The organism is Streptomyces sp. NPDC088766 (assembly GCF_044750845.1).
In the GTDB taxonomy this organism is placed as follows: Bacteria; Actinomycetota; Actinomycetes; order Streptomycetales; family Streptomycetaceae; genus Streptomyces.
The window spans coordinates 57,672-103,859 of record NZ_JBIVKQ010000004.1; the positions used below are offsets into that span (position 1 = coordinate 57,672).

The window sequence follows — 46,188 nt, forward strand, 5'->3', positions numbered from 1 at the left end:
GGAAGACGGCTGAGCGCAGGAACCACAGGGTGCGGCTCTGGCCTTCCAGCAGGAGCGCGAGCAGGAAGCCGACGACGATGGCGCCGAACGTCTGGCCGATGCCCAGGAGCAGGGTGTGCCCGATCGCCTCCCGGAACCGGTCGTCCTCCAGGACCTTGCGGTAGTTGTCGGTTCCGACCCACTGGTCTCCCAGGAAGGGCTGGACGTCGTAGAGACTCATCCTGATGCCCTTGAGCATGGGGATGAACTTGAAGACGAGGGCGAGCAGCAGGGCGGGGGCGAGGAAGGCCCACGGCAGCCAGCCGCGCCGCGGGGAACGCCGGGGAGGGGCGAGGGCCGGCAGGTGGAGCCGGGGCCCCTTCCCCGTCCGCCGGCGCTGCACGACCGGTGCCGTCACGTGAGGTCCTGGGCTTCGAGCTCGGCGGTGATGTCCTTGTCGAGTTGCTTGAGCCCGGAGGCGATGTTGTCGCCACCGCAGTCGGCGAGGATCCTGTTGAGGCCCTCCGCCGCGGTCTGCTTCACCGCGGTGAAGTCGATGTCGACCGGGAAGCCGCGCGAGTCGTCGTCGTACTGCTGCTGCACGGTCTGCCACCGGGTGTCGCCCCGTGCCTCGGCGGCGCTGAGGGAGGTGTTGACCGGGATGCGCACCACGGGCTGGGTGGTGCTCTGCATGGCGATCTTCTGCGCTTCGGGGGTGATGAGGAACTCGGCGAGCTTCTTCTGGGCGTCGGTCTTCTTGGAGCCCGCGCCGAAGTAGATGTTCTCGCCCTCGGCCAAAGTGGTACTGCCGGCGGGTCCCTTGGGCGTGGGAATGATCTCGTACTTGTCCTTGCCGAGCTGCTGGTCGAAGCCGGACATCATGTAGGGGCCGGTGAGGTAGATACCGGCGGAACCCTGGCCGAAGTGGGGTGCGTTGGACGTGGTGGAGGTAAGGGCGCCGGGCTGCACGTTGCCCTTGGTGCAGAACTGCGTCTTGATCCAGCCGACGGCCTTCGCGGTACCCGGTGAGTCGATGACGGACTCGTAGGTTCCCTCACCGGTCTTCTCGACGAGGTCTCCACCGCCCTGCCAGATGTAGGAGGCGGCCCACCAGGCGAGGTACCCGCGCTCGGTGGAACCGGGGACGACCATTCCGTAGGTGTCGTCCTTGCCGTTGCCGTCGGGGTCCCGGGTCGCGAAGGCGATGGCGGTCTTCGTCATCTCGTCCCAGGTGGTGGGAGCTTGGAGGCCGAGCTTTTGCAACCAGTCCTTGCGGATGTAGGTGTTGAAGGCCTGACGGGAAAAGGGGACTCCGTAGGTCTTTCCGTCGATGCCCCTGGCGTAGTTCCAGTTGGCGGCGGAGATGCTGCTGCCGCCGGCGATGGACTCGGGGTCGATGGGGGCGAGCAGGCCCTGGGACTGGTAAGTGCCGAGTGAGGAGGCGTCGTTGATGAGGACGTCGGGCAGGTCCTTGGAGGCGGCGCGGCTCTGGAGCTGCTTGTCGAACTCGAGCACCGGCTGGTAGTCGACCTTTATCCCGGTCTTCGCGGTGAAGGCGGCGAAGACCTTCTTGTACGTGGCGGCGGGCTCGGGCGCGCTGCGGGTCCACACTTCGAGGGGCGCGTCGGTGGCGGACGAGCCCTCGCCGCCGGCACCGCAAGCGGTGCCGGCGGCGAGCAGGCCCGAGAGGGCGAGAATGCTGAGGGGCACACGGGAAGAGGCAGCGCGCACGACTACTCCGTCCATATACATGAATCGTTTCACGTCTGTGAACGATGAGCGCACTTTAAGCCACCCGTCGACCGCAGAGTCAATAACCGTGCGCGAATTGTTCTGGCGTGTTGACAACGTTGTCCCGGTGCGATGATGATGCCCCCTCAGCAGGCGCTTCCGCATGAAGCAAACCCGCGAAGAGCACGTCAGCAAGTGAAAGACAAGCGGCCCGTGACAGGCTGTCCGAGCCGGCAGGAGCCGACTCCACTACCAGCTCGATGTTCATGTACATGAACATCGCGGCAGGTCTGGCATCTCCTGCCCTGCCGTACGCCGCCGACTTCCGCCCGGTGACGGCGCATGCCCCCACCCCGCACGTCACCGAGGCCTCGACCGAAGGGATCTCGCACACCTCATGTGGAAGCGATCCGGACCACATCCTCGTCTCACAGCACAACCGCCGGCCCATCCGTGGCGGCGCGGTGGGCTCGCACCGCTGCTCGCCCGACTGCTCGCCGCCCTGCTCGTGGCCGTTGCGTCGGTCGTGGCTGTGCCCGGCGCCTCACAGGCCGCCGCCGCGGCCGTGCAGGTCTACCCCGTCCCCTCGATCTACGAGGCCTCCGCCGACTACACGCTCACCGTCAACGGGCAGCACGTGCCGGTGACGCGGTACCCGGGCTACGACATAGCCCAGTTCGCCATCGGTGCGGGCCAGGCAGACCTGGCGCTCACGAAAACCAACAACACCGACATCGGCGCGTATGCCATCAGCCCGGTCAAGCTGGGCATCACCGGCAGCGTCAGCGGTCCCACGCTGAGGTTCAGCGTGCGCAAGGACGCCTACCTGATCGTCCGGCTCGACGGCCGGCCCAAGTTGGTCATCGCGATCGACCCCGCCGAGACCGACCGCCCCGCTTCCTCGGGCGCCGGGGTGTTCAACGTGCGCAGCGCCCCCTACGGGGCCCAACCCGGTACCGCATACTCCACCACCGCCTTCCAGACGGCGCTGAACGACGCGGCCGCCTGGGGCTCGGCGCACGGCACCCAGGGAACCGTGTACGTGCCGGCCGGGGTCTACACCCTGGGCAGCCTCTACCTGCGCAGTGACCTCGCCCTGTACCTGGAGCCCGGTGCGGTCCTGCGCTACACGGGCGAACGCGACCACTACGACGTCCACTGGCACAAGGACTCCCAGCAGCGGGACGTGACCTGGTTCCTCTCCACCCGCTACTCGTCGAAGAACATCTCGGTCCACGGGCGAGGCGTCATCGACGGCAACGGCAAGGCGGCCCTGGCCCCGGGCAACCTCGGGGTGAACCTGCTGACACCCGTCTACACCACGAACTTCCGCGTCGACGGCATCACCTTCCGGGAGTCGAGCAGTTGGGCCGTCATGCCCATCCGGTCCACCGACATGCGGTTCACGAACATCAAGATTTTCAACCGCTTCGACATGGGCGAGAACGACGGCATCGACGTCATGGAGTCCGGCAACGTGCGGGTCACCCACGCCATCGGCATCGGGCTGGACGACCCCTTCAGCACCAAGACCTGGAACAGCGACGTCGACCTCTTCCGCAAGGTCCCGGGGAGCCCGCGACCGCTGTCGGACGTCGTGTTCGACGACCTCGTCTCCTGGACGTACTGCTACGGGGTCAAGGTCGGCCAGGGCGTGATCCAGAATCAGGACGGCGTCACCTTCAGGAACGTCGTCGTCCACGACGCGGCGGTGGGTATCGGCGTCCACCACAAGTACGGCTCCGCCGCGGCCAGGAACATACGGTTCGAGAACGTCGACATCGAGAACCTCAGCTTCAGCAACGACAGCAACCGCACGTGGCTCGCGCTGTGGACGGGCAGCACTCTGGGGGTGGGGCCGGTCACCGGCGTGGCACTGTCGGACATCCGGGTGCGCAGCGCGGGCACGACGGCCGCCCGCGTCAACGGCCAGCCGGGCGCGCCCATCAGTGACGTCACGCTGCACAACGTGGTGATGCCCGGCAGCACCGCACCGGCCACGACACTGGCTCAGATGAACCTCACGAACCTCTCCGACTACAGCAACCTCACGGTTCTGCCGTGATTTCCCGGCCGGTCCGGACCACGGCCGTGGTCCGGACCGGCCGGGGAGTCAAACCGCCGGGACGGCACCGGCAGGCGCCGTCCCGGCACGCCGCTGCGGGACGGCGTCGGCGGCACGTACGGCGCGCAGGGTCTCGTCCAGCGGCGGACGCGGCACGTAGTGGCCGAAGGTGTCGTTGGCGAAGAAGGAGACGCCATCGATGTGCGCCGCCTGCCGGCGCAGCACCTCGCGCTGGTAGAGGTAGGAACGCCGGTCGTCGAGATGGGTGCGGTACCAGTACCAGGGGTCGACGAAGTCCAGGCCGAACAGCGTCCGCGGTCCGGGTCCGGGTCCGGGGCCGAGGGCCGCCTTGCTGAGCAGGTTCGGCACTATTTCGGTGCGTTCGACGAGCACGGCGAAGGTGGACACCAGGACCGCGTCGAGAGCGGTGTAGCAGGCGTCGGTCATCCCCCAGACGCTCCGTTCCACGTCGGCACGCCAGTAGGTGTCCATCCAGTACACGAGCCGGTGGCCCATGTGCTCGCGCATCCGCAGGAAGAACCGCTCGATCCCCGCGGCGCGTTCCGTCGTGAGCTCCGGCGCGTTGTCCGGGTGCCAGAACCCGATGAGGCCGAACTGGTTGCCCAGCATGACGCCGTCCAGCCCGAAGTCCTCGACGAAGGCCGCCGTCTGGGCCGCGACGAAGTCGCCGGCCGGCGTTCCCCCGGGCACGCCCCGCGGGAAGGCGCGGTAGGGACGGTCGTCCGCGGCCAGAGGCAGGGTGACGTCGATGACTCCCGGCACCATGTGACCTCCCGCGTCGGCCGCCGCGGCCGAGACCTCGGGGTGCCGGAGCGTCTTCCACTCGCTGCGGCAGAACTCGGGTCCGGGTTCGAGGTACTCCAGGAGCGTCAGTCGGATGCCGTTCCGTTGCGCGGCCCGGCGCAGGGCCCGGTAGACGGCGGCGAGGCGGTGGTAGTCCAGCGGCTGTTCGGACAGGGTGAACATGGGCCCCGCCGAGTACGGGTTGTACGACCGCTCCCCGCCTTCGCGGACGCGGGTGAGCCAGTCGGCGTTGTGCCGCCGGGCGAGGGCCGCGGGCCCCTTGCCGCCGGTGTCGGCGGCGTAGCAGTTGTAGCGGGCCCAGTCGAACTCCTCGTCCCGGCGCCCCGTGTAGTTGAGGATGTGGTCCCCGTTTCCCGCGCAGAAGACCACCGTGACGTCACGGTCCGCACACCAGTCCTGGTGGTGGGTGAAGAAGGCGTCGATGCCGGGTTCGGGGTCGTCGAGGTCGTCGAAGACCTTGGGTGTGAGCCAGAGGCAGGCTTCGAGACGTGGACGGGTTTCGGGCACGGAGAGTCCTTTCGGCCGCTTGCGACGGCCTGTTCACGACGGTGGTGCCGCGGCACCTCACCAGCGGGGCAGTGTCGGGTCGTAGTCCGGTACGACACGGCGCAGGTAGCCGGTGTCGTCGCGGCGTTCACGGCCCGAGTCCAGGTACGCGCGGTGGAGCCGGGCGAGTGCGTCCTCGTCGAGTTCGACGCCCAGGCCGGGCCCGCGGGGCACCGGAACGCTTCCGTCAACGAAACGGAGCGCTCCGGGCCGGACCACGTCGTCCTGTGCGTTCCAGGGGTAGTGGGTGTCGCAGGCGTAGGTGAGTTCGGGGACGGCAGCGGCCAGGTGCACCATCGCGGCGAGGCTGATGCCGAGGTGCGAGTTGGAGTGCATCGACAGGCCGATGCCGAACGCCTGGCACAGCAGGGCCAGATCGCGGCTGCGGCGCAGTCCGCCCCACAAGTGGTGGTCGAGCAGCAGCACCTGTACCGCGTCCTGCCGGACGGCGGGAGGGACGTGCGACAGGTTGGAGACGACCATGTTGGTCGCGAGCGGCACGGGGGAGGAACGGGCCACCTCGGCCATGCCCTCGATGCCCGGGGTCGGATCCTCCAGGTACTCCAGGACATCGGCGAGCTCGCACGCCACGCGTTGCGCCGTGGGGACGGTCCAGGCCGCGTTCGGATCGATGCGCAGAGGCAGGCCGGGGAAGGCGTCCGCCAGGGCCCTCACCGCGTCGATCTCCTCCTCGGGCCGGAGGACACCGCCCTTGAGCTTGAGGGAGCCGAAGCCGTACCGGCCGATCATCCGGCGCGCCTGGGTGACGATGCCGTCGGGGTCCAGTGCGGGTCCCCACTCGTCGGACTGGGCTGGGTGCCCGTCCAGTGCCGGGTGCCCGTCCCACTTGTAGAAGAGGTATCCGCTGAACGGTACGGCGTCGCGCACGGCTCCGCCGAGGAGGTCGCTCACGGGCCGGCCGACGAGTTTGCCCTGCGCGTCCAGTGCGGCCACTTCGAGGGGGGCCCAGGCCGAGTCGCGTTCTTCCTCCCGGAGCGTGGTGTCGCGCAACGCGTCGTGAACGGCTCGCCGGGCCTCGGTGGTGGCGAACACGTCGAGGCCCGCGACCGCCCGTGCCGCGACGCGCAGCCGATCGGTCTCCGCCCGTCCTCCCGGGCATTCGCCCAGCCCCACGATGCCGTTCTCCAGCTTCAGCTGGACGACGCAGCGCAGCGCGAGGGGCTCGTGCACGCCGGTGCTGTTCAGCAGCGGCGGGTCCCTGAGGGCGATGGGAGTGACCACGACGTCGACGATCTTCAAAGAAAGCTCCCGTGTAGGCCCGAGCACTTCCGACGGCAACGTCGTCCGTTCGTCCACGGAGGCCGCGTCAGAGCCGAGCAGGACAGACGTTGTTCATGTATATGAACATTGTTCATGTCAAGGAATATGTGGGCGACACGTTAAGAAGGAATGCGATCTCCCGTCAAGAGTGATTCGCCGGCGCCGCACGGTGAGTCCCCGTGCGGCGCCGGGACGGGCTCGGGCCGGGAGCGACCGGCCGGTTCGGCCGGCGGAGCCGGGTCGGCCCGGCGCCCGTTCCACGCCGGCGACAAGAGCCGGGCAGGTTCCCGACAAGAGCCGGGCAAGTTCCCGGCAAGACCGGGCCCTCGCCGTACGGCAGGCAGACTTCGGCGATGCCGCAGGCATTCCCGGCCGAGCCGACGGAGGCCGCGACGCCGGCCGCGTGCAGGTGCCCGGCGAGTGTGAACGACGCGTACCGCGAGCCCGCACCGGAGTGACGCATCGGCTCCCCGGGGGTGGCGGGCCGTTGATCCACGCCTCGACGGCGGCCTGGCCGTGCGCCCCTCCACGCACCGCGGGCCGCGCCCCCGCACCCGTGACGCCCGACGCAGGCCACGCCCGCTTCGAACGGCCCGTTCAGCCGACCCTCTTCCACTCCTGGCACTGATCGACCTGAAGCACTCCCCCTTGCCGGGGGTCACCCGCCCCGACCCCTCCAGGTCGTTGTCGGCGATGATCGATACGATACCGAAAGCATTGTCAAACAAATATACGGGTTTGACGGGTGCTGTATTTTGTTTACGTCCCCAGCCGACAGCCAGAGAGCCGGAGCTCCCCCATGCCCCAGTCCTCCGCCCAGGTGACCGCCGCCGAGATCTCCCGCATCGCGGGGGTCACGCGCGCCACGGTCAGCAACTGGCGCCGTCGGCATGACGACTTCCCCGCCCCGTCCGGCGGCACGGACAGCAGCCCGCTGTACGACCTGGAGTCGGTGCGCTCGTGGCTCGCCTCGCGCGGCCACGCCTCGGCGGCTAGCCCGTCGGAGGAGCTGCGGACGACTCTCCGCCTGCACGCGCAGGGCGGCGGGGGCACATCGGACTTCCTGCTCCTCGTCCTCGCGGCGGCGGGCCTCTCACCGGAGGAGCTGACGGCCGCCGCGCAGTCGCCGGACGCGGACCTCGTCTCCCGCGCCGGGCGCGATGTGGCCACCGCGGCCGACGCCGTGCCGGCCGCGGACGCCGTCCGTTTCGAGGCGGACGACGCGGCGGTGCTGCGCGCGCTGTACACGTGCGTACGCGACGAGGGCGGGCAGGCCGCGCTGGGCGTGCTCGCGGAGCGGGAGTTGGAGGACAGCGCCGCCTCCGGTGCGTACCGGACCCCCGCGCAGCTCGCGGACCTCATCGCGCACCTGGTCCCCGGTTCCCCGGCCCGCGTCCTCGACCCGGCCTGCGGCAGCGGCACCCTCCTGGCGGCCGCCGCCCGCCGGGGTGCACGCGAGCTGTACGGCCAGGACACGCTCCCCGTGCAGGCCCGGCGCAGCGCGGTGAGCCTGATGCTGACGGCTCCGGAGGCCACGGTCACCGTGCGCGCCGCCGACAGCCTGCGCGCGGACGCCTTCCCCGGCCTGGTCGCCGACGCGGTGCTGTGCAACCCGCCGTTCGGCGTCCGCGACTGGGGTCACGACGAGCTGGCGTACGACCCCCGCTGGGCGTACGGCGTCCCGCCGCGCGCGGAGTCGGAGCTGGCGTGGGTGCAGCACGCGCTCGCCCACCTGACGCCCGGCGGTCACGCGGTCCTGATCCTGCCGCCGGCCGTGGCGGGCCGTGCGTCGGGCCGTCGTGTGCGGGCGGAGCTGGTACGGAACGGAGCCCTGCGGGCCGTGATCGCCCTGCCGGCCGGCGCGTCGGTGCCGCTGCACGTCGGTCTCCAGGTCTGGGTGCTGCAACGGCCCGAGCCGGGCGGCCCGGAGCGCAGGTCGGTGCTGTTCGTGGACGCGGCGGAAGCGCCGCCGGGCCCGGGAGGCGGCGGCACGGCCGGGGCCGGCCGCGCGCGGGGCGGCGGGAGCCGGTCCGCCTCCCTGGACTGGGACGGGCTCACGGCGCGGGTCCTCGGGGCGTGGCGGGCGTTCGCGGAGAGCCCGGACAGGTTCGAGGGCGAGCCCGGTGTCGCGCACGCGGTCGGTGTGCTGGACCTGCTGGACGACGTGGTGGACCTGACCCCGGCGCGTCTCGTACGGGCGTCGCGGGCCGAGGTCGATCCGGCGGAACTGGCGGCGGAGGCCGACGCGACGCGACGCGACCTCGTCGAGGCCGCGAAGTCCCTCGCACGGGTGGCCGGTCACGGGGAGTGGGGCAGCGCGGGCGCCGCGGCCCGCGAGTGGCGGACGGCGACGGCGGCCGACCTCTCGCGCGGCGGGGCGCTCACCCTGCTGCGGACGGTGCCGGAGGGCGCGCGGGGCACCCGCGCGGAGGGCGGGGACGGGGAGGGCGGCGGGGCCGGGGCCGCCCGCGCGGTCCTCACCGGCTCCGACATCGCGCACGGTTGCGGCCCCACGGGCGACCCGGCGGAGCTGCGCGGCGCCGTCCCGCCGCCGATCGCCGTCGGGGACGTCCTCGTACGGGCGGTCGCGGGCGGGGACGGCCCGATGGCGCGGGTCGCGGGCGAGGAGGACGCCGGGGCGCTGCCCGGCCCGCACGTCCACCTCTTCCGGCCGGACCCGGCCCGCCTGGACGCCTGGTTCCTCGCCGGGTTCCTGGGCGCGGAGGAGAACATCGCGGGCGCGTCGACCGGCAGCACGGTCCTGACGGTCAGCCCCGGCCGGCTGCGCGTGCCGCTGCTGCCGCTGGAGGAGCAGCGGCGGTACGGGGAGGCGTTCCGGCACGTGCACGAGCTGCGGGCCGAGGCCCGGCGGGCGACGCGGCTGGCGGAGGGGACGGCGCGACTGCTGGCGGGCGGGCTGACCGGGGGGCAACTGCTTCCGGAGCGGGACGGGGCGCCGCGAACACCGGGTGGCGGTTCGTCCTGGTGACCTCCGTGGCTTCCGCGCCCGGCGGGGTCGACGCCTCCGTCGGGCGATCCCCGTCCCCGGCCCCCACCGCATCCACTACCGTGTCTCAGGCGCGCATCGCGGCTGATCAGACGCTCGCCATGATCGAATCTCGAGGACACACGTGCAGATCACGCCCCTGCATCCGGAGGACCCGCTCTCGCTGGGCGACTTCGACCTTCTCGGCCGGATCGGCCAGGGAGGCATGGGTCAGGTCTTCCTGGGGAGTCGCTCGGCGGTGAGCCCGCCGCGGTGAAGGTGATCAAGCCGTCGGTCGTGGACTCCGAGTCCCGTCGGCGGTTCGCGCAGGAGATCGAGATCCTCAAGACGATCCGGGGTCCGCGCCTCGCGGCGTTCCTGGGAGCCGACGCGGAGGCGGAACAGCCGTGGCCGGCCACCGAGTACGTGGACGGCCCGGACCTCGCCCGGCACGTCAAGACGCACGGCCCGCTGCCGGCCGTCCTGACGGCGGCGCTCGGCGCGGTCCTCGCCGAGGCGTTGTCGGCCGTGCACACGCAGGGCCTGCTCCACCGCGACCTCAAGCCGGCCAACGTCCTGCTCGGCCCGAACGGCCCGAAGATCATCGACTTCGGTCTGGCCGCCTTCGCCGAGTCGACCGTCTCCCTCACGGCCCCCCACCAGGTGGTCGGCACTCCGATCTGCATGGCTCCCGAGCAGGCCGCCACCGCGAGGCCGAGATGCGCGCCGCGAACGCGCACTTCCAAGCTCGCTTGGACAAGGAGATCGCCGCCGGCCGCTGGGCTCCGCCGGGGAGCCGCGAAGCCTGAGCACCGCTCCTCACAGCGAAGGTGGGCGCTTCCTTGAGAGAAGCGCCCACCTCGTAAGCCGTCGTACGCCTCCGTTCAACCGGCCATGGACGGCCGACTCAGGGCAGCAACAAGCTCACATCGCCACAAGCAACGCCGACCACGCCTCCGAGCCAACCTTCAGTGCAGGCCCGTCCTGCGCTACCTGCTTCGAGTCACGCACGTATACAGCGGTAGCCTCCACAGCAACCTCAACGCACTCGCCGCCCGCGCCGCTGCTGTAGCTACTCGTGAACCAGCGCAGTTCCGAGCGAGGCTGGAGGCTCGCGTCTTCCGTGTTCATAGGTCTCCCAACAGCTTCTGAACAAATGCCAGTGACTCCGAGGGCGTGAGGCCCTGGGCTCGCAGGGTGCCGTACCGCTCCTCGAAGCCCCGGACCACCGGCCGCTCACTGTAGAGGTGGCTGTGTTCGTTCACCTCCACGTAGGCGATCCTCTGTGCCTTGCTCGTTTCCATCAAGGTGAACGGACCGCCCATCCCGGCATGTTGGCGCCGATCGGTCGGCATGACCTGGATCTCGACGTTGCGCTGCTGGCCGTAGAGGAGGATCTGCTCCAACTGAGCCCGCATCACCGCACTCCCGCCCAACGGCCGCCGCAGCGTGCTCTCCTCGATGACGAAGCTGATCGTCGGCATGGACCTGCGGGAGAACACTTCCTGGCGAGCCAGCCGGGCGGCTACGCGCTGGTTCACGGTCTCCTCGTCCAGAAGGGGGCGCCACATCTCGAACACCACCCGCGCGTACTCCTCGACCTGCAACAGCCCCGGCACGGCCTGGTTGGCGTACACATGCAGCTCGACCGCCCCCGCCTCCAGCTTCGCCGCGTCCCGGAAGAACGCCGGGTACCGCGCCCGCGCCACCTCCTCCTTCATCACCGCCAGCAGCCCGCCGGCCTCCAGCACCGCGTCCGCCCGCTCGATGAACTCCGGCCTGGGGATGCGCCGCCCCAGCTCCACCGACGCCACCATGTCCTCGCCGTACCCGAGCCTCGCGCCCAGCTCCGCCCGTGTCAGCCCCCGACTGGTCCGCAGCAGCTGCAACTGCCGCCCGAAACACCGCAGGATCCCCGTCTCGCCCTCACTGCCGCCCTGAGCCGTCATCGGTGACCTCACCCCGTCCGCCGTACCGAGGCACCCACCCCGCGTCCCGCCGCAGGCACCCCACCGTCACTCACACCTCACCCTAGGGACACGGAACGTGACTTTCGCGCCACTCGGCGCCACTCCCCCCCCGTACCGCGTACCAGCACTCACCCTCCCCACGTACAACACCCGCCTGTACACCCGCGCCCGCACACTTCACCGGCACCCCACGAACACCGTGCCATTACTCAATGAACCGCTCCGGGTTTGCTGGAGGCTCCACCAGCCCGATAGCCAACGGTTGCTGAACCAGCATCTCCCTGCGGTTCGTTGCACTGCTTTGGGGCGGGGTGTCGGCGGTACGATTTGCCTCACCGATGCGAACGGGTTTGCGCACGCGGGATGTTGACCGCGCCCAGGACCCTGTCACGGCACGCCCTGCATCTGTTGAGCTGAAGGACGCCAGGTGGTGACGGAATCTGCACTGGCCGGGTGTGTGCCCTGGGATCACTTCGGCATCACGTGTGTGCGTGGGTCTTCGCTCGACGAGGTGCTGTCGCGCCTGGATGTCGCCGATCAGGCACCGTATCCGCTGTGCACCCCCGAGGAGGCGTTGCAGTGCTTCGGGTGGGACGAGCAGACACCGGCGGTGAGGGTGTGCCGCAGCGGGGAGTGGATCTTTCTTCTCGATGTTGATGCGCACGGCAGGTTGCTGCAGCCGTCGGTGCTCTCCGGCTCGTCCATGGGGACCGAGGCAGTGTCGGTGCGGTACCAGATGGCGGGTACGACCCGGATCGTGCACGCGCGGGACGGGGAGATCATGGCCGACTTCGACGCCTGGGCGGTTCATATGACAACGGGCGCGGATACCTCTCGCATCCGTAGTGCTCTGGCTGACGTCGGCTTCTTCCCCGAGGACGAAGACGACTTCGACGACGATTGGTCCCCGTCTGCGATGGCGTTGGTGGCGCTGGAGCGCGCATTTGGGCTGACGCTTCCCCCGGAGGTGGCCAAGGGTGCCCTTCCGACGGTCAGCCTCCAGCACGTGCGAGGCTGACCGCCCGGCCATCGGTGGCCGCACGAAGGTGACCGGGGCCGAAACGTGAACGGTGACTTCGGTCGCGGCTTGCGGGCCGTTCAGCTACGGGGCATTCAGCGCCCGATGTCGTCCAGCTCGGTCAAGTCCTCATGAGAGAGGGAGAGCCCCGCGCCGGCGATGTTCTCACGCAGGTGCGCTGTCGATGACGTGCCGGGGATGAGCAGGATGTTCGGTGATCGCTGCAGCAGCCAGGCCAGCGCGACGGACATCCGTGTCGCCTTCAACCGAGCGGCGACCGCCGAGAGCGCCGAGGACTGAAGCGGGGTAAAGCCCCCGAGGGGGAAGAAGGGCACGTACGCGACGCCTTCGGCGGCGAGCCGGTCGATGAGCTTGTCGTCGTGGCGGTGGGCGAGGTTGTACATGTTCTGCACGCACACGATCGGCGCGATGCTCTGTGCCTCGGTGACCTGCTCCTCGGTGGCGTTGCTGACCCCGAGGTGGCGGATCAGACCCTGTTGCCGGAGTTCCACGAGCGTCTCGAACGCCTCGGCGAGCGAGCCGGGCTGGGGACCTTCGGCGTTGCCGAGTCGGAGGTTGACCAGGTCGAGTTCGTCGAGCCGCAGGGACTTGAGGTTGTCGTGGACCTGGCGGCGTAGATCTTCGGGTCGCCGGGCCGTGGGCCAGCCACCCTGTTCGTCGCGGGTCGCGCCCACCTTGGTCACGATGTGCAGCGACTCGGGATAGGGGTGCAGTGCCTCGCGGATCAGCTCATTGGTGACGCGCGGCCCGTAGGCGTCGCTGGTGTCGACGTGGGTGATACCGAGGCCGACCGCTTCACGCAGAACGGCCAGGGCACCCTCGCGATCGGTGGGCGGCCCCATGACCCACGGGCCGGCCAGTTGCATGGCGCCGTAGCCGAACCGGGTGACGGTCAGGTCACCCAGAGTCCAGGTGCCGCCGGGAAGAGAGAGGGAGGGTGTGCTCATCCTGTTGCCTTTCGTCGTGCACTCGGGGGGTGGCGCCTGCTGCCTCCCTGCATCAGCATTGGAGAGAAACTTCCTGTCGGGAAGTAGGCACTTTGGAGTGCGTAACCCACCCATCGGTGAGAGGTGCGATCAGTGACGACGACGAAGGCGGCCCAGAAGAGGGCTCAGGCCAAGGTGGAGTACAACGCGTTCCTGGCAGGGTGCCCCAGCCGACAGCTGCTCGACCGAATCTCGGACAAATGGGTCGTCCTGATCCTGTGTGCGCTGGGCGGCGACAACAGCCCTGGCCAGCCCGGTGCAGCACACGCAGACGCTCCGAAGGCGATGCGTTACTCCGAGATCTCTCGTCTTCTGGCCGGGGTCAGCCAGAAGATGCTGACCCAGACGCTACGGTCGCTGGAGCACGATGGCCTGCTCACCCGTACCGTGACGCCGACCGTCCCTGTCACCGTCTCCTACGAGCTGACCGACCTCGGCCTCTCACTCCACCACATGACGCGCGGGCTCAGGAACTGGGCGCAGACACACATGGCCGAGGTCCTCGCAAACCGCGAGAACTACGACGCTCGCACCTCCTGACGACTCACCTCCAACCGTCCAACAGCTCCATGTTCTCGGCACCACACCCTCAACTGAGAAGAGCCGCAAAACAGTCGGCGCGTCGGTCGAAGCGTCGTTGGGTGGGATCGATGCGGACCAAGAGGGCGCGGATCAGGTCCTGGCCGGTGCCGTCATCGCGCCACTTGGTGAAGTGGTACAGCACCGCACCGCGCGGCGGCAGGTCGTGCGGAAGCAGGTCCCACCGGCAGCCGGTGCGGCCCTGACAGAGGAGCGTGTTGACGATCTCCCGCACCCCATAACGGTTCTGGTGACCGCTGACCGAGCGGTGCGCGGCCTTCCATGCGGCGATCACCGGCTCGACAAACGCCCACTGCTCGTCGGCCAGGTCGGTCCTGCAGGGCTTGCGCTCGCTCACGTTGCTCAGCCCAGTACGCCCGAGCCCGCCGACCGGCCGGAATACCGTGCTGCCACACGTCCAGGTGACGGCAAATCGCCTATGCACTTACATACCGCCCTCTCGCACACCCGGCTTCACGGAACCTCCACGATCGAGCTCGGTGCGTATTACAGTCTTCCCCGCGCGACTCGTCATCTTGTGTCGCGCAAGACACAGTTGGGGCGGAATCTTCCGCATGCCCAGAGAACGCCGCCGGGGGGCTTTGTGCAGGAAATGATCATGGGTTCGAACGTGGCCCTGGCGGACCTGAGCGACGACGTCGGTTCGGTGATCGTCAGTCTGAGCTGGGTCAGCCCCACCGGCGAGGGCGACGCGGACGTGTCGGTCCTGCTGCTGGACTCGAACGGCAAGGTGCGCAGCGACGGCGACTTCTACTTCTACAACCATCCGGTGGCCGCCGACGGGAGCGTGCAGCTTCTGGGCAAGACGCCGACGGCGGACGGCAGTGAGGACCGGATCAGTTTCGACCTCACCGCGGTGCCGGCCGGGATCGACCGGATCGTGGTCGCCGCGAGCAGGTACGACGGGGCCCGTTTCGGCGAGTTGGAGGATGTGAGGATCACGCTGGCCGACGCGGCCGGTGAGAGCCTCCTGCGGTTCGCCGTCGATGACGCCGGTTCCGTGTCGGCGGTCATCTTCGGCGAGCTGTACCGGCGGGGCGAGGGATGGAAGTTCCGCGCCGTCGGACAGGGCTACGAGACCGGTCTCGCGGGGCTGGCGTCGGACTTCGGCGTCGACGTCGAGGACGACGCGGCCGCGGAGACGGAAGCGGCGCTCGAGGCCGCCGAAGCCGATGAGCGGGCGGAGGCGACGATCCCGGAACCGGCCGGGGAGCCGGCCGGGGAACCTGCCGGGCAGGCACCTCTGGCGGCCGTTCCCGCTCCTCGCCGGCCGGAGGGCGAGGCCGGTGAGCCGGGGAAGCCGGCCGCTCGTCCTCGCACCGCGAAGAAGAAGGTCGTCCTTCCCAGGACGGCGAAGAAGACCCTGGCGGAGAACGACTCCTGGAGGCAGGCCCGGCTCTTCCCGGTCTCGGTGCTCAAGACCGACCGGGACCGTGAGACGCGCGCGACCTCGGTGCTCCTGGCGGTGATGGCGCAGGTCCCGGAGTTCAGCAGGAGACTGACCGCCGGGTTCGGGGCTCCGGCCGGTCGCATGGAGACGTTCACGGAGGTCTCCCTCCCCCACGGGGAAAGTCCGCGGCGCCCGGACGGAGTGATCCGCGTGGAGCGGGCGGGCAAGCTGTGGACCGCGCTGGTCGAGACGAAGACCAACGGCAACGCGCTCAAGGCCGACCAGGTGCAGGCGTACATGGACATCGCCGCGCGCCGTGGTTACGAGGCCGTGATCACGCTGACGAACGACGTCGCGCTGGAGGGCAGTCCGCTCGTCGACGTCAAGATCGACAAGCGGCGCAAGCACAAAGTGGCCCTCTGGCACCTGTCCTGGGCGGAAGTCGCGTACCAGGCGCAGATGCTGATCAGGCACGAGGGAGTGGGCAACGCGGCACACGCCTGGCTGCTCCAGGAACTGCTGCACTACCTGCAGCACGAGAACTCGGGCTGCCACGGCTTCCAGAACATGGGCCCGGCCTGGGTCCCCGTGCGCAACGGGATCGACGAGGAAACCCTCTGCCAGGGTGACGCACGGGCACTGGAGGTGGTGGAGAGCTGGGAGCGGCTCGTCCGCCAGGTCTGCCTCAGGCTCGGCGGCGAGCTCGGACAGAAGGTCCTCCCCGTTCAGCGCGCCAAACGCGGAACGGATCCCAAGGAACGCCGGAACCGCCTCGCCGACCAGCTCTGCCTCGACGGGCGACTCCAGGCGGAGCTGCGCATCGACGGCACTCCCGGCGTCCTGACCCTCAGCGCCGACCTGCGCACCGGCAAACTCCGCACCGGTATCGACGTACCGGCCCCCGCGCAGGGCTATCCCCTGAGCTGGGCCAAGCGGCTCGTCCGACGCCTGGCCGAGGCACCGGCGGACCTGCACGTCGAAACCCTCGTCGACAGCGAAACCGGAGGCCCGCGCGGAACACTGGAGCGGCTCCGCCCCGAACCGGCGGACCTGCTCCCCAAGGACAACAACACCAGGATCACCGGGTTCCGCCTGTCCCTGCTCAAGAGCATGGGAAGCGGCCGCGGCAATGCCGAGACCGGCTTCATCCGCAGCGTCGACGACGCCGTGCACCGCTTCTACACCGGCGTCGTCGTCCACCTGGACACCCCGACGGCGAGCCGGACACCGTCCAAGGAGCGAGCAGCAGCGGGATGACACCCGGGCGCGGACGGCGGCGACTCCGTCCGCGCCCCTCGCGAGTCGTCCTCTCGCACGGGCCCGCCCTCACCGCGTACAGCCCCCGCCTGTACACCCGCGCCCGCGTGACTCACCACCACTCCAGGAACACCGTGCCGTTGGCCAGTGAACCGTCGGAGATGTCGGTCGCCTCCCCTTCCCCCGAGGTCGACACCGCTCTGAAGTCGGCCTGGTCGCCCCACTGCCCGTACCGGTCGTTGGGGAGGTGGACGGAGGCGATGAACCTCCTGCCGTCCGGCGAGACCAGCAGCCCCTCGGCGACCCACCCGTCGCTCGCGCGGGCCACGGCGACCGTGGCCCCCTCGGCGCGGCCGGTACGGGCGTTCACGGTCCGGAAGACGCCCGACCGGACGCGGCACAGCACCCGGTCGTCGCCGACCCATCCGACGACGCCGACGCACCCGTCGAGCAGGGTGGCGGTGCGGGCCGGCGCCCGGGTGAGCGGTCCCGAGGAGTCCCAGGTGTCGAAGACGTGCCCGAAGATCCTCGGCGCGGTCGCGGTGAGACGCCGGCCGCCGGGGGCGAGGCGCACCGCGTTCGCCTGGACGGCACGCGGGGGCCTGCCCGAGACGGCCAGGGGGAGGTCGTGCCCGGTCGCCGGGCCCTCGTCCGACAGGCGGTGGTCCCCCTCGACCGACCGGGAGCCGATCCTGTGGTCGCCGGCAGGGGTGGTGTACGTGAACCACACGCTGCGTCCGTCGGGCGCCATCACGGCGTTCTGCTCGTCGTCGCCCGCCGCCTCGCCCAGGCGCACGATGTCGTCGAAGTTCGCTTCGGCCTCCACGAAACCGGCGTGGCTGGTCCTGCCGTCGGGGTCCCGGAGCACCACGGCCATGCGCGTGAACGCCAGGTCGAACAGGGCGCGGACCCGGGGGGCCACGTACTCCAGATCGTCCACGGCGTAGGGGGAGGAACTGTCGGGATGCGACCGGCAGAGGTCCACGAGGGGGCTGTTGACCGCCTTGACGTCCGGGTAGTTGCTGAACGCGGCGTCGGTCGGGACGTTGAAGATCCGCCGCTCGCGCACGCGCCACCGCTCGGGGTCCCAGGCCTGCACCTCGACGCCGACGTACCGCGCACCCATGCTGCACGTCGCGGTGACGACGGTGCCCTCGCGGGTGAACGGGCTGTCGGGGAGGGTGTATCCGCGGTTGCCCCGGTAGGGCGCCGAGGGACGCGGCTGCGGCGCCTGCTCCTTCTCGGACGGCGAGGAGTCGCATCCCGGGACGCACAGGACGGCCAGGACGGAGACGAGGACCGCCACCTTGCGCGTCAGAGCATCCCGTGACAATGCTCCTCCTCGGGCTCGTCGTGGCACGACGTCCAGGGCATGGCCCCGAAGATCCAGCTCTGCCGGGGATCCTCCGGCACGGACTCCGTGCGGATGCGGAGCGGCTCACCCTTGTCGTCCTTCAGCTGGACCCACCGGCCTTCCGGCACGTAGTTGTCGTTGTAGTGGAGCTTGAGGCCCCACTCGCACGACTGTCCCGGCGGCGCGATCACCTCGGCCCGGAGCGCGCCCGAGGACTGCCCGCCGCCGACGCCGATGTGGTCGGTGGCGAAGTAGGCCTCGCCCTGGTTCTCGGCGTCGTCGGTCCGCACCGGTTCGTCGGCGCGGGGCGGGAGGTGGAGCCGGATTCCCTGGTAGGGGGCTCCGCCCTGCGGCGGACGGCCGATGACGGCCTGCGCGGTGCTCTTCCTGCACACGAGGTCGGTGACCTTCCAGTCGTTGACGCTCACCTCGTACTGCCGGGTGCTCAGCACCGTCATCTTGACCGTGTCCGAGAACTCCATGCGTCCGCTGGAGGCCTGCTCCTCGGTGTACCGCTTCGGGGCGTGCTCCAGCAGTGGCACGTAGGCGAGCGGACGGCCGCCCAGCGACTTCAGGTAGGAGAAGACGTCCGGGTTGTCGGGGGACGTCATGGTCCGCACCTCGTCGGCGGTCAGCGTCCGGTCGAGCACCATCGCCCATTCGGGGGGCTCGCTGGTCTCGGGCCGCACGGTCACCGTGAAGGGCGGCTGGGAGGCGTCGTACTTCTTGTTGGAGTCGTTCTCCTCGACCACGTTCCGCTCGATCGTGAAATATTCCACCAACGTGTCCCGGAAGACGGCCCCGAAGATCATCATCACCACCACCAGCAAGGTGATGGCCTGCCTGCGCCGGGAGGAACCGGGAGCCAGGCCCAACGCCTCGGCGACGATCGACCAGAAGCCCTCCCGGCGTTCGCCCCCTGTGCCGGGGGTCCGGACGGCGAGGGCGGCGGGGTCGGCGCGGCGGCGGGCGGCGAGGCTCCGGCCGGGGCTCGGGGCGGGGCTCCGGCCGGTGCGGGCGGTGCGGGCGGCTGCGAAGTGCTGCCTCCTGCCGTGGTGTTCCCGGTGGTGTCCGGCCGGGATTCCGGTGTCCCGCCCGATGGCGCGGTCGCCGTCATGCCGTCCCCTCACGACGTGATCGGTGGTTGCCGCCCGGCGTCCGGCACGGAGTCCGTACAGAACCCGCCCCTCCAGAGCGCCGACCGTCCCTCACGACCCACCATAGAGACAAGTGCCGTACCTGTCGCACGAGTTGACGTCTCTCCTCGTACCCCACACAGACGCACCGCCTCACGTACAGCTCCCTCCCGTACAGGTGTCGCTCCTGGTGGCACGCCCGTCACGGCCGCCACGCTGACGGCATGCACAGCCCCTCCTCCCAGCGGCACCGGCCCTCCCCCGGTCCCACGGCCGCCCCCACCGAGCTCGCCCTCTCCTTCACCTCGACCCCGCGGGGCGCCCGCCTGGCCCGGCTGTTCGTCGCGCACTGCCTGGACTCCTGGGGCCATCCCTACGACGGCCACGTCAACGAAACGCTGTCACTCATCACCGCCGAACTGTCCGCCAACGCCGTACGGCACGGACGCGTCCCCGGCCGGGACTTCCACGTCCGGCTGACCGCCGAGGCGGACGGCGGACGGCTGCGCGTGGAGGTCTCCGACACCCGCGCGGAACACCGGCCCGCCGTCACCGCCGCCCCCACGGCCCCCGACGCCGAATCCGAGACCGGCCGCGGCCTCCTCCTCGTCACCGCCCTGGCCGACGACTGGGGCGTCACCGACCGCCGCGGCGGCCCCGGCAAGACGGTGTGGGCGGTGGTGGACACCGCCTCGGGCGGCCGGCCCGGTGTCCGGCCGTCACCACGGTGAAGAAAATCTTCAGCAGCGACCGGAACTCCGGTGACAGATGCCGGCAGCTTTCGGCGGGTCTTGGTGGCCGAGTGGATCGGATCGATCGGAGAAGATCCGGCCCTGCCCACCAGAGCGGTGACCGGCCTCATGGTCCGCACGGCGCGCCGCTCACGTCGCACCGAGGCCCGTGGACGGCCACTCCCGGTCGGCCGGGACGCAAGGCGTCGGGTCCGCCGCGAGCGCCGCGGACCCGACACCTTGGCCGTCGCAGCCGTTACCGCCGGCTCGGCCCCATCAGCCCGGCGTCACCGCGGACATCACTTCACCACGACGTCGTCCCCGGACGACCTCGACGGCCCGGTGGTGGTGTTGCCGTAGTACGCCCAGCGCCACGTACCCGTCTTGGATGCCTTCACGGTCGTCCTGAGATTGCCCGAACCGTTCGCGTGCACCTTCTTCACCGTGGTGTAGGAGGCGGCGCCGGCAGGCTTGAACTGCAGGCTCACCTGGCCTCCTCCGTAGGAGGCGTACTTCCTGGTCTCCCAGTCGGCCCGCGTGACCTTTCCGGTCACGGTGATGGTCCCGCCCTTGGACACCGGTTCGGGCGAGGCGTTGACGGTCAGGCGGGAGCCGCGCTTGACGTAAACCGTCAGACCCTTGTCGTCAATGTCACCGCCGCCGCCCTTGAAGTACACCTCGGCCCCGACCTTCCATACCCCGGCCTCGCTGTTGCGCATGTCCCACACGCTCGGGTCGAAGTACATCGTCTCGTCGAAGTCGCAGACGCCCGAGCTCACCTTGATGCAGTCGCTCGTCTCGATGGCGTGCCACAGCCGGTCACCCGCACCACCGCGGTACAGGAACACCGCCGGCCACTTCCACTTGTGCGTGGTCGCCATCCGGAAGGAAGCGGGCACCGCCACCTCCGACACCCCGACCACGATCGGCTTGCCGCCGTTCACCTGGACACGGGAGAACGAGACCCCACCCTCGGCCGCCCCGGCCGGCACCGCGGCCACGGCCGTGAACACCGCCGCCGCACCACCGGCCACGACGACTCTCCAGACCTGCTTCCCCACCTGATCCCCAATCTGCGTACGGAAAGGCACCGAAGGCTCATCCCTCCAGCGCCTTACAGACAGCCGACACCCACACGGGGTTGTACGCCCGCGCATCACCACGGGGCATCAGACACCCCCTTTCCCGGCGGGCCGGCATGCCGCCTGCCGGGCCCGTCCTCAGCCGGTCCCCCGCACTCTCGCAGCGGTCCGCTCGGCGAGTTCGCGGAGGCCCTCGGTCGGCGTCCCCCTCGCCGTCCTGCTGAACCGCTACACCACGCTCCTCGCCGGCCGGCACGCTCGGGCCGTCTTCCGGAACGAGGCGCGGGTGATCGAACTCGCCGAGAGGATGAGCAGGAACAGCCGGCACCCGCAGTTGATGCTGTGGGTCGCATGGCTCGTCATCGGAGCCAACTCCAAGACCGCGGACGACGAGGCGCTGCTGATGCGGCACCTGGTGCGGCTGGTCCGGGAGTGGCACGAGGTGGTCGACGAGCAGCTCGCGCACGTCGTCGCCATCGACCCGCCGCCGAGCCGGTGACCACGCACGGGTCCCCACGCGCGGCGACGGCCGCCTTGGAGGGGACACCGCTGTGGTTCTCCCGCGCACTGCCCGGCTGCGGGCGCCAGGAGAACGATCCTCGCCCGCCTCAGGCAATGGCGGATCCTCCGCAAGACCCGCTGCAGCGCCAACCGGACCGGTCGGATCGTCTCCGCCGCCCACGCCGTCGAAGACCACCCAGCGATCAGGATGAGAAAGGCTCACCGACGACGTGACGGGCTCCCGGCTTCTTCGGCGGCCCGTCACGAAAGGTCGAGGCGAGATCAGGTGGCAGCGTGACCCGATCTCGATGATTCAGCGCTGAGGAGAAAGGCCGCTGCTGCCGAGGCCTTTGAAGCGCCACATGATGAGAGCCCAGACCGCAGCGACAATACCCATACCGATCCATGCCTCAGTGATCCCTTGCACCACAATGAGATAGAGCAGAAACAGGAGACATGGCACGGTGGCAATGGTCGTCCAGCGCAGATTTCGGCGGGTCTTGCTGGAGGCGGTAAAACTTTCCGTCCCCATCTTCGTCTACGCGGCCAGAGCGGGGAACACGACCACCGAGCCGTCCCTGTCGCGGGCGATCTCGATCGCCACGTCCGGCGTGGGGCCGTCGGCCGTGACGCCGTCGGCCAGCCGGTGGATCCGGTTCGCCGCGCGCATCAGACGGTCGACCTCGACGTTGGTGAAGACGGGCCGCAGGCCCTGCGGGCGTGCCAGCTCCAGCGCCGACAGACGTTGGAGGACACCAGCGATGCCCGACTCCAGTTCGTCGAGGCGCCGTTGGGCGGACTTGAGCGCGCGGGTGAAGTTCTCGAACGGGTTGCCGGGGTCGCTCTGGGCGTGCTCGACGGCCTGCAGGACGACGACCCGCCGCTTCAACGCGATCGCCAGGGCGGCGAGTTCGAGGTGGGCGCGGAACGTGCCGCCGTCCTCGTCGACGCCGGGGAACGCCTTGGTCAGCGTGGCGATCTCGACGGCCTTGCCGTCGGGCAGCTTGTCGAGTGCGCTCCGCCACTTGGCGAGACGGTCGTCGGCGGCGCCCAGCGCCGTGTTGATGGCGTGCACCGCCGAGTCCAGTCCCAGCGAGACACCGGGCCTGCCGTGGTCGAGCAAAACGGCGGTGGCCTTGTCGATGGCGTCGCGGCAACCGTTGAGTTCGCTGCGCTCGTCGTCGAGCTTCTCGTCGTGCAGTTGCTCCAGCAGTTCCGTGATGTGTTCGACGGCTTTCTGGCGCTTGTGGTCGGCGCTCGCGCTCACCCCCACCGCCACGGCCATGAGCACCAGCGGCGCGGCCACGGTGAGCGCCACGCTGCCGCCGACCGCGACGCCGGCGGTCGCACCGGCTCCACCGACCGCGCCCGCCGCCGCTGCCGTACCGACCGGCTGGAACGTCGCGCCGGCGACGATGCGGCCCGTCACCGAGTTCACGAGCGGGCCGCGGATGCCACCGGCCATCCCCTTCGTCGCCATCGGGCGGACGACGCCCTGCGCGAACTGGGCGGCGACCTTCGCCGGAACCACCATGCGGTACAGGCCCTCACCGGCGGCGGTCGCCGTGGCCGCCGCGGAGGAACCCCGCGCCGACTGCGTGATGAGCTGTGACAGGTGCTGCGCCAGGGGGCTGGCGGCGTCGAGCGGGATGCCCCGGCCGCGGTCGAGTCCGTCGGGCAGCGGATGCGCCTCGAGTGTGGCGATCGGCTGGTCGGCCAGGGCCGCCAGCACACCGCGCAGTTCGGCCAGGCGCTCAGCCGTCATCGGCCCGTCCCCCGCCAGTGCGGGCACTTGGACATCACCGGTCGCCAGCGTCCACACCGGAACGGTCGCCTTGCGGTAATCGATCATCGTCTCCCCCTCGTTTTCCGACGACAGCCTACGGCCGACGCCCGACAGGAGCGGCATGAATCTCGTGCCTTCAGACGGGGGAACCTCCGCACGTCACATCGCGCGGTGCGGGCCCGGCCGTGGACCTGGCCGTGAGCACCGTCGGGTCAAGCATCAGGCGGTGGACGACCTCGAGCCCGCACATCAGCCGCCGGCCAGCGTCACCGCCACCGCCTGGAACCAGGCTCCGTAGGAGAACGGCTCCGGCGGACCGACCTCCATGCCGAGTTCGGCGGCCGCCAAGGCATAGTCGCCCTCGTCCAGGGGGAGGGCGAGCAGCTCGTGGAGTTCACCCACCAGGCGTGCGACCAGGTGGGGGTCGGTGGTGGCGGCGTAGTCGACGACGTTGTCGAGGGTCGTTCCGTCGACGAGCTGCATCACCAGGCAGCAGACGTCCTCGGTGACGGCCGCGTCGTACACGGTGGTGGTGTTGGCGTGGTCCAGGTGGGCGGCGGCCTTGGCCTCCCTCTCGAAGCGTGCCAGGGCGGTGCCGCGCCGGTCGGGCAGCGCCAGAAGATCCGCGGCGACGGTCTTGACCGCGACGGGGCGCTCCAGATACACGTCCGTCCCCTGCCAGACGTGCCCCATCGCCCCTCTGCCCAGGATCCGCTCCAGCCGGTACCTGCCGCGCAGAATCCTGCCCGCAGCGAACTGCTCCACGTTCACGTCCTTCGGTGATTCCCCGCCGTGGCCCGCCACGTACGTGCGCCATGCATCGGGCACCGTACCCGGAGGCGGTTCGGCGAACGTCGGGGACCCGGACGACCGCCACCAAATGAAAGCACTGGTTAACAGCTTGACGGGGAAGAGAAGCGCATAAGATCATCGGGTGTGGTCGGACAGCGCGGTTCCCGTGTCCGGCCGACCGGGCGGGAGGCGCGCTCGCCTCCCGACGCACGATCCACGACAACCAGCGGAGAAGGCACCACACATGAACGACACGTCAGCCTCCCACCAACTCCTCCCCGGCGCCCCCGGCTCCCCCGTGATCCTCCACGTCCCGCACTCCTCGCGGGCGATACCGGCGGCGGTGCGGCAGGACATCGTGCTCGACGACCCCGCGCTGGAACGGGAGTTGGACCACATCACCGACTCGCACACCGCGGAGATCGCGGCGGCCGCCGCGGCGCGCTGCTCCATTACGCCCTGGCGGTTCGTCAACCGGCTGTCCCGGCTGGTCGTCGACCCCGAGCGGTTCCCGGACGAACGGGAGGAGATGCTGTCGGTCGGCATGGGCGCGGTGTACACGCGGACCACGCACAAGGAGGAGCTGCGCCCGGCCGGGTACGACGGGCGGGCGCTCGTGGCGGAGTACTTCGAGCCGTACGCCGCCGCCATGACCGACGCGGTGGCCGAACGGCTGGCCACGGTGGGGCGGGCGGTGGTCGTCGACGTGCACTCGTACCCGGCCGAGCCCCTGCCGTACGAACTGCACGGCGACGGCCCGCGCCCGCCGATCTGCCTGGGCAGCGACGGTTTCCACACCCCGGAGGAGCTGCGGCTTCGCGCCGAGCGGGCGTTCGCCGGCTTCGGCGGTACGGGGATCAACAGCCCCTTCGCCGGTACGTACGTCCCGCTGGCGTACTACGGGAAGGACCCGCGGGTCGGCGCCCTGATGGTCGAGATCCGCCGGGACGTCTACATGACCGAGCCGGGCGGCCCGGCCGGCCCCGGGCTGGACGCCCTCGCCGGCGCGCTCGCGGACCTGGTCGACGCGGTGAGCGCGGCGTGACCGGGGGGCCGGGCACGGCGCAGCGCACGCGACGAGCCCGGCACGGCCGGGGACGGTGAGCCCGGTCCGGCCGCAGGCGGTGAGCCCGGTCCGGCCGCGGACGGGCACTCACCGCACGCCATGCACCCGGCTCACCCGCACGCCGTGAGCGGTCGGCTCCGCCCGGTCGGCGGGTCACCGTGCCGACCACCGGGAGCACGGCCCTCCGGGCTCCCGGGACATGCCAAAATACTTCCCTGAAGCGCCAGTTGACGGCCTGCATCTCACCACGGGTGTCCGCCGCGGCGGCGAACGAGTTCAGGACGGAGCCAGGCCACATGACCTCCCCCGGCAGCGGTGACCAGGGCGGCACCCCCGCCCACGTGATCGACACGAGCAAGCCCCACCCGGCCCGTATGTACGACTACTTCCTCGGCGGGAAGGACAACTACGAGGTCGACCAGGAGGCCGCCGAGGAGTTCATCAAGGTGGCGCCCGAGGTGCGGGAGGGCGTCCGCGCCAACCGGCGTTTCCTGCGGCGCGCCGTCGAGCACGTGGTCGCCGAGGGCGGGATCCGGCAGATCCTCGACGTGGGCACGGGCCTGCCCACCGAGCCCAACGTCCATCAGATCGCGCGGGCCGTCGCGCCGGAGACCCGGGTCGCCTACATCGACAACGACCCCATCGTCAGCACGCACTCGATGGCGCTCCTCGACGAACCCGACACCTCCGTCGTCCTGGCCGACCTGCGTGATCCCCGGGCGATCCTCGACCACCCCGAGGTGCGCGAACTCATCGACTTCGACCGGCCGGTGGCGCTGCTGCTGGTGGCCGTCGTGCACTTCATCGCCGAGGCGGAGGACCCGGACGGCATCCTCGCCACCCTCCGCGACGCGCTCCCGGCCGGCTCCTACCTCGTCCTGTCGCACGCGACCGGCGACGTCCACGAGGACCGGCGGGAGGACGCCGCCGCCGTCTACCGCAAGGCCACCGCCTCCATGAACCTCCGCCCGCACGCCCGGATCCTGGACTTCTTCGGCGACTTCACCCTGATCGACCCCGGCCTGGTCCGCGTCACCGACTGGCGCCCGGAGGGGCCGCCGCGGCCCGGCACGCCGCCGATCGGCATCTACGGCGGAGTGGCCAGGAAGGACTCCTGACCCGGCCGGCCGACGACCGGGCACGGACGTGTGGAGGGGCCGGACGCTGGAGGGGCCGGACGCTGGAGGGGACGGACGCGTGGAGGGGACGGCGACCGGGTCAGGCGGCCCGCGCCACCCCCTCCCGGTGTCTGCGGATGATGTCCGCGTAGTGGCGTCCGGTGCCCTTGACGGTGCGGGCCTGGGTGCGGTAGTCGACGTGGACCAGCCCGAAGCGCTTGTCGTAGCCGTACGCCCACTCGAAGTTGTCCAGCAGCGACCAGGCGAAGTAGCCGGCCAGCGGGGCGCCCTTGCGGGCCGCCGAGGCGCAGGCCGCGAGGTGTCCGGAGAGGTACGCCTGGCGCTCGGGGTCGTCGACGGTGCCGTCGGGGCGGACGACGTCCGGGTAGGCGGAGCCGTTCTCCGTGACGTACAGGCGGCGGGCGCCGTACTCGTCGGTCAGGCGCAGCAGCAGTGCCTCGATGCCGCTCGGGTCGACCTCCCAGTCCATGCCGGTGCGCGGGACGCCGGCGCGGCGTACGGAACGGGCGTACGGGGCGGGGCCGTCGGGGTCGCCGGTGACGGTCGCCGGGAAGTAGTAGTTCAGGCCCAGCCAGTCGAGGGGTGCGGCGATCGTGTCCGGGTCGCCGCTCCGTTCGGGGAGTTCGACGCCGTAGACCTCGCGCATGTCGGCCGGGAAGCCGCGGCCGTGGACCGGGTCGAGCCACCAGCGGTTGGTGTGGCCGTCCATCCGGCGGGCGGCGGCGATGTCCTCGGGACGGCCGGAGGCGGGGTGGACGGTGGAGAGGTTGTTGACGATGCCGACCTCGGCGCCGGGTGCCGCCGCCCGGACGGCCCGGACGGCGAGACCGTGACCGAGGAGCAGGTGGTAGGAGGCGCGGACGGCGGCCGTCAGGTCGGTCAGACCGGGGGCCATCGTGCCTTCGAGGTGGCCGATCCACGCCGAGCACAGGGGCTCGTTGAGGGTGGTCCAGTGGGAGACCCGGTCGCCGAGGCGGCCGGCGACCACCGACGCGTACGCGGCGAAGTGCTCGGCGGTGTCGCGCTCGGGCCAGCCGCCGCGGTCCTGGAGCGCCTGCGGCAGGTCCCAGTGGTAGAGGGTGACGGACGGGGTGATGCCGGCGGCCAGCAACGTGTCGATCAACCGGTCGTAGAAGTCGAGGCCCTTGGGGTTGACCGGGCCGTCGCCGCCCGGCATCACCCGCGGCCAGGCGATCGACATCCGGTAGGCGTTGGTGCCGAGCCGGCGCATCAGGTCGATGTCCTCGCGCCAGCGGTGGTAGTGGTCGCAGGCGATGTCGCCGTGGTCGCCGCCGGCGGTCTTCCCGGGGGTGTGCGAGAAGGTGTCCCAGATCGACGGCGAACGGCCGTCCTCCGCCACGGCCCCCTCGATCTGGTAGGCCGAGGTGGCCGTGCCCCACAGGAAGTCGTGCGGGAGTGCGGCGAGATCGATGGTCACTGAAGTCCTTTCGGGATCACGGAGGTTGTTCACTTCACCGCTCCTGCCGTCAGACCGGCGACGAGGTAGCGCTGGAGAAGGAGGAAACCGGCCACCACGGGCACGCTGACGACCAGCGAGGCGGCCATGATCTGGTTCCAGTACACGTCGTTGAGGGTGGAGTAGCCCTGGAGTCCGACGGCGAGGGTGCGGGTGGTGTCGTTGGTCATGACGGAGGCGAACAGCACCTCGCCCCACGCGGTCATGAAGGCGTAGACGGCGACCGCGACGATGCCGGGGACCGCGGCCGGCACCACGACGCGGAACAGCGCCCCGAGCGGGCCGCAGCCGTCCACCAGCGCCGCCTCGTCGAGGTCGCGCGGCACCGAGTCGAAGTAACCGATCAGCATCCAGATGGAGAAGGGCAGGGAGAAGGTGAGGTACGTCAGGATCAGCCCGCCGCGCGAGCCGAACAGGGCGATGCCGGTGGCGTTGCCGATGTTGACGTAGAGCAGGAACAGCGGGAGGAGGAAGAGGATGCCGGGGAACATCTGCGTGGACAGGACGGTGACCGTGAACGCGCGCTTGCCGCGGAAGTCGTAGCGGCTCACCGCGTAGGCGCTGAACACCGCGATCACCACCGAGCACACGGTCGCCGCGCCCGCCACGACCAGCGAGTTCACGAAGTAGCGGGCGAGCGGGACGGTCGACCAGATGTCGATGTACGGCCGGATCGTCAGGTCGCTCGGCAGCCAGCGGAACGTGCCCGAGACGTCCGCGAGCGGCTTCAGGGAGCTGGAGACCATCACGTACACCGGCACCAGCACGAAGCCGGCGAGCAGGGTGAGGAAGACGCGCCGCGACCACAGGAAGGAACGCGGGGGCGCCATGGGCGAGTCGGTCACGGCGCGAGGAAGGTCAGGCATCGGCGGGCCTCCGTCCGCGTGAGGTGACGGCCAGGTACACGCCGGTCACGGCCAGCAGGAAAAGCAGCAGCAGGACCGACATCGCGGAACCGGCGCCGAAGTTCCAGGTGACGAAGGAGGACTGGTAGATGTGGACCGAGACGAGGTCCGCGGCCTCCGGGGCGGCCTTGCCGAACAGGACGTAGGGCGTGTTGAAGTCGTTGAACGTCCACAGGAACAGCACCAGGACCAGGACCTGGTTCACCGCGCTCAGCGACGGCAGGGTGATGCGGCGGATCTGCTGCCACACCCCGGCGCCGTCCAGGGCGGCCGCCTCGTACAGCTCACGGGGGATGTTCTGCAGGCCGGCCGTCACGATGAGGAAGGCGAACGGCCAGCCCTTCCACACCGACACGGTGAGCAGCGCGTAGAAGCTGTTGTCGCCGATCAGCCAGAAGGACGGCTTGTCGGTGAGGTGCAGCTGGTCGTGCAGGACGTGGTTCACCAGGCCGTTGTCGTGCTGGAACATGAACACCCAGGTGATGACGGCCGCGTAGACCGGCAGCGCGTAGGGCACCAGGAACAGCGCGCGCAGCGGTCCGCGGCCGCGGAAGGGGTCCTGCATGAAGACCGCCGCGGCCGTGCCGATCAGCCAGCACAGCGCCACCGACAGCAGGGTGAAGGCGACGGTGACCAGGAACGAGTGCAACAGGGCTTCGCCGACGGGGGCGTTGAAGTCGACGGACATCGTGTAGTTGTCGAGTCCGGCCCACGGGGCGGCGCCCCAGTCGCGGATGTGGAACTGGGTGAGTTCCTTGAAGCTCATCGCGATGCCGATGACCATCGGCACCAGGTGGACGAGGAGTTCGAGGATCAGGGCGGGCAGGAGGAGCAGGTAGGGCAGTCCGATCCGGCGGATCCGCCCGGGGCGGCGGCGGGGGCCGTCCGCCGCGCCCGGGGGGTCCTTGCGCACCGTGGCCTGCTCGGTGACCGTGGTCGTCATCGTGCTCACTTCGCCGGCATCTGCTGCTGGGCCTTCTCCAGGCGGGCCTTCACCGACCCGGTGGTCACGGCCCGTCCGGCGGCCGCGTCGGCGAACAGCTCCTTCACGGCCGTACCGACCGCCGTCTCGAACTGCGACTCGTCGGCGACCTGCGGCAGCGCGGCGGCGCTCTTGGCGAGGGTGTCCTTCAGGACGGCGTTGGCCGGGGTGTTGAAGGCCGGGTCCGCCTGCGCAGCGGCGACCGGCGGGATCGAGCTGTAGGCCTTGTTGAGGATCTTCTGCTCCTCGTCGCCGGTCATGAACTTCACGAACTTCGTGGCGCCGTCGAGGTTGTCGGTGTTCTTGAAGACGGCCAGGTTGATGCCGGCGACCATCGAGTTGACCTGCGTGCCGGTGCCCGGCGTGCCCGACCGCACGGGCACGGGCGCGATGCCGTACCGGTCCTCGCCCATGCCCTGGGACGTGAGGTTGGCGGAGGCCGACTGCCAGAGCAGGAACGCCGTCCTGCCCTTGGCGAAGTCGCTGACGGACTGGTTCTGGGCGTACTCGGCGTTGCCCTGCGGGATGGCCTTGTCCTTCGCCATCAGGTCGACGTACTGCTTGACCGCGCTCACCGCGCCGTCGGAGGTGAAGTCGGGCCTGCCGTCGGCGGTGAAGAAGTCCGCGCCGTGCTGCTTGGCGAAGGTGAAGACGTGGTGGACGTTCTCGGAGACGTTCGCTCCCTCGGCGCCCAGGACCTGCTTGCCCTTCGCCCGGATCTTCCTGCCGTCGGCGACCAGCTGGTCCCAGGTCGCAGGGGGCTGGGAGATCCCCGCGTCGGCGAGGATCTGCTTGTTGTAGTAGAGCGCGTACGCCATCGAGTACAGCGGCACCGCGACCGGGTCCTCGCCCTGCGCGCCGGTGGAGCCCAGCGCCGACGCCACGAACCGGTCCCTGCCGCCGATCCGGGCGAAGTTCGCGTCGTCCCAGGGCAGCAGCGCGCCGGTCGCCTGGAGCGACGCCGACCAGGTGTTGCCGATGTTCAGGACGTCGGGGCCCTGACCGGAGGTGGTGGCGGTGAGGATCCGGTTGAGCAGGTCGGACCAGGGCACGACCTCCAGCTTCACCTTGATCCCGGTCTCCTTCTCGAACTTGTCGAGCTCCGGCCGGAGGACCTTCTTGTCGATCTCCGTGCTGGCGCCCTGGTTGGACGCCCAGTACGTCAGTTCCTTCGGCGAGTCGTCGGACCCGCTCCCGTCCGTCGACGAACCGCCGCCGCAGGCCGTCACGGCCAGGGCGAGCGACATCACGACGGCGCCTGCGGCCGTGGCTCGGAGGGTACGCATGGGGCGGCTCCCGGGATCTCTCATCAGGGCTTAATTTAGGACGTGAGTTAAACCTCGGACGCGAGCCGCGTCAAGAGTCTGGACGAGGGTTGTGGAACTCGGGTGCGGCGGGTGCCGCCGTCTTCGCCGGGACTCTCGCGGCCGCCCTTGTCGCGGCTCGCGGCCCGTGGCCCGTAGCTCGCGGCGCTGCCCCGCCGCCTGCAGCGGGGCAGGCGGCAGGGCAGACAGCGCGACTCCGTTGCCGTCCGCGCCGCGGCCTTCGCCCGTACGCCCCGGAGGGGTGAACCTCCGGGACGTACCGGTCCTACGGCGTCGGCGTCGGGGCGTACCCCGTCGGCCGGGCCGTGAAGGTGCCGCGGCCCTGGGTGCGGCTGCGCAGCCGGGTCGCGTAGCCGAACAGTTCCGCGAGCGGCACGGTGGCGGTCACCACCGCCGCGCCGCCGCGCACCTCGGAACCGGTCACCCGGCCGCGCCGGGCGGCGAGGTCACCGAGGACCCCGCCCACGGCGTCCCCGGGCACGGTGACCGTGACCTCCACGACCGGTTCCAGCAGCACCATCTCGCAAGCCCGCAGGGCCTCGCGGAGGCCGAGCCGGCCCGCCGTGCGGAAGGCCGTCTCGGAGGAGTCCTTCACGTGGGTCGACCCGTCGGTCAGCGTGACCCGCAGGCCCGTCACCGTGTGCCCGCCCAGGGGGCCCTCGGCGAGGGCGTCCCGGCAGCCGGCCTCGACGGCACGGACGTACTCCTGCGGCACCCGCCCGCCGACGACGGCGGACCGGAAGTCGAACCCGTCCTCCAGCGGCTCCACGTCGAGCACGACGTGCGCGAACTGACCGGCGCCGCCGTCCTGTTTGACGTGCTGGAAGACCAGTCGGAACACGCCGCGGCCGACCGTCTCCCGGTAGGTGACGCGCGGCCGGCCGACATTGACCTCCAGCCCGTGGGCGAGGCGGATCTTCTCCACCGCGACCTCCAGGTGCAGCTCGCCCATGCCCGAGAGCACGGTCTGGCCGGTCTCGGCGTCGGTGCGTACCGTGAGCGACGGATCCTCCTCGGCCAGCCGGGCGAGCGCCGAGGCCAGCCGGTCGGTGTCGGTGCCGCGCCGCGGCTCGACGGCGACGGAGACGACGGGATCGGCGACCCCGGGCGGCTCGAGGACCAGCGGGGCGTCCGGCGCGCACAGGGTCGAGCCCGCGCGGGCCGCCTTCAGCCCGATCACGGCCACGATGTCCCCGGCGACCGCCCGGTCCAGCTGGGCGTGCCGGTCGGCCTGGACCCGCAGGATGCGGCCGACACGCTCGCTCCGGCCGGCGGTCGCGTCCCACAGCGCGTCTCCCTTCTCGATCGTCCCGGAGTACACCCGCAGGTAGGTGAGCCTGCCGGTGGGGGTCGCGTTGACCTTGAACGCGAGGGCCGCGACCGGTGCGGCGGGGTCGGCCGGCCGTCGCTCGTCGACACCATGGTGCGTACCGCACACCGCCGGCACGTCCAGTGGCGACGGCAGATAGGCGACCACGGCGTCGAGCAACGGCTCGATCCCGCGGTTGCGGTAGGCCGAGCCGCACAGCACGACCACACCGTCGCCGGTGCGGGTCAGGTCGCGCAGCGCCGCGGCGAGCGTCCCGGCCGACAGGGTCTCGCGGTCGCAGAACTCCTCCAGCGCGGCCGGATGCCGTTCCGCGACCGCCTCCTCCAGCAGTCGGCGACGGCGCTCCGCCTCCTCCCGCAGTTCGCCGGGCACGGGCCCCTCCACGGCCGCCCCGCCACCGTCGTCCCAGGTCAGCGCCCGCATCCGGAGCAGGTCGACGACGCCGGTGAAGGCGTCCTCGGCGCCGATCGGCAACTGGACGACGAGCGGGACGGGGTGCAGCCGTTCCCGGACGGACGCCACCGCCGCGTCGAGGTCGGCGCCCGTCCGGTCCAGCTTGTTGACGAACGCGATCCTCGGCACGCCGTGCCGGTCGGCCTGCCGCCACACGGACTCGCTCTGCGGCTCGACGCCCGCGACGGCGTCGAACACCGCGACCGCCCCGTCCAGCACCCGCAGTGCGCGCTCCACCTCGTCGGCGAAGTCGACGTGCCCGGGGGTGTCGATCAGGTTGACGCGGTGGCCGTCCCAGTCGCAGCTGACGGCCGCGGCGAAGATGGTGATCCCACGGTCGCGCTCCTGGGGGTCGAAGTCGGTGACGGTGGTGCCGTCGTGGACCTCACCGCGCTTGTGCGTGGTACCGGTGGCGAAGAGGATCCGCTCCGTGACGGTGGTCTTGCCCGCGTCGACGTGGGCGAGGATGCCCAGGTTGCGTACAGCGGCGAGGCGGCGGTCGAGGTTGTCGTTGCGCACGGCCCATGGCCTTTCGAGGCGTGTCTCGTGAAAGGGGCAGCGCGATTCCTGACGGGACGGCAGCCGACGTGACGCAGAGCCGCCACCCCGGGGCACGATGTGCCGGGGGGTGGCTCTGCGGCGTTGACCGACGTGGCGTCAGACCATCCGGTGCCGGCCGCGCCGCGGGCACCGGACGGACAGGGACACGAGGATCACCTCGTAGCGGGAACGGGGAGCTGCGGCGGCGGTGCGGTCACGCATGGCCGGGCTCCCCTCGTTCGTCGCGGTGCGGCGCGGCCCTGTTCGTGGGCGGCGCTCGATGGAGTGAGTGTAGGGAGGAAGGGGCCGGCGGGGCACGCGCTTTTCCCGGGCCCTCGGGACACCTCGGTCGAACCGGGCGGTCAGGACGGGTAGAAGTGCCGCCGCACCTTCCTCAGCCACGCGTCGGCGGCTCTCTCGTCGGGCTGTTCGGGCAGCACACTGCGGGCCTCGTCGAACGCCGCCTCGTACCGGCGCAGCAGCGGAAGGGCGGCCTCGGGATCGGCCGCCACCTGTTCGCCGAAGCGGTGGAAGCTCTCCGGGTCGTCGACGCGGATGCTCAACGTGCCCGTGGTGTACAGCTCGTAGCCCTGCCCGCACAGCCGCTTGAGGTGCCGGGCGTGCTTGGCGGTCCGCTTGCGCGTGTCCGCGGAGAACGAGCCGTCGCCGCGGCCGAGCAGCCTGCGGAACTGCTGGGTGGCGTAACCGAGGTAGGCGTCCCGGACGCGCCGGGCGCTCAGGAATGTCGTACGGATGCCGACGAGTTCGTCGCCGAGCGGGGTGCGCACCTCGTACAACTCGTCCGGCAGCCAGACGAGTTCCGTGACGGTGGGATTGCCGCCGAGCGCGAGCCGGCACCACTTGGCGGCCTCGTGCAGGGTCCGGTCGGGTGCCGTACCGACGTGGGACTCCTTCGGCGGGTGCAGGCCGTGCAGTTCCTCGGTGGGTGCCGCGAACAGGCCGAGCCGGTCCACGTCGGACCCGGCGTGCGCGAGCCCGTAGGCGGTCGAACCGACCACGCCGGACAGCAGGATGTTCTGGACGGTCACGGACTCCCCCGGTGGTGATCGGCCGACGCAGCGAGAAGGCGGCGGGAGTCGTCATGATGCCCCGGCGACCGGCCCCGCCACCTCGCATTTTCCGGCCCGCCGCTGCTCCGGACCCGCCCCGGACACGTCGCGGCCCCGTCCCGGCCCCGTCCCCGACCCGTCGTCGCTGACGGAGTCGAGGCGCTTGTCGTACCGCGGCATCGGCCCCTCCTGCAGGCTGCCGCTCGTCAGCGGTGGCCGGCCGCTGAGGGCACGGTCGCCCCGGTGCGCACGACGGGCACGGGGAAGCCGAGACCGGCGGGACTCCAGCCGTCCGAGCCGGAGGAACCGAGATCGGGCTGGGGGCGAAGCCCGCGTCGGCGAGGCACTGGAGGGCGGGCCGCCGCCTTCTGGAAGGTCTCCCGGTTCGGAAGGGTGATGGCAACCAGGACCTCGCCGTCGTGCGGGTGGCTGTTCGGTGTGCAAGCGGCGATCAGCTCGGACATCAAGCGCCGATCAGCTCGGACATGGTGGCCTCCCGGTTCGAGGCGGCCGGGATGGCCGAGGCCCGGCCGCGCCCGGCAGCCGGGGATGCCGACGCGGCAGCGGTACGGGCTCCCTTACGGTCGGGTGAGGATTTCGGCTCCGCTGTCGGTGATGGCGATGGTGTGCTCGCTGTGGGCGGTCCGGCAGCCTGTCGCGCTGCGCAGCGTCCAACCGTCGGCGTCGGTGACGAGTGTGGCAGTGTCGGCCATGACCCAGGGCTCCAGGGCGAGCAGCAGTCCGGGGCGCAGCTTGTATCCGCGGCCGGGCCGTCCGGTGTTCGCGACGTGTGGGTCCTGGTGCATGGTCGAGCCGATGCCGTGGCCTCCGAACTCGGTGTTGATCGGGTAGCCCGCCCCGCTGAGGACCGTGCCGATGGCGTGGGAGATGTCGCCGATGCGCGCCCCGGGCTTGGCGGCGGCGATGCCGGCGGCGAGTGCACGTTCGGTCGTCTCGATCATCGCGACGCTCTCCGCCGGCCTGGCATTGCCCACCAGGAAGCTGATCGCGGCGTCCGCGGCCACCCCGCCCCTGGCTACGGCGAGGTCGAGAGTCAGCAGATCCCCGTCTGCCAGCGTGTAGTGGTGAGGCCGCCCATGGAGCACTGCGTCGTTGACGGCCGTGCAGATGTAGTGCCCGAAGGGGCCGCGCCCGAAGGAAGGGGCGTAGTCGACGTAGCAGGACTGCGCCCCCGCCTCGGTGATCATCTCCTTGGCCCACTGGTCGATGTCCAGCAGGTTCGTCCCGACCGTGCTGCGCTGCTTCAGCGTGTGCAGGATGTTTCCGACCAGGGCGCCGGTGTCCCTCGCCCGCTCGAGCCGCGCGGAGTTCAGGATCTCGATCATGGGGACCTCTCATGTACGTCCAATAACAATCCCGGTCTAACTATACCGGTATTAGAATGGGGTCATGGTCGGGTTGCCGCTCACCCCCGCCGAGGCAGAACGCGCACAGCGTCTTGGCGCCCTGCTCCGCCGAGCCCGGGGCTGTCGCTCGATGCTGGACGTGGCGCTCGCTTCGCACATCTCGCCGGAAACTCCGCGGAAGATCGAATCCGGCCGTGTGGCTGCCCCCGCCTTCCCGACCATCGCAACCATCGCGGCGATCGCGGCGATCGCCGACACCCTCGGCCTGTATCTCGACCATCTCGACGCCGTGCGGGCCGAGATCAGCCAGGCGGAGCGAACCGTCGAGGATCAGTCGGTCCTGCCTGTCACACGGCATCCATCGCTGTTTTCGTACTGACTCCGGCTCGTCAGGGTGATCTTTGGCGATGTGCCTGACGGGTCAGGGGCGCGGGCGGCCTGCGGGGGGACACCGACCTGGCCGCCTGTCGGCCCCGTCGCTTCCCGCACGAAGGGCGCGAGCCCCCTCACCCTCGCAATGTGCCCGCACACGGGGAAGGTGTGGGAGACCCGGTGGCCGACGCACTCGCGGCAGGCGGCGACATCGCCGTTCTTCCGCTTCGGCATCGCGGTGCGGTGGGAGATCCGCTTGTCGTACGACAGGCCCGGCCGCCGGCGTACGGCGGTTCGCCGCCGTTCCGCCGTACGGTTCGCAGCCTCCGGCACCGTGCCCTCCGGCAGGTCCATCGCGCGGCGCACGAGGTCGACCGCGGTCTCCGGGATCTCATCCCGTTTCGGAGAGCGCCCCATGCGCTGGTACGACTTCAGCGCGAGCATGTGGGCCAGGAGGTGCTCGTCGCAGTCGGTACGGGCCGCAGCCCACCCGACCTCGGCTCGTCACGGCTGGGCTCGGCTCGTCACGGCTGGCGAGAAGAACATGTGCAGCTCATGTGCGGTGATCAGCCGCTTGAACCGTGGACACGCGGTCCTCTCGACCGAGGTCGCACCCCATCCCTCCCCGGGCGAAACCCCACATCACCACCAACGACACTGAGCCGGACGGACGGCGGGTCAAGGCGCTCACCAACTCGAGATCATCTCGTGGCGGGTTTCTGGCGCATCCGGGTCATGCCCCCTCACCCGTATGACTCCCTGCGCTGGTCGAGCGTCCGGGCCGGTGGTGCGGTGGAAGCGAGGAGGCAGCCGCCCGGGCACACATGCGCCGGGAACCCGTGCCGTCCTCACCCGCCCCGCCCCGCCCCGCCCTGCCCCCTCCCGCCATGTCCCGTTCCGTCCTCAGGAGGCAAACGTGACCACCCCTCGCCCGAGCGGCCGCTCGTCCCACCCGGCGAAGACCGCTGCCGCGCCAGCCCCGGCCCCGGCCCCGGCCGTACCGTGTACCGCCACGCCCGCCGCGGCGGTACCGCGCGCGTCGGGCCGTCGGGCCCGCGGGGCCGGCACGGTCCGTGTCCTGGCCGCCGCGATGGCCACCGGGACCCTGCTCGCCACGGCGGCCTGCGCCGGCGGGGACGACGACACGTCGGCCGAGTCGGAGACCGCCGCCGCCACCGTCGCCGAGCGGCCCCTCGCCGCGCGGACCACCACCCCGTCCCCGTCCGCCAGCAAGTCGGCCGGTGCCACCCCGTCGCCCACCGCCACCCTCTCGGAGACCGGCGCCCGGAACGCGCTGATCACCGCGGCGGACATCGAGGACGACTGGGTCCAGGTGAAGAACCCGCAGAGCTGGAGCGACAAGCTGCTCGTCGGGCAGGTGGACGCGGCCCAGTTCGTCACCGGCAAGACCGACGCGGCCGACTGCCAGCGCCTGGTCGACGCGCTCTACGACGAGACCCTGCTCGGCACCCCGTCCGGGGCGTCGGCGCTGAACGGCTTCGAGGAGGGCGACTCCCGGCTGCTGTACCAGGTGGCCGCCTACCAGAAGGCCACGCTCGACAAGTCGATGGACTGGCTGGAGAAGCTGCCCGAGACCTGCGACCAGTTCACCCTGACCGGCGGCGACAGCGGCGACCGTACCGTCCAGGTCGTGGAGACCTCGCTGCCGAAGGAGGGCGACGCAAGGCAGGGCCTCACCGTGACGGTGAAGGGCACCTCGAACGGCGACCCCGTGACGCTCACCCTGGACGTCGCCGTCGTCCGGGTCGGCAACGACGCCATCACGATCACCAACGGCGGGCTCGACGGCGCCGACGAGGACACCACCAAGGCCGCCGTGGAGCAGGGCACCAAGCGGCTCAAGGAGGTCCTGGCAGGTCGTACGCCGACCCCGACGCCGAGCATGCTCGACTGAGCCCCGGCAGAACCCCACCCCCTGAAACCAGCCGTCACTGCGCGCGGCGGCGGCCCCTCCCCCGCCGCGCCCCGCTGTCCGTGCGGGGCGGACGGCGGGGCACCTGCCGCGAGCGGGGCGCCGACACGCCGCGGCCCGGCACGTCGGCGGTCGAGCCGGACGGGCCGGTCGAACCGGTGGAGGCGGACAGTCCCGACGAGCCGGCGGTCGAGCCGGCGGTAGAGCCGGACGGGCCGGTGCCGTGTCACACGGCGGACGTCTGTGATCTTTGTCGCTGGTTGGGCGGAGTGCCCGATGGGCAGGCACTGCGGGTGTCCGTAGAGGTGGTGTCTTTTCTGTGGGGGAACCCGTGAGAGTGTGTGTGATCGGTGCGGGCCTGTCGGGGCTGGCCACGGCACGGGCCCTCAAGGCGGCGGGTGTCGACTTCGTGTGCCTGGAGAAGTCGGCCGACGTGGGCGGCATCTGGCGCCGCCCCGAGGCCGGGGAGCGCGGCCCCGGTTACCTCTCCCTGCACCTCAACACGACCAAGAAACTGACCGGTTACGCCGACTACCCGATGCCGGCCTCCTACCCGGTCTATCCCCGGCACAGCCAGATGGCCGCCTACCTGAGGTCGTTCGCCGAGTGGGCCGGCGTCCTGGACCACGTCGAGCTGGGGACGGCCGTGGAGTCGGTGCGGCAGGAGGCCGACGGTTCCTGGACGGTCGCCGTCGTGGACGCCGGGGGTACGCGCGGCACGCGGAGCTTCACCCATGTCGTCGTCGCGTCGGGGCACAACACCGAGCCCTCGCTGCCCGCGCCGCCGCCCGGTGCGGACACCTTCACCGGAACGATTCTGCACGCCCTGGACTACCGCGACGGCAGCGACTTCGCAGGTCAGGAGGTGGTCGTCGTCGGGCTCGGCGCCTCGGCGGTGGACATCGCGGCGGACCTCTCCCGGTACGCGGCGACCACCCTGCTCTCGGTACGCCGGGGCCTGCACATCCTGCCCAAGCAGTTGTACGGCACACCGCTCGACGAGGTGGCCGAGGCGCCGTGGTGGACGAGCATGTCGTTGGAGGAGCAGCGCCGATTCATCGAGCAGGCTCTGCTCGTGGCCCGCGGCAGGCTCTCGGACTACGGCCTGCCCGAGCCGGACCACCCGGTGTTCGCCTCGGCCGTGACCATCTCGGACGAGATCCTCACCCGCATCCGGCACGGCGGGGTCGTCCCCAAACCCGGCATCGCCTCCCTCGACGGCGACCGGGTGGTCTTCACCGACGGGACGTCCGCCCGGGCCGACGCGATCGTGCACTGCACCGGCTACCGCATGGCGTTCCCGTTCCTGCCGTCCGGCTGCCCGATCGGAGCACAGGGTTCGGTCGAGTTGTACAAGCGGGTCGTCGCGCCCGGCCACGCCGGTCTGTACTTCGTCGGCCTGGTCCGTCCGCACGGCTCCGTCACCCGGCTCGTGGAGGCGCAGTCGCGCTGGATCGCACGGATCGTCACGGGAGCGGCGGTGCTGCCGGAGCCGGAGGTCATGCGCAAGGAGGTCGCCGCCTACCTCAGCGGCATCGCGGGCCAGTACGGCCAGGCGGAGGGCGCCTCGATCCAGGTGAACGTGGCGCCGTATCTCCAGGATCTGCAAGCGGAGTGACGGCTCCTCAGGCAGGGGTCGGCAGGCGGAGGACTCCCCCGCGGGCCGGCCCCTTCGCCGTGCCGCGGCCCTCGGCTCGCACGTTCCGCCGCCGCGTCACGTCGCCGTGCCCTCGGGTCGCGGCGGTGGGAGGGGAGCGGTCCGGCGTCATCGGCGTACGGCTCCCCGTGAAGTGTCCCCCGGTACCCGCCGGTTACCGCACGGTCGCGGGCTGGGCGGGCAGCAGGCCGACGGGCGGGCGCACCGCGTACGCCTCCGAGGAGAGGTACGTCGTGACCCGGGGCGGCTGCCCCTGCTGGTGGGCGAGCGCCAGGTAGGCGACGAGCCCCACCCCCTCCTGCGGGTCGCGGTCGGTGAGCGCGGACACGGCCGCCAGCAGCGGGGCGGGGTCCTGCCCGTGGCGGCCGAGCAGGGCGGTGGCGCGGGTGAGGGCCTCGCCGTCGTGCGGCGCGTAGTCCCGGACCGGGACGTAGAGGGTGAAGCCGCTGGGCAGGCCGGACGCGCTCTCGGTGAAGGCGTGGCAGGACTGCACGGGTCGCCGCACCGCCGGAGCCGGGGCCGGCTCCGCGCCGCCGTCCTCCGCGCCGTCCTGGCCCGCGGCGATACGGAAGAACTCCTCGTTCTCCCCGGCCCGGGCAAGGCCGCCGGTGCTGGACGGGCCACCGGTGCGGGACAGTGCGCCGGCCTCCGCGGCCGACAGGTCCTGGTGGGCGAGGTAGACCTTCACCCGGGGTTCCGCCCAGTCGCCCAGATCCAGGGCGAAGAACAGGTGGCGGTCGTGCGGCGGCAGTGCCGCGAACGCGTCGTGGTGGCCGAGCCGCCGCAGTGCCTCGCGCACCGTGGCGGCGGCATGTCCGCGCCCGGTGGCCGCGGGGTTGAGGTAGACCTTGACCTTGGGGACGCCGCCGGGGCGCAGTTCGAGCGCGCACCACAGGGCGAACGGGCCCTCGGGCGACGGCGGCAGGAACAGGTCCTCGAGTTCGTCGAGCCGGTCGGTGGCGACGCCCCAGCGTGCCGCCGCCTCGCGGACGGCCCGCAGTCCGAGACGTCCGTTCCGTGCCAGGTCGCCGGCCGCGCAGCCCGGCTCCAGCAGCACCCGGAGTGCGGGCGCCGCGCCGGGTACGAAGGAGAGCGAGAACTCCACCGGGGTGTGGTCGTCGGAGAGGAACGTCGGGTTCGGGGGCGGCAGGTCCAGCGGCCGCTCCGCGGCCGCACCCAGCATGGCGGTGAGGGTACGCGCGTAGACCTCGGCGTCATGGGCGGTGAGTCCCACGACCTCGCACAGTCCCAGCAGTTGGCGGCTGGTGTGGCCGCCGAGCGTGTCCGTGCCGACGGGTCCCGGCGCGCCGGGCCGGGTGGCGGTCACCGGCCCTCCTGCCACGGGCCGGAGCCGACATGAAGATACCCGCCGGCAAGGGCGGGTATCTCGAGGCTCAACACTGCGGGGTGTTGATGGGGAACGGCGTTGGTGGATATGTGGTCCACGGCAACTCCTCGGGCTGGTGGGACATGCGCATTACCGCATGGCTCACTACCCCTGAGGTTGAACCGTCATACAAGAGTGAAGGTTTGGTCGGTGTTGTGTGAATCACCTCGTCAGCCAGTTGAGGAACTGGCTCCACACTCCCGCGCGTTCGGACCGGGCGCCCGGCTGGGGCTGCTGCGGACGGGCGGGGGCCTCGGCGCGCGCCGGGGCGGCGGGCTTGCGCGCGGCCACCGGGGTGAACCGTGCGGGCAGCGCGACGAGTCCCCGGTTGAAGGGGCCGGGGCGCCAGACCAGGCTCTCCTCGGGGACGGCGAGTTCGACGTCGGGGAGCTGGTTGAGGAGGTTCTCCAGTGCCGTCACGGTGATCTGCCGGGCGGGGTCCTTGGACGGGCAGGCGTGCGGACCGGCACTCCAGGCCAGGTGGGCGCGGTTGCTGCCCGCCTGGCGGGCGGCCGTCAGCGCGGGGCCGGTGTTGGCGGCGGCGAAGCTGACCAGGATGAGGTCGCCCGCCTGGAACTTCTGGCCGGCGAACTCCATGTCGGAGGCCGGGTAGTGCGGGGCGAGGTTCTGCATGGGCGGGTTCTCCCACAGCGTGTCGTCGATCGCCTCGTCGATCAGACCGCCCTGGTTGGCGTACGCGTCGTGGGTGAGCAGCCGGTGCAGGGTGTTGCCGATCAGGTTGCGCAGCGGCTCGTTGCCTCCGACCAGCAGGAGAGCCAGCTGGTGGACCATCTCCTCGTCGGTGAGGGCGGCCTGGTGCTCCATGAGCCAGGAGGTGACGTCGTCACCGGGCTTGACCCGCTTGAGCGCGACGAGTTCGCCCACGGCGCCGAACAGCACGCCCATCGCGCGCTCGGCGTTGACGCCGTCGAACATGCCGCTGATGCCGTAGACGACGCGGTCGCCGATGTCCGGCGGGCAGCCGAAGAGTTCGTTGAACACGAACAGCGGGAGCTGCTTGGCGTAGTCGCCGAGCAGGTCCGCCGAGCCACGGGAACCGAACTGGGAGATCAGGTAGTTGGAGACCTGCTCGGTGGTGTGGCTCAGCTTGCGCGTGTCGATGCGGGCCATGCTGTCCGTCACGGCCTGGCGCAGCCTGAGGTGTTCGGCGCCGTCACTGAACATGCAGTTGGGCCGGTAGGCCAGCACGGGCGCGACCGGGCTGTCGGGGGAGATCTTGCCCTCGTTGAAGTGCCGCCAGCGGCGCGCGTCCTTGCGGAACGAGCCCGAGTCCTGCAGAAGCTGCAGGGCGGTGGCGTAGTCCGTGACGAGGGTGGCCTCGACGCCGGGGGCGAGTTCGACCGGGGCGGTCGGCCCGTAGTGACGCAGATAGCTGTAGTAGGCCTGCGGGTCAGCGGCGAACTCGGGGCCGTGGAGCGGCACTCGGGCGCCGCTGTGGTGCGCCGGGCACCCGGGCGGGGGCACGGGAGCGGTGGGTTGGTCCATTTCTGCTCCTAGTGGGCACGGTCCTGCAAGTGGCGGACGAGAGTGATGAGCGCTTCGGCCGACGACTGCTCGTCCCGCGCGTCGCAGGTGACGACGGGGGTGTCGTCGAGCAGGTCCAGCGCGTCACGCAGGGCGGTCTCGTCCCGCAGGGGGGAGCCGTCGAAGTGGTTGACGGCGATGGCGTAGTCCAGCCCGTACTGCTCGATCAGGTCGATCACGGCGAACGAGTCCGCGAGCCGCTCGGGGTCGACCAGGACGAGGGCGCCGAGCGCGCCGCGGGCCATGTCCTCCCACATCTGCACGAAACGCTGCTGACCCGGCGTCCCGAACAGGTAGAGCACGACCCGGTCGCTGATGGTGAGGCGACCGAAGTCCATGGCGACCGTGGTGGTGGTCTTGCCCTGGACTCCCTTGAGGTCGTCGACGGACTCGGCGGCCCGCGTCATCGTCTCCTCGGTGGACAGCGGGGGGATCTCCGAGATCGCCCCGATGAACGTGGTCTTGCCCACCGCGAAGTGGCCGACGACGAGGATCTTCACGGCCGTCTGCGACGCGCCCTCACGGACGTACGCCTGTTCATCCAAACTTGGCCCTGAGACCATTCAGCACCTCCTCCAGGATCTCCCGGTCGGCGAGGGGCGCCCGCTGCACGGGCGGGCGGGTGATGAGGTAGCCGCCCTCGGTGAGGGCGGCGAGGAGGATCTTCACCACGCCGAGGGGCAGTTGGGTGTGCCCGGCGATCTCGGCGACCGACAGGTAGCCCGCCGAGCACAGCTCGAGCAGGCTCTGCTCCTCCGGGGACAGCCGGGTCGGCCGCTGCTGGTGGTCGGCTGCCGCCGTCACCAGGGTGATGAGGGAGAGCTGCTCCTCGTCGGGCAGTCCACGCCCCTTGGTGATGACGTACGGACGCACTAACTCCGGTGTCTGGGGCTCCAGTTCGTCGAAGCCGGTCATGACCGCGCGCCGAGGTTCTCGCGCGGCGGTGTCGTCAGCGCCTTGCCGAGCTGGCCGACGAGCTGCTGCATCCGGAAGGTGATGTCCGCCATGTCGACGTCGGGCGAGGCGGAGACGCCGAGGTAGGCGCCCTCTCCGGCGGAGATCAGGAAGACCCAGCCGCCGTCGAACTCGACCAGTGTCTGCCGCCACCGCTGCTGGGCGTCCTCGCAGAAGAAGGCCAGGGAGCGGCTGAGTGACTGCACACCGCTCATGGCGGCGGCCACCCGGTCCGCGTCGTCCTTTCCGAAGTCCTGCGTCCGGGCCATCAGCAGGCCGTCGGCGGATATCAGGACGGCGTGCAGGGCCCCGGGTATCTCCAGGGCGCTGTCAAGCATCCATGACAGATCGTCGTTCACGAGAACTCATGCCCTTCGCTGCTTGCGCCACGTGTGCTGCTGGACTGTTCCGCGGGGTCCGCAGGGGTGGCCCGCCGGCCGGACTGGGTACCGCGCTGGAAGGCGCCCATGATCGCCGCTGTCTCCGCGCCCGAGCGGGAGGGGGTGGCGGCGGTCGGTGCGCTGCCGGGCACGATGGCCATCGGCCGCTTGCGGCGCCGCTTGGGCAGGCCGTCGACGGTGGTGCTCGGGGCCGGCGCGGCTTCGGGACCGCCACGGCCGGGTGCGGCCACGGCGACGGCGGGGACGACCGGTGCCGGTTCCTTCTGCTCGGGTGCGTTGGTGAGCAGGTCGTGCGGCAGGAGCAGGACCGCGCGGACGCCGCCGTAGGGCGAGCTGGAGTCCACCGAGACCTCGAAGCCGAAACGCTCGGCGAGGACGCCGATCACCGCGAATCCGAACTGCGGCGGATTGCCGAGCCCGGAGACGCCCGAGACGCGGTCGGTGGAGAGGAGTTTCTCCGCGCGGGCCCGCTCCTCGTCGTTCATGCCGACACCGGCGTCGTCCACGACGATGCAAATGCCCTTGGGCACGGTGCGAATGTTGATCTCGACGACGGTGTCCGGGCTGGAATAGCTGGTCGCATTGTCGAGCAGTTCGGCGAGGGCCAGTGCGACCGGTTCCACGGCGCGGCTGGTGATGCCGAAATCGACCTGCGAGAGAATTTCCACCCGCCGGTAGTGGCGGATCCTGCCCTGGGCGCTGCGGACGACGTCGTAGACCGACGCCACCTCGCGCTGACGTCCCAGCCAGCCGTCGCAGAGGACGGCGATGGACTGGGCACGGCGGCCGAACTGGGAGTTCGTGTGGTCGATCTCCAGAAGGTCCTGGAGGATGACCGACTCGCCATATTTGCTCTGGAGCCGGGAGACAATCAACTGCTGTTCCGCGGCGAGGCCCTGAAGGGTCCGCATGGCGGACTTCAGGACTGTTTTCGTTGCCTCTTCGGCTCTTTCCTGCGCCGCCTCGACGGATTTCGCGTACCCGTTCTCCAGCTCACTGTGCTGAGCCCTGAGATCTGCGAACTCCTGCCTTAACGTCCGCGCCGCCCTCCGCTGACGAACAATGAGGGCGACGGCGACGAGCACGGCGACGAGGAGAGCCCAGAGTACCGGGTTCTGTATGTAATCGGTCATAAGACTCTCTTCAGGCGACTGACGGCCAGTTGCTGAATTCCCGTCAATGCGGGTGGACCGGCGGGACCGCCCGCATCGGGACCACCGCCCGGACTGTCCCCGTAGTCGGGGATGTCGTCCTTCACCCATCCGCCCGCTCTACAAGCGCCGTGATCGTATCACCACACGAAGCGGTCACAGACCGCCAACATGGGCGGTCCGGATGAGCATTGACGGACCGTCAGTGAGCGGGGGTCGGGCCGCTCCCGGCACAACCGATAAACGGGCTTCCGCGGCATTCGGGAAACAATCAAGGTGTTGGGAGGATTTTCCCGGAAGTGGATGCACCCGGAGACGAGAAAACCCGCCTCCGGGATTACCGGAGGCGGGTGAACTCTAAACGAATACTGTCCGCAACCCTTCCCTCACCGAGCGAAGAACGCTCGATGCTGAGGGTGATGCGTGTCCGAGGGGGGACTTGAACCCCCACGCCCGATAAAGGGCACTAGCACCTCAAGCTAGCGCGTCTGCCATTCCGCCACCCGGACCAGGTGTCTGTCACCGTGGGTGCTCCCCGCGGCGACATGGACAACAATACCAAGCTTTCGGAGTGCGTCTCACCCGAGTATTCGCTGGCCGGGGGCCTGCGGGGCGTCCGGGCGGCGCACGCTCCACCGCGTCACCGAGCGTGCCCGGAAGCTCACGGAAACCGGCCGGCTCCCCTCGCGGACGAGCACGCTCAGCGCCCGCGGGCGAGCAGCCGCAGTGAGCTCGTCCGGCGGCGCGGGGGAACGGCGCCCCGCCGCTCGTCGCGTCCGTTCCGCCTGGCGCAGGCATCCCTCGCCCGGGGGCGGCGCGACGATGTTCTTCCGGCGGTCGTGCGGCCTGCCACAGCGCCTCCCCGGCGGCGAGCACGGCGAGGGCCGCCGGCTCGGGCCCGTCCGTCCGTCGTGCCGCGAACCGTCCCCGGTACGAGAACGGCGGACGTGCCCATGGCCGCCGAGGGCGGCGCGTTCGCAGGCACGGGCGTGGGGGGGGGGGGGGGGGGGGGGGGGGGGGGGGGGGGGGGGGGGGCGGGCCCCCCCCCCCCCCCCCCCCCCCCCCCCCCCCCCCCCCCCCACCCCCCCCCCCCCACG

The 46,188-nt window shown here is 70.8% G+C and carries 43 protein-coding genes and 1 tRNA gene (1 of these 44 cut by a window edge); 15 read left to right on the top strand and 29 right to left on the bottom strand.

Annotation, left to right across the window (positions count from 1 at the left end; genetic code table 11):
- The 3 genes from ACIP5W_RS07450 to ACIP5W_RS07460 form a co-directional block, all read right to left on the bottom strand.
- Window positions 1-343, bottom strand: the start of a protein-coding gene (locus tag ACIP5W_RS07450) for a carbohydrate ABC transporter permease (RefSeq protein WP_401468964.1). Its footprint begins 548 nt before the window's first position; only the first 343 of its 891 coding nucleotides appear in the window; the start codon lies at window positions 341-343; the stop codon falls past the left edge of the window.
- A gap of 50 nt (window positions 344-393) precedes the next feature.
- Window positions 394-1,689 (bottom strand): ABC transporter substrate-binding protein, encoded by a 1,296-nt coding sequence (locus ACIP5W_RS07455; RefSeq protein WP_401468125.1) that lies wholly within the window; start codon window positions 1,687-1,689, stop codon window positions 394-396.
- Window positions 1,690-1,789: 100 nt separating this feature from the next.
- Window positions 1,790-1,978 (bottom strand): hypothetical protein, encoded by a 189-nt coding sequence (locus ACIP5W_RS07460; protein WP_401468128.1) that lies wholly within the window; start codon window positions 1,976-1,978, stop codon window positions 1,790-1,792.
- 264 nt (window positions 1,979-2,242) lie between these two features.
- On the opposite strand from ACIP5W_RS07460, the gene ACIP5W_RS07465 reads away from it, so the two are divergent.
- The gene (locus ACIP5W_RS07465; protein WP_401468131.1) at window positions 2,243-3,775 is read left to right on the top strand and encodes a glycosyl hydrolase family 28 protein; all 1,533 of its coding nucleotides are present in this window, start codon (window positions 2,243-2,245) and stop codon (window positions 3,773-3,775) included.
- A 48-nt stretch (window positions 3,776-3,823) separates the two neighbouring features.
- Here ACIP5W_RS07465 and ACIP5W_RS07470 read toward each other — a convergent pair whose 3' ends face one another.
- Both ACIP5W_RS07470 and ACIP5W_RS07475 read right to left on the bottom strand, forming a co-directional pair.
- A complete protein-coding gene (locus tag ACIP5W_RS07470; RefSeq protein WP_401468134.1) occupies window positions 3,824-5,107 on the bottom strand; it encodes a hypothetical protein in 1,284 nt (427 codons plus the stop codon).
- A gap of 57 nt (window positions 5,108-5,164) precedes the next feature.
- Entirely contained in the window at window positions 5,165-6,406 is a 1,242-nt protein-coding gene (locus ACIP5W_RS07475; RefSeq protein ID WP_401468137.1) for a glucarate dehydratase family protein, read from the bottom strand.
- A gap of 820 nt (window positions 6,407-7,226) precedes the next feature.
- Between ACIP5W_RS07475 and ACIP5W_RS07480 the strand changes: the two genes are divergently transcribed.
- From ACIP5W_RS07480 to ACIP5W_RS07490, 3 genes are all read left to right on the top strand, one after another.
- On the top strand, window positions 7,227-9,416 hold the full coding sequence (locus ACIP5W_RS07480; protein ID WP_401468140.1) for an N-6 DNA methylase: 2,190 nt from the start codon (window positions 7,227-7,229) through the stop codon (window positions 9,414-9,416).
- Window positions 9,417-9,558: 142 nt separating this feature from the next.
- On the top strand, window positions 9,559-9,690 hold the full coding sequence (locus ACIP5W_RS07485; RefSeq protein WP_401468143.1) for a hypothetical protein: 132 nt from the start codon (window positions 9,559-9,561) through the stop codon (window positions 9,688-9,690).
- The gene (locus ACIP5W_RS07490) at window positions 9,687-10,259 is read left to right on the top strand and encodes a protein kinase (RefSeq protein ID WP_401468146.1); all 573 of its coding nucleotides are present in this window, start codon (window positions 9,687-9,689) and stop codon (window positions 10,257-10,259) included. Before ACIP5W_RS07485 ends, ACIP5W_RS07490 begins: the two co-directional genes overlap by 4 nt.
- A gap of 78 nt (window positions 10,260-10,337) precedes the next feature.
- On the opposite strand, the gene ACIP5W_RS07495 is transcribed toward ACIP5W_RS07490, so the two are convergent.
- Both ACIP5W_RS07495 and ACIP5W_RS07500 read right to left on the bottom strand, forming a co-directional pair.
- Entirely contained in the window at window positions 10,338-10,544 is a 207-nt protein-coding gene (locus tag ACIP5W_RS07495) for a DUF397 domain-containing protein (RefSeq protein WP_401468149.1), read from the bottom strand.
- Entirely contained in the window at window positions 10,541-11,362 is an 822-nt protein-coding gene (locus ACIP5W_RS07500; RefSeq protein WP_401468152.1) for a Scr1 family TA system antitoxin-like transcriptional regulator, read from the bottom strand. Before ACIP5W_RS07500 ends, ACIP5W_RS07495 begins: the two co-directional genes overlap by 4 nt.
- A gap of 451 nt (window positions 11,363-11,813) precedes the next feature.
- Here ACIP5W_RS07500 and ACIP5W_RS07505 point away from each other — a divergent pair, with 451 nt between their 5' ends.
- Window positions 11,814-12,401 carry a DUF6461 domain-containing protein gene (locus ACIP5W_RS07505; RefSeq protein ID WP_401468155.1) on the top strand — a complete coding sequence of 196 codons (588 nt, stop codon included), beginning with the start codon at window positions 11,814-11,816 and terminating at the stop codon, window positions 12,399-12,401.
- Window positions 12,402-12,496: 95 nt separating this feature from the next.
- Here ACIP5W_RS07505 and ACIP5W_RS07510 read toward each other — a convergent pair whose 3' ends face one another.
- Complete coding sequence (locus ACIP5W_RS07510) at window positions 12,497-13,369, bottom strand: aldo/keto reductase family oxidoreductase (protein ID WP_401468158.1); 873 nt, start codon at window positions 13,367-13,369, stop codon at window positions 12,497-12,499.
- 132 nt (window positions 13,370-13,501) lie between these two features.
- Between ACIP5W_RS07510 and ACIP5W_RS07515 the strand changes: the two genes are divergently transcribed.
- A complete protein-coding gene (locus ACIP5W_RS07515) occupies window positions 13,502-13,948 on the top strand; it encodes a winged helix-turn-helix transcriptional regulator (RefSeq protein ID WP_401468161.1) in 447 nt (148 codons plus the stop codon).
- A 49-nt stretch (window positions 13,949-13,997) separates the two neighbouring features.
- Here the strand turns inward: ACIP5W_RS07515 and ACIP5W_RS07520 are convergent, their stop codons facing one another.
- Window positions 13,998-14,345 carry a transposase gene (locus ACIP5W_RS07520; protein WP_401468164.1) on the bottom strand — a complete coding sequence of 116 codons (348 nt, stop codon included), beginning with the start codon at window positions 14,343-14,345 and terminating at the stop codon, window positions 13,998-14,000.
- A gap of 255 nt (window positions 14,346-14,600) precedes the next feature.
- On the opposite strand from ACIP5W_RS07520, the gene ACIP5W_RS07525 reads away from it, so the two are divergent.
- Window positions 14,601-16,655, top strand: a complete 2,055-nt coding sequence (locus tag ACIP5W_RS07525) for a TerD family protein (protein ID WP_401468167.1) — start codon at window positions 14,601-14,603, stop codon at window positions 16,653-16,655.
- A gap of 112 nt (window positions 16,656-16,767) precedes the next feature.
- Here ACIP5W_RS07525 and ACIP5W_RS07530 read toward each other — a convergent pair whose 3' ends face one another.
- Both ACIP5W_RS07530 and ACIP5W_RS07535 read right to left on the bottom strand, forming a co-directional pair.
- Window positions 16,768-17,988, bottom strand: coding sequence for a hypothetical protein (locus ACIP5W_RS07530; protein ID WP_401468170.1), 1,221 nt, complete (start codon window positions 17,986-17,988; stop codon window positions 16,768-16,770).
- The gene (locus ACIP5W_RS07535) at window positions 17,970-19,139 is read right to left on the bottom strand and encodes a hypothetical protein (protein ID WP_401468173.1); all 1,170 of its coding nucleotides are present in this window, start codon (window positions 19,137-19,139) and stop codon (window positions 17,970-17,972) included. The genes ACIP5W_RS07530 and ACIP5W_RS07535 overlap by 19 nt, the downstream gene beginning before the upstream one ends.
- A 230-nt stretch (window positions 19,140-19,369) precedes the next feature.
- On the opposite strand from ACIP5W_RS07535, the gene ACIP5W_RS07540 reads away from it, so the two are divergent.
- Window positions 19,370-19,876, top strand: a complete 507-nt coding sequence (locus ACIP5W_RS07540; protein WP_401468176.1) for an ATP-binding protein — start codon at window positions 19,370-19,372, stop codon at window positions 19,874-19,876.
- Window positions 19,877-20,175: 299 nt separating this feature from the next.
- Here ACIP5W_RS07540 and ACIP5W_RS07545 read toward each other — a convergent pair whose 3' ends face one another.
- Window positions 20,176-20,937, bottom strand: a complete 762-nt coding sequence (locus tag ACIP5W_RS07545) for a hypothetical protein (RefSeq protein WP_401468179.1) — start codon at window positions 20,935-20,937, stop codon at window positions 20,176-20,178.
- A gap of 307 nt (window positions 20,938-21,244) precedes the next feature.
- Here ACIP5W_RS07545 and ACIP5W_RS07550 point away from each other — a divergent pair, with 307 nt between their 5' ends.
- Entirely contained in the window at window positions 21,245-21,457 is a 213-nt protein-coding gene (locus tag ACIP5W_RS07550; RefSeq protein WP_401468182.1) for a hypothetical protein, read from the top strand.
- A 315-nt stretch (window positions 21,458-21,772) separates the two neighbouring features.
- On the opposite strand, the gene ACIP5W_RS07555 is transcribed toward ACIP5W_RS07550, so the two are convergent.
- From ACIP5W_RS07555 to ACIP5W_RS07565, 3 genes are all read right to left on the bottom strand, one after another.
- Entirely contained in the window at window positions 21,773-21,991 is a 219-nt protein-coding gene (locus ACIP5W_RS07555; RefSeq protein WP_401468185.1) for a hypothetical protein, read from the bottom strand.
- Between the two features lie 6 nt (window positions 21,992-21,997).
- Entirely contained in the window at window positions 21,998-23,311 is a 1,314-nt protein-coding gene (locus tag ACIP5W_RS07560; RefSeq protein WP_401468188.1) for a hypothetical protein, read from the bottom strand.
- 183 nt (window positions 23,312-23,494) lie between these two features.
- Window positions 23,495-24,010 (bottom strand): contact-dependent growth inhibition system immunity protein, encoded by a 516-nt coding sequence (locus ACIP5W_RS07565; RefSeq protein WP_401468191.1) that lies wholly within the window; start codon window positions 24,008-24,010, stop codon window positions 23,495-23,497.
- A 271-nt stretch (window positions 24,011-24,281) separates the two neighbouring features.
- Here ACIP5W_RS07565 and ACIP5W_RS07570 point away from each other — a divergent pair, with 271 nt between their 5' ends.
- Together ACIP5W_RS07570 and ACIP5W_RS07575 are read left to right on the top strand one after the other, a co-directional pair.
- Window positions 24,282-25,082 carry an N-formylglutamate amidohydrolase gene (locus tag ACIP5W_RS07570; RefSeq protein WP_401468194.1) on the top strand — a complete coding sequence of 267 codons (801 nt, stop codon included), beginning with the start codon at window positions 24,282-24,284 and terminating at the stop codon, window positions 25,080-25,082.
- 317 nt (window positions 25,083-25,399) lie between these two features.
- Window positions 25,400-26,221: an SAM-dependent methyltransferase gene (locus ACIP5W_RS07575; RefSeq protein WP_401468196.1), complete on the top strand. Its 822-nt coding sequence runs from the start codon at window positions 25,400-25,402 to the stop codon at window positions 26,219-26,221.
- Window positions 26,222-26,321: 100 nt separating this feature from the next.
- Here ACIP5W_RS07575 and ACIP5W_RS07580 read toward each other — a convergent pair whose 3' ends face one another.
- The 7 genes from ACIP5W_RS07580 to map all read right to left on the bottom strand — a co-directional run bounded on the left by ACIP5W_RS07580 (window position 26,322) and on the right by map (window position 35,670).
- Complete coding sequence (locus ACIP5W_RS07580; protein ID WP_401468199.1) at window positions 26,322-27,680, bottom strand: GH1 family beta-glucosidase; 1,359 nt, start codon at window positions 27,678-27,680, stop codon at window positions 26,322-26,324.
- A gap of 29 nt (window positions 27,681-27,709) precedes the next feature.
- Window positions 27,710-28,549 (bottom strand): carbohydrate ABC transporter permease, encoded by an 840-nt coding sequence (locus ACIP5W_RS07585; RefSeq protein WP_401468967.1) that lies wholly within the window; start codon window positions 28,547-28,549, stop codon window positions 27,710-27,712.
- A gap of 28 nt (window positions 28,550-28,577) precedes the next feature.
- Entirely contained in the window at window positions 28,578-29,567 is a 990-nt protein-coding gene (locus ACIP5W_RS07590; protein WP_401468970.1) for a carbohydrate ABC transporter permease, read from the bottom strand.
- A gap of 5 nt (window positions 29,568-29,572) precedes the next feature.
- Window positions 29,573-30,892: an ABC transporter substrate-binding protein gene (locus ACIP5W_RS07595; protein WP_401468202.1), complete on the bottom strand. Its 1,320-nt coding sequence runs from the start codon at window positions 30,890-30,892 to the stop codon at window positions 29,573-29,575.
- Between the two features lie 304 nt (window positions 30,893-31,196).
- Entirely contained in the window at window positions 31,197-33,233 is a 2,037-nt protein-coding gene (gene fusA / locus ACIP5W_RS07600) for an elongation factor G (RefSeq protein WP_401468205.1), read from the bottom strand.
- A gap of 383 nt (window positions 33,234-33,616) precedes the next feature.
- Window positions 33,617-34,303, bottom strand: coding sequence for a DNA polymerase beta superfamily protein (locus ACIP5W_RS07605; protein ID WP_401468208.1), 687 nt, complete (start codon window positions 34,301-34,303; stop codon window positions 33,617-33,619).
- A gap of 599 nt (window positions 34,304-34,902) precedes the next feature.
- Window positions 34,903-35,670, bottom strand: coding sequence for a type I methionyl aminopeptidase (gene map / locus ACIP5W_RS07610; RefSeq protein ID WP_401468211.1), 768 nt, complete (start codon window positions 35,668-35,670; stop codon window positions 34,903-34,905).
- 64 nt (window positions 35,671-35,734) lie between these two features.
- Between map and ACIP5W_RS07615 the strand changes: the two genes are divergently transcribed.
- The 3 genes from ACIP5W_RS07615 to ACIP5W_RS07625 all read left to right on the top strand — a co-directional run bounded on the left by ACIP5W_RS07615 (window position 35,735) and on the right by ACIP5W_RS07625 (window position 39,614).
- Entirely contained in the window at window positions 35,735-36,070 is a 336-nt protein-coding gene (locus ACIP5W_RS07615) for a transcriptional regulator (protein ID WP_401468214.1), read from the top strand.
- A 1,083-nt stretch (window positions 36,071-37,153) separates the two neighbouring features.
- Complete coding sequence (locus tag ACIP5W_RS07620; protein WP_401468973.1) at window positions 37,154-37,978, top strand: hypothetical protein; 825 nt, start codon at window positions 37,154-37,156, stop codon at window positions 37,976-37,978.
- Window positions 37,979-38,327: 349 nt separating this feature from the next.
- Window positions 38,328-39,614, top strand: a complete 1,287-nt coding sequence (locus tag ACIP5W_RS07625) for a flavin-containing monooxygenase (protein ID WP_401468216.1) — start codon at window positions 38,328-38,330, stop codon at window positions 39,612-39,614.
- Window positions 39,615-39,807: 193 nt separating this feature from the next.
- On the opposite strand, the gene ACIP5W_RS07630 is transcribed toward ACIP5W_RS07625, so the two are convergent.
- Window positions 39,808-40,980 (bottom strand): tryptophan dimethylallyltransferase family protein, encoded by a 1,173-nt coding sequence (locus ACIP5W_RS07630; RefSeq protein ID WP_401468219.1) that lies wholly within the window; start codon window positions 40,978-40,980, stop codon window positions 39,808-39,810.
- Window positions 40,981-41,009: 29 nt separating this feature from the next.
- On the opposite strand from ACIP5W_RS07630, the gene ACIP5W_RS07635 reads away from it, so the two are divergent.
- Entirely contained in the window at window positions 41,010-41,201 is a 192-nt protein-coding gene (locus ACIP5W_RS07635; RefSeq protein WP_401468222.1) for a hypothetical protein, read from the top strand.
- 1 nt (window position 41,202) lies between these two features.
- On the opposite strand, the gene ACIP5W_RS07640 is transcribed toward ACIP5W_RS07635, so the two are convergent.
- From ACIP5W_RS07640 to ACIP5W_RS07665, 6 genes are all read right to left on the bottom strand, one after another.
- Entirely contained in the window at window positions 41,203-42,546 is a 1,344-nt protein-coding gene (locus ACIP5W_RS07640; RefSeq protein ID WP_401468225.1) for a cytochrome P450, read from the bottom strand.
- Window positions 42,547-42,554: 8 nt separating this feature from the next.
- On the bottom strand, window positions 42,555-43,148 hold the full coding sequence (locus ACIP5W_RS07645; protein WP_366059970.1) for an ATP/GTP-binding protein: 594 nt from the start codon (window positions 43,146-43,148) through the stop codon (window positions 42,555-42,557).
- Entirely contained in the window at window positions 43,123-43,500 is a 378-nt protein-coding gene (locus ACIP5W_RS07650; RefSeq protein WP_401468228.1) for a DUF742 domain-containing protein, read from the bottom strand. The genes ACIP5W_RS07645 and ACIP5W_RS07650 overlap by 26 nt, the downstream gene beginning before the upstream one ends.
- Entirely contained in the window at window positions 43,497-43,898 is a 402-nt protein-coding gene (locus tag ACIP5W_RS07655) for a roadblock/LC7 domain-containing protein (RefSeq protein ID WP_356561669.1), read from the bottom strand. The genes ACIP5W_RS07650 and ACIP5W_RS07655 overlap by 4 nt, the downstream gene beginning before the upstream one ends.
- The gene (locus tag ACIP5W_RS07660; RefSeq protein ID WP_401468231.1) at window positions 43,895-45,073 is read right to left on the bottom strand and encodes a sensor histidine kinase; all 1,179 of its coding nucleotides are present in this window, start codon (window positions 45,071-45,073) and stop codon (window positions 43,895-43,897) included. The genes ACIP5W_RS07655 and ACIP5W_RS07660 overlap by 4 nt, the downstream gene beginning before the upstream one ends.
- Window positions 45,074-45,515: 442 nt before the next feature.
- Window positions 45,516-45,600 (bottom strand) — tRNA-Leu (locus tag ACIP5W_RS07665).
- Window positions 45,601-46,188 lie beyond the last annotated feature (588 nt).

Coding starts and splice junctions, on each gene's coding strand:
- ACIP5W_RS07480 (WP_401468140.1), top strand. CDS start 7,227: ATGCCCCAGTCCTCCGCCCAGGTGACCGCCGCCGAGATCTCCCGCATC.
- ACIP5W_RS07620 (WP_401468973.1), top strand. CDS start 37,154: ATGGCCACCGGGACCCTGCTCGCCACGGCGGCCTGCGCCGGCGGGGAC.
- ACIP5W_RS07575 (WP_401468196.1), top strand. CDS start 25,400: ATGACCTCCCCCGGCAGCGGTGACCAGGGCGGCACCCCCGCCCACGTG.
- ACIP5W_RS07500 (WP_401468152.1), bottom strand. CDS start 11,362: ATGACGGCTCAGGGCGGCAGTGAGGGCGAGACGGGGATCCTGCGGTGT.
- ACIP5W_RS07460 (WP_401468128.1), bottom strand. CDS start 1,978: ATGAACATCGAGCTGGTAGTGGAGTCGGCTCCTGCCGGCTCGGACAGC.
- ACIP5W_RS07635 (WP_401468222.1), top strand. CDS start 41,010: ATGAAGATACCCGCCGGCAAGGGCGGGTATCTCGAGGCTCAACACTGC.
- ACIP5W_RS07650 (WP_401468228.1), bottom strand. CDS start 43,500: ATGACCGGCTTCGACGAACTGGAGCCCCAGACACCGGAGTTAGTGCGT.
- ACIP5W_RS07555 (WP_401468185.1), bottom strand. CDS start 21,991: ATGGGGACGGAAAGTTTTACCGCCTCCAGCAAGACCCGCCGAAATCTG.
- ACIP5W_RS07615 (WP_401468214.1), top strand. CDS start 35,735: ATGGTCGGGTTGCCGCTCACCCCCGCCGAGGCAGAACGCGCACAGCGT.
- ACIP5W_RS07660 (WP_401468231.1), bottom strand. CDS start 45,073: ATGACCGATTACATACAGAACCCGGTACTCTGGGCTCTCCTCGTCGCC.
- ACIP5W_RS07645 (WP_366059970.1), bottom strand. CDS start 43,148: ATGGTCTCAGGGCCAAGTTTGGATGAACAGGCGTACGTCCGTGAGGGC.
- ACIP5W_RS07560 (WP_401468188.1), bottom strand. CDS start 23,311: ATGATCGATTACCGCAAGGCGACCGTTCCGGTGTGGACGCTGGCGACC.
- map (WP_401468211.1), bottom strand. CDS start 35,670: ATGATCGAGATCCTGAACTCCGCGCGGCTCGAGCGGGCGAGGGACACC.
- ACIP5W_RS07590 (WP_401468970.1), bottom strand. CDS start 29,567: ATGACGACCACGGTCACCGAGCAGGCCACGGTGCGCAAGGACCCCCCG.
- ACIP5W_RS07525 (WP_401468167.1), top strand. CDS start 14,601: ATGATCATGGGTTCGAACGTGGCCCTGGCGGACCTGAGCGACGACGTC.
- ACIP5W_RS07640 (WP_401468225.1), bottom strand. CDS start 42,546: ATGGACCAACCCACCGCTCCCGTGCCCCCGCCCGGGTGCCCGGCGCAC.
- ACIP5W_RS07595 (WP_401468202.1), bottom strand. CDS start 30,892: ATGCGTACCCTCCGAGCCACGGCCGCAGGCGCCGTCGTGATGTCGCTC.
- ACIP5W_RS07540 (WP_401468176.1), top strand. CDS start 19,370: ATGCACAGCCCCTCCTCCCAGCGGCACCGGCCCTCCCCCGGTCCCACG.
- ACIP5W_RS07495 (WP_401468149.1), bottom strand. CDS start 10,544: ATGAACACGGAAGACGCGAGCCTCCAGCCTCGCTCGGAACTGCGCTGG.
- ACIP5W_RS07510 (WP_401468158.1), bottom strand. CDS start 13,369: ATGAGCACACCCTCCCTCTCTCTTCCCGGCGGCACCTGGACTCTGGGT.
- ACIP5W_RS07585 (WP_401468967.1), bottom strand. CDS start 28,549: ATGGCGCCCCCGCGTTCCTTCCTGTGGTCGCGGCGCGTCTTCCTCACC.
- ACIP5W_RS07570 (WP_401468194.1), top strand. CDS start 24,282: ATGAACGACACGTCAGCCTCCCACCAACTCCTCCCCGGCGCCCCCGGC.